The organism is Marinobacter salicampi (genome assembly GCF_011074795.1).
Taxonomy (GTDB): domain Bacteria; phylum Pseudomonadota; class Gammaproteobacteria; order Pseudomonadales; family Oleiphilaceae; genus Marinobacter; species Marinobacter salicampi.
Genome location: NZ_JAAMPF010000022.1, coordinates 115,344 through 164,394, shown reverse-complemented (window position 1 = coordinate 164,394; position 49,051 = coordinate 115,344). Strand labels below are relative to the sequence as shown.

44 protein-coding genes (1 of these 44 running past the window's edge) are annotated in these 49,051 nt (G+C 58.5%); 11 read left to right on the top strand and 33 right to left on the bottom strand.

All coding sequences use genetic code 11. The features are described 5' to 3' along the window. Positions 1–119: 119 nt before the first annotated feature. The 4 genes from pssA to G7W63_RS13730 all read right to left on the bottom strand — a co-directional run bounded on the left by pssA (position 120) and on the right by G7W63_RS13730 (position 4,383). Positions 120–977 carry a CDP-diacylglycerol--serine O-phosphatidyltransferase gene (gene pssA, locus G7W63_RS13745; protein WP_166259142.1) on the bottom strand — a complete coding sequence of 286 codons (858 nt, stop codon included), beginning with the start codon at positions 975–977 and terminating at the stop codon, positions 120–122. A gap of 110 nt (positions 978–1,087) precedes the next feature. Continuing rightward, positions 1,088–2,104, bottom strand: a complete 1,017-nt coding sequence (gene ilvC / locus G7W63_RS13740) for a ketol-acid reductoisomerase (protein WP_166259139.1) — start codon at positions 2,102–2,104, stop codon at positions 1,088–1,090. Positions 2,105–2,167: 63 nt separating this feature from the next. Further along, positions 2,168–2,659, bottom strand: a complete 492-nt coding sequence (ilvN, locus tag G7W63_RS13735; RefSeq protein WP_166259136.1) for an acetolactate synthase small subunit — start codon at positions 2,657–2,659, stop codon at positions 2,168–2,170. 5 nt (positions 2,660–2,664) lie between these two features. Continuing rightward, a complete protein-coding gene (locus tag G7W63_RS13730) occupies positions 2,665–4,383 on the bottom strand; it encodes an acetolactate synthase 3 large subunit (protein WP_166259133.1) in 1,719 nt (572 codons plus the stop codon). 519 nt (positions 4,384–4,902) lie between these two features. Between G7W63_RS13730 and G7W63_RS13725 the strand changes: the two genes are divergently transcribed. Further along, positions 4,903–5,346 carry a DUF4124 domain-containing protein gene (locus tag G7W63_RS13725; RefSeq protein ID WP_166259130.1) on the top strand — a complete coding sequence of 148 codons (444 nt, stop codon included), beginning with the start codon at positions 4,903–4,905 and terminating at the stop codon, positions 5,344–5,346. A gap of 48 nt (positions 5,347–5,394) precedes the next feature. Here G7W63_RS13725 and clpB read toward each other — a convergent pair whose 3' ends face one another. From clpB to rluD, 3 genes are all read right to left on the bottom strand, one after another. Then, positions 5,395–7,971, bottom strand: coding sequence for an ATP-dependent chaperone ClpB (gene clpB / locus G7W63_RS13720; RefSeq protein WP_166259127.1), 2,577 nt, complete (start codon positions 7,969–7,971; stop codon positions 5,395–5,397). Positions 7,972–8,160: 189 nt separating this feature from the next. Beyond that, complete coding sequence (gene pgeF, locus G7W63_RS13715) at positions 8,161–8,913, bottom strand: peptidoglycan editing factor PgeF (protein WP_166259124.1); 753 nt, start codon at positions 8,911–8,913, stop codon at positions 8,161–8,163. Continuing rightward, positions 8,903–9,880, bottom strand: a complete 978-nt coding sequence (gene rluD, locus G7W63_RS13710) for a 23S rRNA pseudouridine(1911/1915/1917) synthase RluD (protein WP_166259121.1) — start codon at positions 9,878–9,880, stop codon at positions 8,903–8,905. Before rluD ends, pgeF begins: the two co-directional genes overlap by 11 nt. A 170-nt stretch (positions 9,881–10,050) precedes the next feature. On the opposite strand from rluD, the gene G7W63_RS13705 reads away from it, so the two are divergent. Then, positions 10,051–10,881, top strand: coding sequence for an outer membrane protein assembly factor BamD (locus G7W63_RS13705; RefSeq protein ID WP_166259118.1), 831 nt, complete (start codon positions 10,051–10,053; stop codon positions 10,879–10,881). Between the two features lie 81 nt (positions 10,882–10,962). On the opposite strand, the gene G7W63_RS13700 is transcribed toward G7W63_RS13705, so the two are convergent. Next, complete coding sequence (locus tag G7W63_RS13700) at positions 10,963–12,627, bottom strand: NAD+ synthase (protein WP_166259115.1); 1,665 nt, start codon at positions 12,625–12,627, stop codon at positions 10,963–10,965. Positions 12,628–12,732: 105 nt separating this feature from the next. Here G7W63_RS13700 and G7W63_RS13695 point away from each other — a divergent pair, with 105 nt between their 5' ends. The 3 genes from G7W63_RS13695 (at position 12,733) to G7W63_RS13685 (ending at position 16,536) form a co-directional block, all read left to right on the top strand. Further along, complete coding sequence (locus tag G7W63_RS13695) at positions 12,733–14,373, top strand: sensor histidine kinase (protein ID WP_166259112.1); 1,641 nt, start codon at positions 12,733–12,735, stop codon at positions 14,371–14,373. 78 nt (positions 14,374–14,451) lie between these two features. Continuing rightward, a complete protein-coding gene (locus G7W63_RS13690; RefSeq protein ID WP_166259109.1) occupies positions 14,452–15,825 on the top strand; it encodes a sigma-54-dependent transcriptional regulator in 1,374 nt (457 codons plus the stop codon). Positions 15,826–15,969: 144 nt separating this feature from the next. Continuing rightward, positions 15,970–16,536, top strand: coding sequence for a GspH/FimT family pseudopilin (locus G7W63_RS13685; RefSeq protein WP_166259106.1), 567 nt, complete (start codon positions 15,970–15,972; stop codon positions 16,534–16,536). A gap of 12 nt (positions 16,537–16,548) precedes the next feature. Here G7W63_RS13685 and G7W63_RS13680 read toward each other — a convergent pair whose 3' ends face one another. The 12 genes from G7W63_RS13680 to murJ all read right to left on the bottom strand — a co-directional run bounded on the left by G7W63_RS13680 (position 16,549) and on the right by murJ (position 31,651). Beyond that, positions 16,549–17,022: a type IV pilin protein gene (locus tag G7W63_RS13680; protein WP_166259103.1), complete on the bottom strand. Its 474-nt coding sequence runs from the start codon at positions 17,020–17,022 to the stop codon at positions 16,549–16,551. Between the two features lie 84 nt (positions 17,023–17,106). After that, a complete protein-coding gene (locus G7W63_RS13675; RefSeq protein ID WP_166259100.1) occupies positions 17,107–21,402 on the bottom strand; it encodes a pilus assembly protein in 4,296 nt (1,431 codons plus the stop codon). A gap of 25 nt (positions 21,403–21,427) precedes the next feature. After that, complete coding sequence (locus G7W63_RS13670; RefSeq protein WP_166259097.1) at positions 21,428–21,973, bottom strand: pilus assembly PilX family protein; 546 nt, start codon at positions 21,971–21,973, stop codon at positions 21,428–21,430. A gap of 6 nt (positions 21,974–21,979) precedes the next feature. Next, the gene (locus G7W63_RS13665) at positions 21,980–23,023 is read right to left on the bottom strand and encodes a PilW family protein (protein WP_166259178.1); all 1,044 of its coding nucleotides are present in this window, start codon (positions 23,021–23,023) and stop codon (positions 21,980–21,982) included. Beyond that, positions 23,020–23,472, bottom strand: a complete 453-nt coding sequence (gene pilV / locus G7W63_RS13660) for a type IV pilus modification protein PilV (protein WP_166259094.1) — start codon at positions 23,470–23,472, stop codon at positions 23,020–23,022. The genes G7W63_RS13665 and pilV overlap by 4 nt, the downstream gene beginning before the upstream one ends. Before the next feature lie 13 nt (positions 23,473–23,485). After that, a complete protein-coding gene (locus G7W63_RS13655; protein WP_166259175.1) occupies positions 23,486–23,992 on the bottom strand; it encodes a GspH/FimT family pseudopilin in 507 nt (168 codons plus the stop codon). 204 nt (positions 23,993–24,196) lie between these two features. Next, positions 24,197–25,150 (bottom strand): 4-hydroxy-3-methylbut-2-enyl diphosphate reductase, encoded by a 954-nt coding sequence (ispH, locus tag G7W63_RS13650; protein ID WP_166259091.1) that lies wholly within the window; start codon positions 25,148–25,150, stop codon positions 24,197–24,199. A gap of 15 nt (positions 25,151–25,165) precedes the next feature. Continuing rightward, positions 25,166–25,618: an FKBP-type peptidyl-prolyl cis-trans isomerase gene (gene fkpB, locus G7W63_RS13645; RefSeq protein ID WP_166259088.1), complete on the bottom strand. Its 453-nt coding sequence runs from the start codon at positions 25,616–25,618 to the stop codon at positions 25,166–25,168. Further along, a complete protein-coding gene (lspA, locus tag G7W63_RS13640; RefSeq protein ID WP_242634425.1) occupies positions 25,615–26,151 on the bottom strand; it encodes a signal peptidase II in 537 nt (178 codons plus the stop codon). Before lspA ends, fkpB begins: the two co-directional genes overlap by 4 nt. Further along, on the bottom strand, positions 26,151–28,973 hold the full coding sequence (gene ileS, locus G7W63_RS13635) for an isoleucine--tRNA ligase (protein WP_166259085.1): 2,823 nt from the start codon (positions 28,971–28,973) through the stop codon (positions 26,151–26,153). The genes lspA and ileS overlap by 1 nt, the downstream gene beginning before the upstream one ends. A 54-nt stretch (positions 28,974–29,027) precedes the next feature. Next, positions 29,028–29,981 (bottom strand): bifunctional riboflavin kinase/FAD synthetase, encoded by a 954-nt coding sequence (gene ribF, locus G7W63_RS13630; protein ID WP_166259082.1) that lies wholly within the window; start codon positions 29,979–29,981, stop codon positions 29,028–29,030. Positions 29,982–30,073: 92 nt separating this feature from the next. Continuing rightward, the gene (murJ, locus tag G7W63_RS13625; RefSeq protein ID WP_166259079.1) at positions 30,074–31,651 is read right to left on the bottom strand and encodes a murein biosynthesis integral membrane protein MurJ; all 1,578 of its coding nucleotides are present in this window, start codon (positions 31,649–31,651) and stop codon (positions 30,074–30,076) included. A 246-nt stretch (positions 31,652–31,897) separates the two neighbouring features. On the opposite strand from murJ, the gene rpsT reads away from it, so the two are divergent. After that, positions 31,898–32,167 (top strand): 30S ribosomal protein S20, encoded by a 270-nt coding sequence (rpsT, locus tag G7W63_RS13620; RefSeq protein ID WP_166259077.1) that lies wholly within the window; start codon positions 31,898–31,900, stop codon positions 32,165–32,167. 79 nt (positions 32,168–32,246) lie between these two features. Here the strand turns inward: rpsT and proB are convergent, their stop codons facing one another. The 4 genes from proB to rplU form a co-directional block, all read right to left on the bottom strand. Further along, positions 32,247–33,371: a glutamate 5-kinase gene (gene proB, locus G7W63_RS13615; protein WP_166259074.1), complete on the bottom strand. Its 1,125-nt coding sequence runs from the start codon at positions 33,369–33,371 to the stop codon at positions 32,247–32,249. A gap of 11 nt (positions 33,372–33,382) precedes the next feature. After that, positions 33,383–34,576 (bottom strand): Obg family GTPase CgtA, encoded by a 1,194-nt coding sequence (cgtA, locus tag G7W63_RS13610; protein ID WP_166259071.1) that lies wholly within the window; start codon positions 34,574–34,576, stop codon positions 33,383–33,385. Positions 34,577–34,720: 144 nt separating this feature from the next. Then, the gene (gene rpmA, locus G7W63_RS13605; RefSeq protein WP_166259068.1) at positions 34,721–34,981 is read right to left on the bottom strand and encodes a 50S ribosomal protein L27; all 261 of its coding nucleotides are present in this window, start codon (positions 34,979–34,981) and stop codon (positions 34,721–34,723) included. Positions 34,982–35,016: 35 nt separating this feature from the next. Continuing rightward, the gene (gene rplU / locus G7W63_RS13600; RefSeq protein ID WP_166259065.1) at positions 35,017–35,328 is read right to left on the bottom strand and encodes a 50S ribosomal protein L21; all 312 of its coding nucleotides are present in this window, start codon (positions 35,326–35,328) and stop codon (positions 35,017–35,019) included. A gap of 218 nt (positions 35,329–35,546) precedes the next feature. Here rplU and G7W63_RS13595 point away from each other — a divergent pair, with 218 nt between their 5' ends. Further along, positions 35,547–36,515, top strand: a complete 969-nt coding sequence (locus G7W63_RS13595; protein ID WP_166259062.1) for a polyprenyl synthetase family protein — start codon at positions 35,547–35,549, stop codon at positions 36,513–36,515. 19 nt (positions 36,516–36,534) lie between these two features. On the opposite strand, the gene G7W63_RS13590 is transcribed toward G7W63_RS13595, so the two are convergent. Continuing rightward, the gene (locus tag G7W63_RS13590) at positions 36,535–37,530 is read right to left on the bottom strand and encodes a glutathione S-transferase family protein (protein WP_166259059.1); all 996 of its coding nucleotides are present in this window, start codon (positions 37,528–37,530) and stop codon (positions 36,535–36,537) included. 163 nt (positions 37,531–37,693) lie between these two features. On the opposite strand from G7W63_RS13590, the gene G7W63_RS13585 reads away from it, so the two are divergent. Further along, on the top strand, positions 37,694–38,656 hold the full coding sequence (locus G7W63_RS13585; RefSeq protein WP_166259056.1) for a LysR family transcriptional regulator: 963 nt from the start codon (positions 37,694–37,696) through the stop codon (positions 38,654–38,656). 81 nt (positions 38,657–38,737) lie between these two features. Next, the gene (locus G7W63_RS13580) at positions 38,738–40,267 is read left to right on the top strand and encodes a WS/DGAT/MGAT family O-acyltransferase (protein ID WP_166259053.1); all 1,530 of its coding nucleotides are present in this window, start codon (positions 38,738–38,740) and stop codon (positions 40,265–40,267) included. A 57-nt stretch (positions 40,268–40,324) separates the two neighbouring features. On the opposite strand, the gene G7W63_RS13575 is transcribed toward G7W63_RS13580, so the two are convergent. Then, positions 40,325–40,945 carry a DUF2057 family protein gene (locus tag G7W63_RS13575; RefSeq protein WP_166259050.1) on the bottom strand — a complete coding sequence of 207 codons (621 nt, stop codon included), beginning with the start codon at positions 40,943–40,945 and terminating at the stop codon, positions 40,325–40,327. 402 nt (positions 40,946–41,347) lie between these two features. Between G7W63_RS13575 and G7W63_RS13570 the strand changes: the two genes are divergently transcribed. Beyond that, positions 41,348–41,551 carry a DUF6316 family protein gene (locus tag G7W63_RS13570; RefSeq protein WP_166259047.1) on the top strand — a complete coding sequence of 68 codons (204 nt, stop codon included), beginning with the start codon at positions 41,348–41,350 and terminating at the stop codon, positions 41,549–41,551. A 38-nt stretch (positions 41,552–41,589) separates the two neighbouring features. Here G7W63_RS13570 and thiL read toward each other — a convergent pair whose 3' ends face one another. From thiL to glyA, 7 genes are all read right to left on the bottom strand, one after another. Further along, complete coding sequence (gene thiL / locus G7W63_RS13565; protein WP_166259045.1) at positions 41,590–42,546, bottom strand: thiamine-phosphate kinase; 957 nt, start codon at positions 42,544–42,546, stop codon at positions 41,590–41,592. A 3-nt stretch (positions 42,547–42,549) separates the two neighbouring features. Next, entirely contained in the window at positions 42,550–43,047 is a 498-nt protein-coding gene (nusB, locus tag G7W63_RS13560) for a transcription antitermination factor NusB (protein ID WP_166259169.1), read from the bottom strand. Then, on the bottom strand, positions 43,047–43,523 hold the full coding sequence (gene ribH, locus G7W63_RS13555; protein ID WP_166259042.1) for a 6,7-dimethyl-8-ribityllumazine synthase: 477 nt from the start codon (positions 43,521–43,523) through the stop codon (positions 43,047–43,049). The genes nusB and ribH overlap by 1 nt, the downstream gene beginning before the upstream one ends. 42 nt (positions 43,524–43,565) lie before the next feature. After that, positions 43,566–44,681 (bottom strand): bifunctional 3,4-dihydroxy-2-butanone-4-phosphate synthase/GTP cyclohydrolase II, encoded by a 1,116-nt coding sequence (ribBA, locus tag G7W63_RS13550; protein ID WP_166259039.1) that lies wholly within the window; start codon positions 44,679–44,681, stop codon positions 43,566–43,568. Positions 44,682–44,811: 130 nt separating this feature from the next. Next, positions 44,812–45,942 carry a bifunctional diaminohydroxyphosphoribosylaminopyrimidine deaminase/5-amino-6-(5-phosphoribosylamino)uracil reductase RibD gene (gene ribD / locus G7W63_RS13545; protein WP_166259036.1) on the bottom strand — a complete coding sequence of 377 codons (1,131 nt, stop codon included), beginning with the start codon at positions 45,940–45,942 and terminating at the stop codon, positions 44,812–44,814. Continuing rightward, positions 45,939–46,463, bottom strand: coding sequence for a transcriptional regulator NrdR (nrdR, locus tag G7W63_RS13540; RefSeq protein WP_166259033.1), 525 nt, complete (start codon positions 46,461–46,463; stop codon positions 45,939–45,941). Before nrdR ends, ribD begins: the two co-directional genes overlap by 4 nt. A 49-nt stretch (positions 46,464–46,512) precedes the next feature. After that, positions 46,513–47,769, bottom strand: coding sequence for a serine hydroxymethyltransferase (glyA, locus tag G7W63_RS13535; RefSeq protein ID WP_166259030.1), 1,257 nt, complete (start codon positions 47,767–47,769; stop codon positions 46,513–46,515). Between the two features lie 227 nt (positions 47,770–47,996). Here glyA and ettA point away from each other — a divergent pair, with 227 nt between their 5' ends. Next, positions 47,997–49,051, top strand: partial view of an energy-dependent translational throttle protein EttA gene (ettA, locus tag G7W63_RS13530; RefSeq protein WP_166259027.1) — the 5' portion only. 607 nt of this gene lie beyond the right edge of the window; 1,055 of the gene's 1,662 nt are visible here — the first part of the coding sequence; the start codon lies at positions 47,997–47,999; its stop codon lies beyond the right edge, outside the window.

Here is a 49,051-nt window from a genome sequence, read left to right as displayed (position 1 = left end):
CGAAGGAGATGCGCATTCTACAGACACCCACTCAGGTGTCAACGGGGATTTTGGAAAAAAACCGCTAAATTCTGGCTTGCCCCCGCATTCGGTCAGGCACTGCTCAATATGGTGAATTTTTAACCAGACTTATCCGCATCTTTCGGCTCGGGGCTATTCTTGGGCATGGCTGAAACCGCGCTCTTACGCGACTTTCTCATCAAAGCGGTAAACGGCCCGGATAGGGCGTAGGCCAGGAACGTTACGAACAGCACCGTGCCCGGATCCAGCGCAACCACCACAAAGATCAGCACCACCAGCAGAATAGCTGCGAAAGGCACCCTTCCCCGAAGATCCAGATCCTTGAAGCTGCGGTAAAGGATATTACTCACCATCAACACGCCCGTGCCACCAACGACAATAATGGTGAGCAAAGTGAGCCAATTATTGGGTTCGAACTCGTGGAAGAACCAAACCAGCCCTGCCACCGCCGCGGCGGCCGAGGGGCTTGGCAAGCCAACGAAAAACTTCTTGTCGATTGAGCCAATCTGGGTGTTGAATCGGGCCAGCCTGAGCGCCGCTCCGGCCACATAGATAAAAGTAACGGCCCAGCCGACCTGGTCCAGGTTATTGAGGGACCAGAAGAAAGCGACCAACCCCGGTGCGACGCCAAAGGCAACCATATCGGCAAGGCTGTCGTACTCCTCACCGAACTTGCTCTGAGTGTTGGTCATTCTTGCTACCCGACCATCGAGCCCATCCAGAACCAGGGAAATAAATATGGCGATGGCTGCATTGTCAAAAACCCCGTTTGCTGCCGAAACAATGGCATAAAACCCTGAAAACAGGGAGGCAGTTGTTAATGCGTTAGGCAGAAGGTAAACACCTTTTCGCCGGACCGGCGCTCCTTCCACGAACTCCTCTTCGACCACCTCTCCCGAAGCCAGGTCCTGGTCTGCCAGCGACTCGTTGTCTGAGTTGTCTTTATTTACAGTCATTCCGTTCATCCAGCGAATATTTGAGTGAAGTATAACGTATCAGGCCCAGCCGTTGTTCGACCATAAAAAAACGCGGCCCTGAGGCCGCGTTTTCATTACGCTTTCCTAACTTAGTTCTTTTCTTTATCCACAATTTTATTGGCGGAAATCCAGGGCATCATTGAACGGAGTTGCTCACCGACTATCTCGATGGGATGCTCAGCATTCTGACGACGGCGAGCAGTCATGGAAGGATAGTTGGTGTTGCCCTCCTGAATGAACATCTTGGCATACTCACCGCTCTGGATACGCTTGAGCGCATTACGCATGGCTTCGCGGGACTGCTCATTAATAACTTCAGGCCCCGTCACGTACTCACCGTACTCCGCATTGTTGGAAATGGAGTAGTTCATGTTCGCGATGCCGCCCTCGTACATCAGGTCAACAATGAGCTTGAGCTCATGCAGGCACTCGAAGTAAGCCATTTCAGGCTCGTAGCCGGCATCAGTCAGGGTCTCGAACGCGGCCTTGACCAGCTCGACGGTACCGCCACACAGGACTGCCTGCTCCCCGAACAGATCGGTCTCGGTCTCGTCCTTGAACGTGGTTTCGATGATTCCGGTCCGTCCGCCGCCAATGGCGCTGGCATAGGACAACGAAATGTTCTTGGCGTTGCCGGATGCATCCTGGTGGATAGCGATCAGGTCGGGAATACCGCCGCCGCGGGTAAACTCGGTGCGCACAGTGTGACCAGGCGCCTTGGGTGCGATCATGATGACATCCAGATCCTTGCGGGCAACAATCTGGTTGTAGTGCACGTTGAAGCCATGGGCAAAGGCAAGCACACCGCCCTGCTTCAGGTTCGGCTCGATGTGGGTCTCATAAATCGCTTTCTGGTTCTCGTCCGGCGCAAGCAGCATGACGATGTCAGCCTCTTTGGCCGCTTCAGCCACGCCCTTAACGGTAAGACCAGCAGCCTTCGCCTTGGCCGCTGAAGACGAGCCCTCGCGCAGCGCGACCACAACATCAACACCTGACTCTTTAAGGTTGTTGGCGTGAGCGTGGCCCTGGGAACCGTAACCGACAATGGCCACTTTCTTGCCCTGGACAATGGAAAGATCACAATCTTTATCGTAGTAAACCTGCATGACAAACCCCTGTTTGCGTTATCTGGCCTCAAAGGCCATTAGTAATCGTAATTTTTTGAGCACTTAAAGACTCAGAACTTTTTCACCGCGGGCGATACCCGACACACCCGAGCGCACCACTTCCAGCACACCAGCAGGCCCCACAGCCTGTATAAAGGCATCGAGCTTGTCGCTGTTGCCGGCCAGCTGCACCGTATAGATAGTGCTGGTAACGTCCACAATCTGGCCGCGAAAGATGTCCACGGTGCGCTTGATTTCCGCACGCTGTGAACCGGTGGCTTTCAGCTTGACCAGCATCAGTTCACGTTCGATGTGGGAGCCTTCGGTCAGATCCACCAGCTTCACCACTTCAATCAGTTTATTGAGCTGCTTGGTGATCTGTTCGATAACCTTGTCTGACCCGGATGTGGTAACCGTGAGGCGCGACAGGGTCTCGTCTTCAGTGGGCGCGACGGTCAGGGTTTCAATGTTGTAATTGCGCTGGGAGAAAAGACCAACCACCCGCGACAGCGCACCCGGCTCGTTTTCCAGCAATACAGATATGATGCGACGCATGGTTATCAGACCCTCTCCGTTTTGCTGAGCCACATATCCTTCATGGAACCGCGCGCTACCTGCATGGGGTAAACGTGCTCAAACGGATCCACATAGATATCGAGGAACACCAGCTTGTCTTTCATGGCGAAGGCTTCGCGCAGTTTGGGCTCAAGCTCTTCCTTCCTGTCGATCCGGATGCCAACGTGGCCATAGGCTTCGGCCAGCTTGACGAAATCCGGCAGGGATCCCATGTAAGACTGGGAGTGACGGGACTCGTAGTTCATATCCTGCCACTGCTTAACCATGCCCAGGGCCTGGTTGTTAAGATTGACGATTTTAACCGGCAGGTTGTACTGGCTACAGGTGGACAGCTCCTGGATGTTCATCTGGATACTGCCTTCCCCGGTGACACAGACAACTTCACTGTCGGGGTAGCTGAGCTTGACGCCCATGGCTGCAGGTAAACCAAACCCCATGGTCCCCAGGCCGCCGGAATTGATCCAGCGATTGGGCTTGTCGAACTTGTAGTACTGGGCTGCGAACATCTGGTGCTGGCCCACGTCCGAGGTCACATAGGCGTCGCCGTTGGTGATCCGCCAGATAGCCTCGATCACTTCCTGAGGCTTGATATGGGTGTCACTGGTTTCGTAGCGCATGCCATGGAAGGCACGCCACTCATCGATCTGCTTCCACCAGGACTTCAACGCTTCGGCGTCGGGCCTTTCCTTGCTTTCCGCCACCAGGCCAAGCATTTCCTTTAGCACCGCATCAACGGGTCCGACGATTGGCACGTCCGCATCAATGGTTTTGGAAATGGAGGCCGGATCAATATCAATATGAACGATCCGCGCACCAGGACAGAACTTTTCCGTAGCATTGGTGACCCGGTCGTCAAAGCGGGCGCCGACGGCCAGGATCAGGTCCGAATGGTGCATCGCCATATTGGACTCGTAAGTCCCGTGCATACCAAGCCAGCCCAGGGACTGCTTGTCCGTCGCCGGGAAGCCGCCGATACCCATGAGGGTATTGGTGACCGGAAAGCCAAGTTTATGCGCCAGCTCGGTCAGTTCCTTCGAGGCCTTACCCAGCACCACACCGCCACCGGCGTAAATGATGGGCCGCTTGGCCGCCATCAGCATGTCGACGGCTTTTTTGATCTGGCCGGCATGACCTCGGATGGCCGGGTTGTAGGAGCGCAGTTTCACCTTCTTGGGGAAGACGTACTCGTAGCGCTCATTGGGCGTTGTCATATCCTTGGGGATATCCACCACAACCGGTCCGGGACGGCCGGTGGAGGCGATGTAATAAGCCCTGCGAATCACCTCTGGAATCTCTTCCGGGTGGCGGACGCTGATGTTGTGCTTAACCACAGGCCGGGAGACACCGATCATATCGGTTTCCTGGAAGGCGTCTTCCCCTATCAGGGTTGACGCGACCTGGCCACACAGAACCACCATAGGAATGGAATCCATGAAAGCGGTAGCGATGCCGGTGATGGTGTTGGTAGCGCCTGGACCTGAAGTCACCAGAACGGTACCGGGCTTGCCGCTGGCACGGGCATAACCGTCAGCCATATGGACGGCGGCCTGCTCGTGGCGAACAAGTATGTGTTTGACTTTATCCTGTCGGAACAGCGCATCATATATATGTAATGCTGCACCGCCCGGATAGCCGTATATGTATTCGATACCCTCATCCTGAAGGGACCGGATCAGCATGTCGGCGCCAGACAATAGCTCCACGTTTTCTACCCTCTATACGAGTGAATGTGCCGGGATGGCCCCGGTTGCCTGGATCTCCGGCCCTGCGCCTCTTTTGGAAGGCAAGCCGGATATTCCGCCACACTATCAGACGAGAGGTTGTCTCCTGGCCAACCGCGCTCCTGAGGGTGCCGGAGGACGGTTAAACACCGGGTTGCTGAAAGCAACGACCATTCCGCGACAGTTGCGCGGAGCGTTCAGTGTGGTAATCACGGGGAATACTGCTCGGGATTGCCTGCCGCATTGACCCCTATTTTCAGGCAGTCGGTAATTTTGACAGCCGGAAACTCTCTGTCAATAGCGCAGAGACGATTAGCTGACAAGTTGGTACGGAAACAGAACATACTTAGCGCACAGATTTGAACTAAGCTTGGGCAAACGCAGATTATCCGTGGCACCATGGGTCTACCTGCACACAGGAGGCAGCTGAGTGCTTCTTTTTTCAGCGTTCCCTGTTTTTCAGCAATTCCGACTTTCGGAAAACGTAGTGTGAGCGTACCCATGAGCATAAAAATTCTTGTTATGGCCACTGTGGTTATTTTAGCCCCTGCCCTGGCTTCCAGCGCTTCGGTTTATAAATGGACCGACGATGAGGGCGTAACCCACTTTGGCGACCGCCAGCCGACCGGACGTGAAACTGAATCCGTCAAGTTGCGCTCGGGCACGTCCAGCAAGCTGAAGCAGCCCCCTAGTGCCCAGGAACAGCTGGAAAGCCTGACTGCAAGCCAGCAGGAGGGCCAGCAACGAGAGGCAGAAACCGCCCAGGAAGAAGCCCGGCGCAAGCAACGTACCGCCAACTGCGAAACAGCCCGCAGTAACCTCAACGTCCTCGATTCAAACGCCCGCATCAAGGTGGAAGAAAATGGCGAACAGCGCTACCTGGGGCCTGAGGAAATCGCAGAGCAAAGCGTTCGGTTTCAGGAAATAGCGGACGCTAACTGCTAGTCAACGCAAGAAGCCGGGCGGCAACACAGGTCCGCCCGGTCACCTTGGTCAGCCTTTGGTGAAGGTCAGCTTGCCGTCTTCCACCGTTCCCCGGATGGCATCGCCGGGCACGAACTCACCTTTCAGCAAGCGCTGGGCAAGCGGGTTCTCGATCATCCGTTGGATGGCCCGCTTGAGCGGCCTTGCGCCATACACCGGGTCGTACCCCACTTTCGCAAGCAGGTTCATTGCCGGCTCGTCCAGCTCCAGGGTCATGTCCTGATCCTTCAGGCGCTTGTTCAGCAACTCGATCTGGACCTTTGCAATGCCCTGGATCTGGCTTTCTGCAAGAGGATGGAAAACCACCACCTCATCCACGCGGTTGATAAACTCGGGGCGGAAGTGGGTCCCGACCACTTCCATGACCGCCTGCTTCATGTCCTCGTAATTATCTTCCCCGGCTTTCTGCTGAATGATGTCTGAACCCAGGTTGGAGGTCATGACGATGACGGTATTGCGGAAATCCACCGTACGTCCCTGGCCATCGGTAAGCCGGCCATCCTCAAGCACCTGAAGCAGGATATTGAATACATCAGGATGAGCTTTTTCGACCTCATCCAGCAGCAAAACCGAGTAGGGCCTGCGACGCACCGCTTCAGTCAGGTACCCGCCTTCTTCATAGCCCACATAACCGGGAGGCGCACCAATCAGCCTGGCTACCGAGTGTTTCTCCATGAATTCGGACATGTCGATACGCACCATGGCCTCTTCCGTGTCAAACAGGAACGACGCCAGGGCCTTGCAGAGCTCTGTCTTACCTACACCAGTGGGGCCGAGGAACAGGAACGAGCCATTAGGCCTGTGAGGGTCTGACAGCCCGGCGCGGGAACGGCGCACCGCATTGGCAACCGCTTCCACAGCCTCATCCTGGCCGATAACACGGTTATGAAGCTCGGCCTCCATCCGCATGAGCTTGTCCCGCTCCCCCTCCAGCATCTTCGACACAGGAATACCGGTCCACTTGGAAACCACCTCGGCGATTTCTTCGTCGGTGACGCGATTCCGGAGAAGGGTCATTTCCATCATTTCCGCCTGACTGGCCATATCCAGCTGACGCTCCAGCTCTGGAATGCGACCATACTGCAGCTCAGACATTTTGCCCAGGTCGCCGGAGCGACGCGCGGTTTCCAGATCAATACGGGCCTGCTCGAGCTGACTCTTAATTTTCTGGGAGCCATGCAATGCAGCTTTTTCGGTGTTCCAGACCTCCTCCAGATCAGCGAATTCACGCTCGACACCTGCGATGACGTCATTAAGTTCGTTCAGGCGCTTGATGGAGTTGGGGTCGGTTTCCTTCTTCAACGCCTCCCGCTCAATCTTGAGCTGGATGAGACGGCGTTCGAGCCGGTCCAGGGGCTCAGGTTTGGAATCCATCTCCATACGGATCTGGCTCGCGGCCTCATCCACAAGATCAATCGCTTTGTCCGGTAACTGCCGGTCGGCAATGTAGCGATGAGATAACCGGGCCGCCGCGATAATGGCCCCGTCGGTCACTTCCACCCCGTGATGGACCTCGTAACGCTCTTTCAGCCCCCGGAGAATGGCAATGGTGTCTTCTTCATTGGGTTCGGAGACGAGGACTTTCTGGAATCGCCGCTCCAGGGCCGCGTCTTTTTCGATGTTCTCGCGATATTCGTCCAGGGTGGTCGCGCCCACACAATGAAGTTCGCCGCGGGCCAGGGCTGGCTTGAGCATATTGCCCGCGTCCATGGAGCCTTCGGCCTTGCCGGCACCCACCATGGTGTGAATCTCGTCGATAAACAGGATGATACGACCTTCCTGCTTGGACAACTCGTTCAGCAATGCTTTGAGCCGCTCCTCGAAATCGCCACGGAACTTGGCACCTGCCAGCAGCGAGCCCATATCCAGCGACAGCACTTTCTTGTCCTTAAGACCTTCCGGAACTTCGCCGTTGACGATTCGCTGGGCCAGACCCTCAACGATGGCCGTTTTACCCACGCCAGGCTCCCCGATCAGCACCGGGTTGTTCTTGCGACGACGCTGGAGCACCTGAATCGTGCGCCGGATTTCGTCGTCACGACCAATCACCGGGTCCAGCTTGCCGTCCCGCGCACGCTCCGTCAGGTCGATAGTGTACTTGGCAAGGGCCTGGCGGTTTTCCTCCGCTCCGGGGTCATCCACCCCTTCGCCACCACGGACCTCGTCGATGGCGGCCTCGAGCGCCCTTTTGTCCAGATTGTTTTCACGCAGAACTCGCCCCAGGGTACCGCGGTCTTCCAGCGCAGCTAGCAGCATGAGCTCACTGGAAATGAACTGGTCGCCGCGTTTCTGGGCGGTCCGGTCGGCAATGTTGAACAAGCGCCCCATATCGTTGGACATGGCGACGTCACCCGCTGAGTTAGGCACCTCGGGCAGGTTGTCTATTTCACGGGCCACCGCTTGCCTGATACGGCCCGGGTCTGCCCCAACCTGCTTCAGCAGGGGCTTGATGGAGCCGTCCCGCTGATCCAGAAGCGCCTGCATCAGATGCAGGGGCTCAATAAAGTTATGGTCCTTGCCAACCGCAATGGACTGGGCATCAGCAAGTGCTGACTGCAGACGGCTGGTGAGTTTATCGATTCGCATAATAAGGTATCCCTGATTCAGTGGTGCGGGCGCTTCCTATGGCCCTGCCCCGCTCCAACCTGAAGGGAGCGGTAACAGAGTGTGCTTGAACAGGCACAGCCGGAAACGCCGGGTCATGCCCTTAATGTAGGGACGGGAATGGGGACTTCAAGCAGTAGGAGAGAAATAACGTCAGAAAATTGACGCCAGTCAAGTTAACCAGATCAACGTGGCCATGCGGCCGGTTTTTCCATCGCGGCGATAGGAAAAGAAGCGGGCCGGATCAGAGACTGTGCAGATGCCCCCGCCGTATATCTGCGTAACGCCCGCGCGCCTGAGGCGCTGTCTGGCCAGCTCCCAAAGATCAGCCAGGTAATGCCCGGGCCGATCACCACTTACGGTAAAGGCCTGACCGGCATCCGGATAAGATGCGACAAAGGTTTCACGGACTTCAGGACCAACTTCGAAGTGCCGGGGACCAATGGCCGGGCCAAGCCAGGCCATCAGCTCGTGGGCCGGCGACAGGCAGGCCACCAGTGCCTCCAGGACGCCTCCGCTGAGCCCACGCCATCCGGCATGAGCGGCACCTACCCGGGTGCCGCTGACATCACACAGCAGCACCGGCAGGCAGTCTGCGGTCAGAATGGCACAGGCCTGATTGGGCGTAACCGTCATGCAGGCATCGGCGCAGGGTGTTTCGATACGGCTTGCGCCATCGGCCCTGTGGACGTGATTGCCATGCACCTGCTCCAACCAGTGGATTTGAGCGGGCTCAAGGCCTGCATGGCTGGCCAGTAAACGTCTGTTGGCCATGACATGGAGCTCATCATCAGCCACATGACTGCCCAGATTCAGTGAATCCCAGGGTGCGTCGCTCACGCCCCCCAACCGGGTGGTGCTTAGTGCCCGGACCGACGCCGGGGCAGGCCAGTCCGGCTTCAGCACCGGGAGATCAGTAGGCATCGGCAGCGATTTCCCTCACATGTGCACGCAGGGCCTCTATCAGAACGTCCATATCTGACGGCCGGGCTACTTCCCAACTGAGTGTTTCACGGTTGACCGGGTGCTCCAGTGTCAGCCGACGGGCGTGCAGTGCCTGGCGATGAAAACCGGCCAGCACGTCACGGAGTGCATCGGTGCTGCCTTTTGGCAGGCGCAAACGACCGCCATACATCTGGTCGCCAACCAGAGGGTGCCGCACATGGGCTAGGTGAACGCGAATCTGGTGGGTGCGACCGCTTTCCAGCTTGCAGTGGATATGCGTATGGGCGGCAAACCGCTCCTGCACCCGATAGTGAGTCACCGCCGGTTTGCCGGAAGGGACCACCGCCATTTTCTTGCGCTCACGCGGATGCCGGCCAATGGGAGCATCAACCGTGGCACCCCCGGTCATGGTACCGACCACCACGGCTTCGTATTCCCGCCCCATAGTCCGGGTCTGCAGCTGGTCAACCAGCGAGGTATGCGCAACCAGACTGCGAGCCACCACCATGATGCCGGAAGTGTCCTTATCGAGGCGGTGCACAATTCCCGCCCTAGGCAGATTCTCCACCTCGGGGGCGTAATGTAGGAGAGCGTTGACCAGGGTGCCGTCGGCATGACCTGCGGCAGGGTGAACCACCAGGCCAGCTGGCTTGTTGATCACCAGCAGGTGCTCGTCTTCGTAGACAATATCCAGGGAGATGGACTCAGCCTGCCAGGTGACCTGGGCCTCAGGCTCGGCATCCAGGTGAATGTGATCGTCCAGCATGACCTTGTCCCGAGGCTTATACTGCTTGCCGTTCACCGTAAGGGCACCGGCTTTGATCCAGCCCTGGAGCCTGGAGCGCGAGTGCTCCGGCAAAAGTTCGGCGACGGCCTGGTCGAGGCGGCGATCGCTAAGCTCAGGGGGAACCTGAAAATCGGCAGTAATTCGGTTATCGGAGGTCATTCACGCCCCAGGCGGTTGAAGATAGTAAGAAGAACCGGGTCTTCTTGTTAAAGACCCTGGCACGGATGGCAGAAAAAGCCACGTAAAGGTGAACGGACCCTGCACACGGAGCTTTAACCCCGCTACAATGTCGAGCGCTCAACACGTTTTTCATTATACGGGATTCCGGCATGAGATCAGGTTTTCGATTACTCCTATTGTTCGTTTTTGTACTGATCAGTGCCTGTTCGTCCAATCAGAAAGAAGAAGTTCTGCCGGAAGAAACCTATTACGAGAACGCCCGTTCAGCCATGAAGTCCGGCAACTTCAATGAAGCCGAGAGCAACCTCGACTCACTGGAAACCTACTATCCGTTTGGGCGCTATGCCGAGCAGGCGCAGCTAGACCTCATTTATGCCCGCTATCAGAACCTCGACCTGGAAGGCTCCCGGGCAGCGGCTGACCGCTTCTTGCGCCTGAACCCCCAGAGTGAGAATGCTGACTACGCCCTCTATATGCGGGGCCTGGCTTCCTACAACCTTGATATCAGCCTAGCGGCCCGGTATTTCCCCATTGATGTGTCAGAGCGTGACCCGGGCGAGCAGCTCAGGGCCTTCCGTGATTTCTCGGAACTGCTGAACCGCTATCCGAACAGTGATTACGTGGCCGATGCCCGCCAGCGCATGATTGCGGTCCGTAACCGGATGGCTGAACAGGAATTGCACGCAGCGCGCTATTACATCAAGCGTGAAGCCTACGTGGCCGCCAACAACCGGGCCCGCTATGTGGTGGAGAATTTCCCGTCTACGCCGGCCACGGAAGAAGCCCTGATCATTCTGGCAGAAACCTTTCAGTTCATGGATCTGAAAAAGGGCGCGGAAGACGCCATCCGACTCCTGGCACTGAACTATCCTGACAGCGACGCTTTTAATGAAGACATGGAGTTCCAGCCTTCTATTCTCAAGCGGGAAGACCGCTCCCTTGGCAGTGTCGTGACCTTTGGTCTGATGGGCGACGAGTAAACTCCGAGCCGGGGCTGGGCAGCCTCCAGCCATCTGCCCCGGGGCCTCTCATCGAACTACTGCTTACTACTGCCCTACTCGCTACTTGCCGATTTTCCAGCCATTGGTGATCGGATAGCGACGGTCTTTACCGAAGCCCCGCTCGGTAATCCTGATACCCAAGGGCGCCTGACGCCGCTTGTATTCATTAACGTCTACAAGGCGTGTTACACGCTCGACATCGGCGCGCTCATAGCCTTCGGCAATAATCGCCTCCGCACTGTAATCCCGCTCCACATAGAGATTCAGGATCTGGTCCAGAACGGCGTAGTCCGGAAGGCTGTCCTTGTCCTCCTGCCCCGGCGCCAGTTCCGCTGACGGCGGCCGTGAAATGACCCGGTCGGGAATCACCGGGGAAATCTCGTTGCGGTAGCGGGCAAGCTCGAACACCAGGGTTTTCGGTACATCTTTCAGGGCATCGAAACCGCCGGCCATATCGCCGTACAGGGTGGAGTACCCCACCGCCATCTCGCTTTTATTACCGGTAGTGAGCACCATGGCGCCAAATTTATTAGAAAGCGCCATCAGGATGACCCCCCGAATCCGTGCCTGGAGGTTTTCCTCGGTGGTGTCGGGCTCGGTGCCGGCAAAAGGCTCAGCCAGCGTTTGCATAAAGGCATCGTACATGGGCTCGATTGAATAAACTTCGTACTGCACCCCCATGGTTTTGGCCTGGGTGCTGGCGTCCTCACGGCTCATGTCTGCGGTGTAACGGAAAGGCATCATGACCGCCCGAACCCGATCAGCGCCCAGGGCATCCACTGCGATAGCCAGGGTCAATGCTGAGTCAATGCCTCCCGACAGGCCGAGCACCACAGATTTGAAGCCATTTTTATTCACATAGTCCCGAACCCCCAGTACCAACGCACTGTAGATGTTGTGGGGCAGCGATGGCTCCTCTGGAAGCGGCTGGGATACGGGCTGGCAGTGGCGCTCGTGGGTGAAATCCACGGCATAGAGCCCCTCGCTGAACTGGGGAGCTTCCATCGCCACCTGGCCGTACTGATCCACCACCAAGGAGCCACCGTCGAAAATCAGCTCATCCTGGCCACCCACCAGATTGGCGTAGACAATACTGATGCCATTTGCCTGGGCCTTACGCTCAAGCAGGGCCTTGCGCCGGGCCTGTTTGCCGATGTCATAGGGAGAGGCATTGAGGTTCAATATCAGTTTGGCACCGGCAGCCACCGCTGACTCGATCGGGCCATCGCTCCATATGTCCTCGCATACGGTCAGGCCGACAGGAACACCGCGTATGTCCACCACACAGGGCTCGGTACCTTCGGCAAAATACCGTTTCTCATCGAAAACCTGGTAGTTGGGAGGGAACTGCTTGAAGTAGCGGGCGGTGATCCTGCCTTTGTCGATAACCGCGGCGCCGTTATACAGCAGGCCCTTTTCCCTCAGAGGCAGCCCGATCACTATGGCCGCATCGAGCTCCGCTGCCATAAGCTGATCCAGGGCCTCCTGGATACGCAGGTCGAGGCTGGGGCGAAGCAGCAGGTCCTCGGGTGGATAGCCGGTCAGGCAGAGCTCCGGGAAGACCACCACATCCGCTCCGTGCACCCGCTCTGCACTGCGGGCAGCCTCGAGGATATCCCGAGCGTTACCGGGAATGTCGCCCACCAGAAAGTCCAGTTGGGCAATAACCACCGTGAGACGATTGCCCGGTTTTGCGTCTGACCCGGCTTCCGACCGTTGCGACATAGTTAAGCTCCTGTAACTCGTTGCGGGTAAAAGGCTATTATAGACCTGTCGCGGGCCCGGTTTCTCTCCCGGGCCCGGCCCAACCACTGAAAAAGATCCACTAGCATGCCAGAAACCCGCCTTATTGGCAGTGCAGCAGAGCCTGACCCGACCACCCCTGACCAGCGGGTGAGACTGTTCCGTATCTATAACCAGTACCGGCTGGTGATCAGTTTTACTCTGGTCGCGGTGATCTTTGTGAACCTGGATGCCTTCGATACCCGGTACCGGCTGGTGGACTACTATCAGGGCAGTGTCATCAGTTATTTTGCCCTGAATATTTTTATCGGGCTGTTACTGATGGCGGGGTTTCGGCCCCTGCAGCGCCACATCACGCTTTCCGTGTTTCTCGACATTATCATCATGCATGCCCTGTTGCTGTTCAGCAGCGGCATAACCAGCGGACTGGCCAACCTGGTCATTGTTGCGGTCGCGGCGGGCAACATACTGACACCCAGCCGGATGGGCATTTTTTACGCCGCCCTGGCCGCCATCTGTTCCCTGGGGGTTGCCTCCTGGTCCGTGCTGGCCCTGGGCAGCAGTGCCGATGACATTGTGCGGGCGGGGTCTCTGGGCATTCTGTATTTTGCCGCGGCTTTCCTGCTGCAAAACATAACCCGGCGCATGATACGCAGTGAAGCCCTGGCGAACTCCCGTGCCCAGAGCATCATGGAGCTGGAGCAGATCAACCAGCAGATCATCCAGCGCATGCGGACGGGCATCCTGGTGACAGACCGGTTCGGACGTATCCGCCTGGCCAACGCAGCCGCAGCGGAGCTACTGTTTGGCCAGACCACGGACACAGCGGCCCGCCACCTGTCCCTGCCTGCACCCCTGCGGGCCGGCCTCGACCAGTGGCTGAAAAACCCCGCCACCCGCCTGGAGCCGTTTCAGGCAAGCCAGCTCACCCCCCTGGTACAGGCCAACTTCACCCGGCTGCACCAGGAAAAGGGCGACCAGATCCTGGTCTTTATTGAGGACATGAGCAAGGTGACCCAGCAGGCACAGCAGATGAAACTGGCCTCTCTGGGGCGACTGACTGCCGGTATTGCCCATGAAATCAGGAATCCCCTGGGCGCCATCAGCCACGCCGCCCAGCTCATGAATGAGTCACACCACCTGGATATGGCCGACCAGAAAATGCTCGACATCATTCAGCGCCATTCCCGGCGGGTGAATGGCATTATTGAAAACGTTCTTGACCTGTCCCGACGCCAGCCTGCGGACAGCGAACGGGTCGATATCGCGAACTGGTTGCAGGAGTTTGTCGCGGATTACAGCCAGACCGTCAGCCTTAACTATGACCGGCCGGTGTCTATCGAACTGGATCTGCCCGATGACCTGCCCCCTGCCCCCATGGACGCGAGCCAGATGGAACAGGTACTGGTCAATCTGTGCGATAACGGGCTGCGCCACAGCATGGCCGAATTCGGTGAGCCGAAATTGCGGATTTCAGCGGGGGCAACTGCGGATGGCGAACGGGCCTTTATCGATATCCGGGATTTCGGCGCTGGTATCAGTTCTGAGAACCGTAGCTCAGTCTTTGAACCTTTCTTTACCACCGACAAGAGTGGCACCGGCCTCGGCCTTTATCTGGCCCGGGAACTGTGCGAGGCTAATCAGGCGCATTTGTCCCTCCTGCAAGACGACAACCAGCCTGGCTGCTGCTTCCGGATTACTTTTGCCCATCAGGGACGGCTCGTTTAGAGCACCAGTGAAGTGCCGTTCAGAATCCCGGGAAACCGAAGAACCACCATGTCCTGCCATGAATGAGACCAGAGCCAGATGACAACCCATACCGCGCTTATCGTTGACGACGAACCGGACATCCGGGAACTGCTTGAAATCACCCTCACCCGCATGGGAATCGCGACCAGGACGGCGCCCGATGTCACCACCGCCAAAGCGCTGCTCACCGAGGCGGCACCGCAACTGTGCCTGACCGACATGAACCTGCCCGATGGCAACGGCATCGAGCTGGTCACCTGGATGCAGCAGTACTGCCCGAACACGCCGGTAGCGGTGGTCACAGCCTATGGCAATATGGATACGGCCATCGAAGCGCTCAAGGCCGGTGCCTTCGACTTCGTCTCCAAACCGGTGGAACTGCCGCGCCTGCGGGAGCTGGTCAATAGCGCGCTGAAGCTATCGGAGCCTCGACCGCCAGAGGCGCCGGAAAAAGACGAGCCCGGACTGTTGCTGGGACAGTCCCCGGAAATAAAGCGCTTGCGAACCCAGGTCCGCAAGTTGGCCCGCAGCCAGGCACCGGTGTTTATCAGTGGCGAATCCGGCAGTGGCAAGGAACTGGTGGCCCGCATGATTCACCTGCAGGGACCGAGGAACGACGCGCCCTTTGTGGCGGTAAACTGTGGCGCCATCCCGTCAGAGCTGATGGAGAGCGAGTTTTTTGGCCACAAGAAAGGCAGCTTTACGGGCGCCACGGACAACAAGGATGGCCTGTTCCGCTCTGCCAATGGCGGCACCCTGTTCCTGGACGAAGTCGCGGACCTGCCCCTGGCCATGCAGGTGAAACTGCTACGTGCCATCCAGGAAAAAGCGGTACGCCCGGTGGGAGAATCGAAGGAGTTTCCGGTCGATATCCGGGTTCTAAGTGCAACCCACAAGAATCTGCCCGACCTGGTGCAGGAAGGCCTGTTCCGGCAGGACCTGTTTTACCGTATCAATGTGATCGAGCTCAGCGTACCTCCCCTTCGGGCACGGCCGGGCGACATTCCGCTGCTGGCCAGGCACATACTCGGGCGCATAGCCCGGGAGTATGAATGTGAACCTGCCGAGCTTACGCCCGGCGCCATTGAGCGCCTGAAACACTATGACTTTCCCGGCAACGTCCGTGAGCTGGAAAACATACTCGAACGTGCGTTTACCCTCTGTGATGCTGACAGAATTGATGCCGACGACCTGCACCTTGGGGCTGCCGCGGCGCTCAGCAGCGCGCCCCAGCTGTCCGGCCCGGACATGCCGGCCATTGAGCTGCCAGAAGGCGGCATGGACCTGGAAAACTACCTCGAGACCATCGAGCGCCAGGCCATCGAGAAAGCCCTGGAAGCCACCCGCTGGAACAAGACTGCAGCCGCCAAAAGGCTGGGGATCAGTTTCCGGGCGTTGCGGTATAAGCTTAAGAAGCTGGGAATGGAGTAGACACTTCCGAAACCCTGCCATGACCATGAATTCGAACAAATCACTTAAATAATCAGGATCAATCGCCGATTTTGAGCGAAATCGTTGATAATATCGGTTCTCAGACAGGACGTCTGAACTTGCATCCCCATGGAAGGAAAAACAGTGAACGGTCTCAGAAAGCATGAGGGCCTGACCCTCATAGAGCTTGTGGTAGTTATTGCTCTGATAAGTGTGGTGGTTGGTTTCGCTGTTCCCGGCTTTGCCGGCCTGGTTGAGAGGTCCCACCGCCAGACCACCATCAGCAGTATGGTGAACCTTTTCAATGTTTCCCGAACAGCGGCGGTCCAGCAGCAGGTGCCTGTGACCATCTGCCCGCTGGACCCCGCCGATGCAAAGTGCACTCGGGACTGGAGTCTGCCCGTAACTGCCTTCACTGACCCGCTCCGGCAACGGCAGCTCACCTCTTCAACAGAAGTAGTTCTGGTCAAGACTGCCCCTTCCCGTGGCCGCCTGATCGGCGGCACAGGCATAAGGCGCTATTTCGGGTTCAATGCAGACGGCATGGCGGCCGGGGCTATCGGTAACGTGACCTGGTGCCCGGACGACCGCGATGCCAGTAAAGCGGTTCAGCTGAGGATCAACTGGGGCGGACGCGTGGTGCGAGCCCGAGATACCGATGGCGACGGTATCGCAGAGGACTCGCGGGGAGCACCTCTGGTGTGTAGCTGAGGCGCAGGAGAATTAACGCTGCCAGGTGTCCTCGCCGGTACCGAGCCCTCCGGAATTATCGGCATCCCATCCACGCTGACCGGTTGACCGCAACTGGATGAAACCGTGATTGGCCTGGGCCGTGCCGGCGATGGGCACGGCCCTCAGCTCATAGCTGTTCGCCGTCAAGTTGAAGATTCTCAGGTTATAGAATTTCGTCGAGCCATCCAGTGGGGCCTGGGTCGGAAAGATGGTCGGCGCCGTCAGGGTATCGGAGATAGCGGCGGTTCCGCCATCGGCACCCAGATAGGAGCCGTTCTGGGTGTGGTAACGCTCCATGGCGCTGCCAAAGGAGGTTAGTGCGCCCTGGGCGTCGGTGGCCCGGGCATTCTCTACGTAACCGGTATAGCTGGGTATGGCGATTGCCGCGAGAATCCCGATGATAGCCACGGCTATCATCAGCTCCATCAGGGTAAAGCCCGCCTGCCTGCTCTTCTGTCTGTACATCGTTTTCACCGTCGGTACTCCAGCTTGATAATCTGATTCCGGGGCTCCACCGCGCCCCACAGGTCGCGGTGGACGCTGCCAGGGCTAGGGTTCAAGAAGCTCCTGCCAGCCAAGTCGACCCGTGCGCTGGCCGGAACTGCCGGTATCGGTGTCGCGCTTGGCCACCTTGTCTTCATTGGCCACGTTGATGTATTGGCCGTCCCCCAGGAAGGCTGTGCTGCCGGTACCCTGATCGTCACTCTTGGCACCAATGTAATTGCCATCCGTGCTGTCTATGACGCCATCGTTGTTGGTATCGAAGACCGGGCTGTCCGGATTGGAGCCGTCCAGGTCAACGGACATCAGCCAGGAAGTACCGCCTCCATCACAGGGGGACTGCGAGGGGGTGAAAGTCTCGAAGAAGACGATCTCGCCCCGTATCTGGGCTGAGTTTATGACTCGTTCGCCAGTCTCCGGCAGGTCCATGTACCAGCCGTACTCGCGACCATTGCCAGCCGTATTACCCCAGTCTATGGTGGCGCTGCCACTCTCCCTCAGCAGCCCGTTGGTCGAGGTAGTAATGGTCTGTGCTACCAGGTTGTTTCGCGTCAGGTCGGCATCGCCCCGGTCCCAGACACCATAAAACGTCTGTTCATCGGTGTTACTGGCATCGCCGTTGGTGAAGTAACCGCCGGTTCCGAACAGCACCAGGAAGTCCTCGCCGTTGGTCCCTTCCGTTCCCACAGGTGACTCGACATTCCGGACCACCAGGGGCCTGGAAGAAATGGGCTGGGGAGCACCGGGGCCGGCTGTGCCGTCGGTGGCCTTGAATAAGGGCTTTGGCGGGGAGTTATTGTTTCCTTCAAGATAAGCCGCGCGCCAGTTGCCCGAATTAGTTGCACTGACATCTGCGACCCACATGTTACCTTCCCGATCACCGCCGTAAATCCGATCTACAACAGAGTCGCCATTGGTATCCAGAGGTTGCACGGCCGACATACCGCCGGTGTCGCCCATCTCAATAAACTCGTAGTCAGTACCCTCGACCCAGGTTCCGTCAAGTCCACCGTCCATGTACACGATGAAGATACCGGTCTTTTCATCCAGGGCATCGGTACCGTTGGCCCAGCCATTACCCAGAATCATCGCCCATTTGCCATTCGGCATAAGCCCGACGACCGGTTCGCTGGTCACATAATTGAGCCTGCGGTCGTGGCTTTCGTTGAACTCCCAGAGCACCAGGTCAGCCGCGCTGGCCTCGGAGAAATTGGCCGGGTTGGTGACGTCCAGGGCGAAGAAACCAACGCCGCCGTTGCGAAGGCCACCCACAAGCACCGTCCGCCACGCTTCCGTGCCATTCGGGCTGGCCTTGGTGTAGACATCAACGGCCTGCGGCGAAAGATCAACGTAGTAGCGGTGGCCGTAGTCAGGGTGAGTCAGGTAGTTCAGGCCTTCGTTAGCGTTGGACGAATAGACCGAGCGTGGCACATAGGCCAGCACTTCCTGACCGCCGCCCTCAGCAGTGGCTTCCTTGGCATTGAACCCGTGCAGCATGCCATCGTTGGCTCCCACATAGACCACCGGCGTGCGACCGGCTGCAGTAATGTTCCTGAAGTTTGAGTAACGGTCGGCCGCGACCCCAAATGGGCCCGTGTCGGGCCAGTTAAGTTTGGGGCTGCCCACGTATAGCGGTGTCGAGTGGACGATGTCGCCCAGCACGCTGGACCGGTTCCGGAACTGCTGGCCCTCTCCGTTACGGGCGCCTCGCAGATAGTTGAGCCTTTGCTCACCCTGGGCATCGGCGGTTCCGGCAGATGACGTGTTGAGATCCGCCTGCTGACCGGTGTCCAGTAACGCGGTATCCCAGCGGAAGGGGACGCCATCACCGGTGTTGTTGGAATAGGTAAGAATGACCCTGTCAGCGGGCGTTTGGGCATCAAGGCGAGCGGAGGCGTTCCATGCCGGGGTATCGGCCACATCTCCCGTGTTCGGATCCAGTTCACGGGCAGCAAGGTTACCGCTCCACGCTGTGGAGTTGAAGGACGCGCTGAACACCAGGCTCTCTGAGTTAAGCGTACCGGTGTTAAAGGTCACGCTCGACGAGTTGCCAATGGAAGCGATGATGTCCCGAAGAGCCGAAGACAGCTCGGTACGCAGTTCAACCGGCGTCAGGGCGTTGAACATCTCGCCACGGCCGTTCACCGCCGCATGATACAGATCATCAATCATGCGCTTGTCCCGCAAACCCGTGTCGGGCCAAGTTGGGTTATCTGTATAGGCATCGGCCACTTTGTTGTGGGTAACGCCAAACAGGGTGCCCTGGGCCCCGAGGCCCGCAGTAAAGGTATTCATGTGAAGATTGGTATTGCAGTCGAGGCTCGTGTCAGGGGTTGCAGCATTACACCCCGCCGGCACTTTCACATTGCCCGTCGGGGTAAGGTCAGTCCTCAGGTTCTCTTCATAATACTTGTAGGCAATGTCCGCCAGGGAGTCGCTGTAGCTGTCCTGGTAGGGTGCTCCGGCTGAACCGTCCTCATTGCCAATGCCGCTGATGTCACTGTCGTTGGAGAAGCCATCGGTAAACAGCAGCGTGAAGTTCTTCTGACATTCCTGGGTAATGGGGGCATTGGCGTCCGTACGCTTGAATTGCTGCGCGGCATGGTAAAGCGCTTCCCGGTTAGGGGTTCCACCACTGCTGACATAGTCATACTGCTCGGTCAGGAAGGCGGTGACGTCTGTTGAATCATCCATGTCGTACATGGTCACGTCGCGACGGTTATTGATCCAGAAAAGACCGGTCTGGATGCCGCCGAGGCCCTGGAAGGCGCTGGCCAGGCCACCACGAACCGCCTGGTGGCGACGACGGTAATAGGTAAACCAGTTGGCGAAGTTGGTGATTTCCTGGTCGTAAGTCCGGGTCTGGGTAGCACCGTCCTTATCGACGTAGCTGTATGTCTGATTTGGTTTGATGTCCACCCGGGCAAGGCATTCGCCGCCGGGGCCGATGGCATCAATGTCGCTGGAGAACTGACCGGTGTCCGCCATAAACGCTGCATAATGGGAAGGGTCGGGGTCGGTGGCGCAGTCCCGCACGACGGAGCTCGAAGGAGTCAGGCTTGTGGTGACTACGCCTGAGGGGATGGCTGCTTCGGGTGTAATCAACACCTGATCAATGTAAACGTTCGGTTCCCGGTGACGGATACGAAGCGACTGGGTACCTGTCTGGGTAAAGTTGACCGCGCCCCAGGCCTCCCAAAGCCAGGTGTCGCTGTGGTCGTGGCCATCAAACCATTTGTTCCAGTCCTCCCCTGAAACCTCAACCCATGTGGGGTTATTGGGCACAGTGATAGCCGTCTGGTCGACGCCGAACAGATTGATCCAGAGGGAGTCGTCACTACCACTGGCCATCTTCCGGCGCAACCAGATAACATGGTCACCGGTCTGTTTCGGGGAAAAGCTGAAATCCAGCTGCCCGGTGCTCGAGTTGGGTGGAGAGTCGTACGAATTACCAATAGCTGAATCCACACCCACGTAGTCATTGCCGGAAGCGGCAGCTATCAGGCTGCCAGATGAGATACTGCTCGACGCGGAAGACGCCAGCTGAAACTGGCCTGTTCTGACAGCATCCTCTCCCTCAAGCAGAACCGATTTGCCAGAGTCGAATTCCGTTACACCAATCTTGGCGGTAAAGGTGTAGCTTCCGGTGCCCTTGACCACGTAATAATGGGCCGGAAAGTAAGTGTAATGCTTGGTGCCGGTTGAGCCACAGGCGCCACCGTCATCGGTGCAGGGCATGTCTGTGTCGTTTACTTCAAAGCCCCACTCAGTCTTGCCAGTGGTATTGATATCTGCCGTTAAATCGATATTGCTCTGCGACGACCGCCTGGGGTCGAATGGAGCCGAAGTCTCATCGATATCACTGAACGAAAGGCCACCATAGGAAGGCCAGGGATCGTACTGTGCAGAGGGATCATAATAGGACTTGTTAAACGCTGCGCTGCGAGCAAAGGCAAAGGGCTTGATCGGCGGAATGGAGTGATGCCCCGAGCTTATTTTCCGACCGTCGTAAGTGCCATTGCGGCCATTGGGCAGCAGGTACACATATTTGCCGCCGTTACCCTGGGATAAAACGCCGCTCTCGCCCGCATCGTTGAGTTTGCCATCTGCTTTTACGAACGAGCCATTGGTGCCGAGCCACAGGGCACCGTCGTTCACACTGAACAGCGTCTCAAAATCCATACTGCCGGAGTCATCAATTGCCAGCATGACGTTGTGCTTCACTGTACCCGCCAGGAACAGGGGTTCATTCGCGGGCACGACCGGTGCCGCATAACCGACGGAGGGCAGTGTCAGACCAAGACCAACGAGAATATGAAAACTGTGTCGAGTGAATCTGTTCATGGGAACAACTCCATTGGGCTAAGGCCTAGCTGCCTTTACCGTAGTAAACTTCAATGATGCGTCTTGTCTGTCCTGACCGGCCGGAGCTCCAGGCGACGATCCGGAAGCCCTCCGGCGGCGCTGCCGAGCCGCCGGTGTAGTTGGAGATCGCCATGTTATTGATCAGCTCTTCATTGGTGACCTGGCCGACATGTTGGATCAGGTATCTCGGGGCCACGGCAAGTTCCGCTGTCGGAAATCCTGCAGCCGCGATTGAACCGGTCGTGCCAGCCGTACTCCAGGTAGCGCCTCCGTATAGGTCTGGCGTAGCAGCTTTCAGGTAAAGTCCGGTTGTAACGCCAAAGTCACCGAGGGTCACGGTCTGGTTCTCAAGCCGGAGCTCAGCCTCACGAGCAGCATACTCCGCCGCTTCCCGGGCGATCTGACCGTCCCGGACTGAGGACACCATACGCTCCTGAAGGGAAGCGCTCTGCATGGATGCCACCGCCAGCAGTGACAGGATCAGGAGAATGAGCAGACTGGTAAGCAATGCGGCGCCGCTCTGGCGCTTTAAGACGAGTACAGAGTTCATAACAGCCTACATCCTGTTTCTGATGGTTGACGTCATGGTATAGACGCGGCGCAACCGAAGATCGCTGCCGTCAACAGCTGCACCATTGAAAGTCAGAGTCTGAGCGTTATCGAGAACATTCGCCTGGCGCGAACGGACCAGAAGGGAGGCTCGAACTGACAGGACGTCGTTCAGATCACTCACGGTAGCTGCCGTACGATATGCATTTACGGTGCCGTCGCCGTTGGTGTCCTCGCCGTAGAGAATCTGTATATCCTCCACGCCGTCTATCAGCTCAATGCTCTGCGTTGAACCAATGTTGGTACCTGACAGTACGCCACGGCGCAGGAACAATGCTGGCTCGCCGCTCACGCCGGTTCCGACAAAATAACGCTCACTGTAGGGCACGAGTACCGAAGCGCCAGTATCGTAAAGCTGGGAAAGACAATTGGCCGAGTTACTACCGCCTGCACATGGGCCGGAGTTCTTGCCGTTACCCGGCACCACCGACCCACCAGTGTTGTGCTGGATCTTATTGCCACTCGGAAGAGCCGTTACCTGGAAGATATCGCCACCCCGGCAATCTGTGACGGCGACTATGTCATCTTCGTTTAAACCGGAGACACTCGTAACATCCATCACGGCGGATGAATTGTTCATTGGCCCGGAGAGCTGGATTGCCGAGGACCCCCGGGTTCCCCGAATAACAATCACATCCGTACCATCAGCAACCGTGTCCGCAGCGTCCGCATTGTTATCAAAGCCGTCTAGTCCTGAACCAAAACCGAGGACGTCAGGGTCTATACCGTTGCCATCATTGAGATTATTAAAGATCCGGCTTTGATCCGCACAACCCCAGTAATCCGCATTACGAATAGCTTTGGCCAGAATCTCCGTCGCCATGCGGCCGGTTTCTTGCACATCCGCGCTGGCGGCGGTGGTATCGAAGGCCTGCCGATTGCTCACAAAAATCTGGGTCAGCCCCAGTATCAGGATCAGCCCGATCAATCCGGCGATCATGAACTCGATCAATGACAGGCCCTGCTGTTTTTTCATCTGCAACGTCATCATTGATCAATCCTCGCCTGGAGGGAGTAGGTCTGCGCCTCTGCATCATTACCAAGACCGCGCTCAGTCCAGTTGATGGTGACCACAGCTCTGCCATTGGCATAGGCCACGGCGCCGGTCGCGGTGGGGATATCAGCTTGGAGGTTGGCGTGCCATTCTGCGGCATCCCAGGCCGCCAGCTCTGCCGGTGTGCAGGTGGGCAGGCAGCCTGTGGCGGTGCTCGCGCCGGAAATCGTGTTGTATTGACCACTCTGTACCGCAGGCATGTTGGCCCTCATGCGCTCGACGATTTCGTAGGCATGGATGTTCACCAGGGAACGGATATTCGAATTGTCGCTGGATTTGAGCGCCAGGCTTTGCATGCCAGCGACGCCCAGCAAACCGACAGCGAAAATTAGCATCGCCACCAGTACCTCAATCATGGAAAGCCCTTGCTGGCCTGATCTGTTCATATCCCCTCCCCTGTTAACAGGCAGCGCTGGCTGTCCGGATGCGACCCGAGAATCCGGTGCAGATAAAGCTGGTGGCCGTGTTGGCACTGGCGACGCTGAGCTGGAATTCGGCTGCTGTTTCCGGAGTGATGAAGCCGTTACCCCTGAAGCCGATGGTGGTGGCGCTGCCGGTTATGGTCAGGCCAGTACTGATATCGGCAAAACGCCGCAGCTCTTCGTTTGCGTCGAACGTGTTGTCGCCATCGGCGTCGAGCCATACCAGCAGGCCGCTGCCCCAGGCAGTGCCGTCTACCGGCCTTATATTGACCGTCCGGCCTGCCTTTACCGCCTCGCTGCGGGCATAGTTAAGCGTGCCCAGCAGGCCATTGGCGGTTGAGGAAACCCGATTGCTCTCAATGAGACGGCCGAAGGACGGCACGGCGTAAGCTGCAACGATGGCGATAAGCGCAACCACGATAACCAGTTCGATGAGGGTAAAACCCTTGTGGGAATTTCTTTTTGAAGCAGTTTCAGAAGACATAGCTCACTTCCATTCTGACGTAATGGAAGATTAAACAACGTCCCTCTAGCCCGCTACGGGAACGCGACGAACGGTTTGTTGGGGAGGATAACCGGTAGGAAAAGAGCTTGGGAGTGTGAACCGGGTCCCAGTGCAAGACCCGATCGCTACCTGCACCTCATTGAATGAAGAGGTGCAGGACGCAATGGCTCGGTTTGAAAACTGTTACGAAACCTCGACCGCATCAATGCGAAGTTCGCGGGGCATGGAAAACACGATATTTTCCTCCCGGCCCGAGATTTCCTGGGGCGCTTCGCCCCCCAGATCCCTTAGCCGCGAAATCACGTCGTTCACCAGAACTTCCGGAGCGGAAGCGCCGGCGGTGACGCCGACGACCTGGCAGCCATCCAGCCAGGCCGGGTCAATCTGGCCGGCTTCGTCGATCAGATAGGCCGGCGTGCCCATGCGCTCGGCCAGCTCCCGCAGCCGGTTGGAGTTGGAGCTGTTGGGGGAACCCACCACCAGCATCAGGTCGCAGTCGGCCGCCAGCTGCTTGACCGCGTCCTGCCGGTTCTGGGTGGCGTAGCAGATGTCGTCTTTGCGGGGGCCCTGGATTTTGGGGAATTTAACGCGCAGGGCATCGATGACCTTGGCGGTATCGTCCATGGACAGAGTGGTCTGGGTCACATAGGCGAGACGGGTCGGGTCTTTCACGGTAAGCCGGGAGACATCGTCCTCGTTCTCAACAAGGTAGATTTCACCACCATTGTTGTGATCGTACTGACCCATGGTGCCCTCGACTTCCGGGTGACCCTGGTGGCCGATCAATATGCATTCATCGCCACTGCGACTGTAGCGCATGACTTCCAGATGCACCTTGGTGACCAGGGGACAGGTAGCGTCAAACACTTTCAGACCGCGCCGGGTGGCCTCGGTCTTGACCGCCTGGGAAACCCCGTGGGCACTGAAAATCACCAGATGGTCGTCGGGCACTTCATCCAGCTCATCCACGAAAATGGCGCCGCGATCCCGGAGATTGCTGACCACGAACTTGTTGTGAACCACCTCGTGACGGACATAGATCGGTGCTCCGAACACATCCAGTGCCCGGTTGACGATCTCGATGGCGCGGTCAACACCGGCGCAGAAGCCCCGGGGGTTGGCAAGACGGATCTGCATAAAAGGCCTGATTCCTCAGTGCGCCGGCCCGGCCGGCTCCACATCAATGATTTCCACTTCGAACAACAGTGTACGCCCTGCCAGGGGATGATTGAAATCCACCGTCACCTGGTCGCCTTCCACATGGTCCACCACGCCGGGTAGCTCGCTCTGGCGGGCATCCGCAAACGAAATCATGACCCCGGGCTCAAGCACCATGTCGGCGCTGAAGTCCGAGCGCTTGAACATCTGGACGTTGCTGGGATTCTTCTGGCCAAAGGCTTTCTCGGGGGGCACTTCGTAGATTTCCCTGTCGCCGGCTTTCATGCCCATCAGATAGGCCTCGAAATTCTCGGGCAGGTTGTCGTCACCCATTTCCAAGGTGGCCGGGCCTTTTTCAAAGGTCGAATCGATCACCTGACCGTCCTGAAACTTGAGGGCGAAGTGCAGGGTGATGCGGGTGCCCTTGTCAATCGGCAACTGGTTCATCTTGCTGTATCTCCCTTGTCAGAATTGCCGGAGGTGCCGGATGGGTTGCGGAACATGTCCAGTATCATCATGGCTGCCCCTATGGTGATAGCGGTATCGGCAATATTAAAGGCCGGGAAGTGATAGTTCCCCCAGTAAAAATGCAGGAAGTCGACCACATAACCATGGACAATCCGGTCGTAGACATTGCCAAGCGCCCCACCCAGTATCAATGCGATGCCGATGGCCAACCAGGTTTCCTTGCGGCTCAGGGTGCTGAGCCAGCGCACCAGCACCACGCTGATACCCAGCGCAAGGATAATGAACAGCCAGCGCTGCCAGCCGGACTCACTGGCCAGAAAGCTGAAGGCTGCCCCGGTATTGTGCAACAGGGTCAGGTTGAACATGGGCATCACCGGTACCGGCTGGGCATAGCTAAGCCAGGCCGTCGCCATCGCCTTGGTGGCAAGGTCCAGCAGCACAACCAGCGCCGCCAGCCAGAGCCACCGCAGCATCTGTGAACGCTTACCGCCCTGCTCCATGACCTGCTCCATCATGCGAACGCCCGGGATTCACCCTGGCCATCCACATTATCGACACAGCGACCGCACAGATCCTCATGCCCAGGATGCTGGCCGACGTCGGCACGATGGTGCCAGCAACGCTCACATTTGGGATGCTGCGCGGGCCGGACCTTCACCCACAGGCCCTCATGACTGGTGGCCTCGGCATCGCCAACCTCCGGCGTGGGGCTGACAGTAGCTTCGGAGGTAATGAGTACGAACCGCAGCTCATGACCCAGCAACTCAAGGTTCCTGGCCAGCTCAGGCTCGCAGAACAGCTCCACCTCGGCACTGAGCGAACCCTTGATCTCGCCCCGGGCCCGGGCATCTTCCAGGCGCTTGTTGACCGCTTCTTTCACGCTGTAGAGCTCACGCCAGTAGTCACGACCCAGCCTGGCGTCTTCCGGCAGCGCGGTCAGCCGCTCATACCAGGTTTCAAAGAAGACGCTGTCGCCGCGCTTGCCCGGCAGGTGCTGCCAGATCTCGTCAGCGGTAAAGCTCAGGATGGGTGCAATCCACCGGACCAGGGCCTCGGCGACGTGGAAAAGCGCGGTTTGGCAGGAACGGCGCGCCAGGCTGTCCGGCTTGGTGGTGTACTGGCGGTCCTTGATGATGTCCAGATAGAAGCCGCCCAGGGTCGCTTCGCAGAAGTTGTAGATCTTCTGATAGACCTTGAGGAAGGCGTAATTCTGGTAATCCTCATTGAGTTCCTGCTGCAGCACCCGCGTCCGGTCGACCATCCAGCGGTCCAGAGCCAGCATATCGTCCGGCGCAACGGTATGATGCTCGGGTTCAAAACCGGTGAGGTTGCTCAGCAGGAAGCGGGCGGTATTGCGGATACGGCGGTAGCCGTCGGCGGTCTGGCGCAGGATGTCCTTGGAGACGGTCATCTCACCGCTGTAGTCGGTAGCCGATACCCACAGCCTGAGTATGTCTGCACCCAGCTCGTTCATGACCTCTTGGGGTGCGATGACATTGCCCAGGGACTTTGACATCTTGAGCCCTTTGCCGTCGACCGTGAAACCGTGGGTGAGCACCTGGCGATAGGGCGCTACGCCATTGATGGCAATGGAGGTTTTCAGTGACGACTGGAACCAGCCCCGGTGCTGGTCCGAGCCTTCCAGATACAGGTCGGCAGGAAACTGGCCCAGTTCCGGGCGCTTGCGCAGCACGGAGGCATGGGTGACACCGGAATCAAACCAGACGTCCAGGGTATCGGTGACTTTCTCGTACTGATCCGCATCAGCGCCCAGGGCCCCGGAAAAGTCGTAATCGTACCAGGCATCGATGCCGGCCTTCTCCACCTGCTCGGCCACCGCCTCAATCAGACGCGGTGTTTCCGGGTGCAGCTCCTGGGTCTGCTTGTGGATGAAGAGCGCTATGGGTACGCCCCAGGTCCGCTGGCGGGAGATGCACCAGTCCGGCGACTGCTGGAACATGGCTTCAATCCGGTTCTGCCCCCAGGCCGGAACCCAGCGGACACCCTTGATCGCCTCGAGCGCATCATTGCGGAGGTTTTTCTGGTCCATGCTGATAAACCATTGGGGCGTGGCGCGATAGATCAACGGCGTCTTGGTCCGCCAGCAGTGGGGGAAACTGTGGCGGAACGTTTCCCGTCTGACCAGCTTGCCAGCACGCTCCAGGGCACTGCACACCGGCTCATCCGCCTTATAGACATGCACGCCTGCCAGCTCGTCGCCGGCGGCCGGGGTATAGGTGCCATCAGCCTGAACCAGGTTGATGGTGCCTATGCCGTAGGCCTTGCCCACCACAAAATCTTCCATACCGTGGTCAGGGGCGGTGTGCACCGCACCGGTACCGGCATCGGTCGACACGTGCTCTCCCAGAATGACCGGGGCCTGACGATCATAGAACGGATGCTGAAGCGCAAGATGTTCCAGGTCGATACCCTTGCAGGTTGCCAGCACCTGATAATCTTCGACACCCCAGCGGGCCATGATGCCTTCGACCATGTCCGCAGCCAGGATCATACGCTCCGGCCCCTGCCCTGCATCGGTCTGAACCAGCGCATAGTCCAGACCGGCATTCAGGGCCACCGCCTGGTTTGCCGGAATGGTCCAGGGCGTGGTGGTCCAGATCACTACGGAGACCTCGCCTTGCCCGTCCGGACTACCAAACGCCGCCAGGGCGTGACTCTGGTCCACCGCGGTAAACCGGACGTCGATCTGGGTGGAGGCTTTATCCTGGTATTCCACTTCGGCCTCAGCCAGAGCGGACTGACCGACCACACTCCAGTACACAGGCTTGTAGCCCCGCTGAAGATGGCCGTTGGCTACAATCTGACCCAGGGCACGGATAATATCGGCTTCCACTTGCGGGTCCATGGTCAGGTAGGGCCTGTCCCAATCTCCCATGACCCCAAGGCGGATAAAGTCGGTTTTCTGGCCGGCAATCTGCTTGGCGGCATAATCGCGGCAGGCCTGGCGGAAGGTTTTATGGTCAACCTTGTCCCCGGCCTTGCCAATGTCCTGCTCGACCTTGTGCTCGATAGGCAGGCCATGACAGTCCCAGCCTGGCACGTAGGGCGCATCGTAGCCCATGAAGCTCCGGGATTTGACAATCATGTCCTTGAGAATCTTGTTGACCGCATGCCCGATATGAATACTCCCATTGGCGTAGGGAGGGCCATCATGAAGGATAAACTTCTCGCGGCCTGCGCGAGCTTCGCGGAGCTTGCCGTAGACATCCAGCTCCTGCCAGCGTTTGAGCATGTCCGGCTCACGCTTGGCGAGGTTGCCACGCATGGGAAAAGCCGTTTCGGGCAGATTGAGGGTGTGCTTGTAGTCGCTCATGGGTCTCTAAGAGTGCTCTGTCTGTCAGTCGTGGAAAGTCGAAATCGGTATGGTTCAGTGCCGGGCAGAGAGAAAGGCCCGCGCATCGAGCATGTCCTGCTGAATCTGGGTCTTAAGCGCATCTATTGAATCGAAGCGCACTTCATCCCGCAGGGGCTGCCTGAAAACAACCCGTAAACGCTGGCCGTACAGTGTGCCAGCAAAGTCAAAAAGGTGCACTTCCAGCGCCGGCTGCTTGCCGTCGACCGTAGGCCGCAAGCCGATATTGGCAACCCCGTCCCTGACGGCGCCGTCAGCCAACCGGGCACTGACCACATAAACCCCCTGGAGCGGCGGCATGTGGTCCAGCAGGATATTGGCAGTGGGCGCATCTATCTCCCGTCCGAGCTGTCGGCCGTAGACCACACGCCCTTCAATGGCATAAGGCTCACCCAGCATCTGGGCCGCCAGGTTAAGCTCGTTATTCTGCAGGGCGTCACGGATCCGGGTGCTGCTCACCCGCTCGCCTGCCACCGTAACCGTCACCGTGTTCTCGACCCCGAAGCCGGCCACTGCGCCGACTTTCTCGAGCAGGGCAAAGTCACCGGCACGATCGCAGCCGAAGCGGAAATCATCCCCCACCACGAGATGTTTCACTGCCATGCCGTCAATAAGCACGTCGTCGATAAAACCCATGCCGGAATATTGGCGAAAACGCTCGTCGAACCGGATGCAGAGCACCAGATCGATGCCCCGTTGGGTCAGCGCCAGGAATTTCTGACGGAACCCGGCCAGGCGTGGGGGCGCCTCACGCCCCTGGAAAAACTCCCGGGGCTGGGGTTCGAAGATGATCGCAACACTGGGCAACTGTCGTTCACTGGCCCGGGCCAGCACCTGCTCGATGATGGTCTGATGACCGATATGGACGCCATCAAAATTGCCGATTGTCGCCACACACCCGTGGCGCAATGGAGAGTCGGGCTGTCTCGCAAGCTGCTGCAAGTTGGTCAGGCCACGGATCAGCCTCATGTAAAACGCACCCTTCTCTGGTTGTGCCGTCTGTGATTGTGCCGGTAAAACACGCAATCATACCTCATCCTGTCGCCGCGGATAAGAGCGGACTAGTGCCCCCGGAAATGCTTCAGCCGGACCCCGGACAGAACCAGTGTGACGAAATAGACCGCGCCTCCTGCAACCACAAGTACCGCCATATCGGTAGCCCGCTTGATGCCATCGGCCGCCAGCCACTCCGACAATGGTGGCGCCAGGTAAACCACCGTTGCGATCAGGGCAATATTGGCCAACCCCAGTTGAACGAAAAACTTCAGCCAGCCTGGCTGGGCTTTCCAGGCGCCTTGCTTGTGCAAGCCCCGCCACAACAGGGTGGCATTGAGCCAGGCTGAAATCGACGTGGCCAGCGCAAGCCCTGCATGGGCCAGGGGAAACACCAGTATCAGGTTGAAGATCATATTCGCAACCATGGCGATAATGCCGATCTTCACCGGGGTTTTGGTGTCCTGGCGGGCGAAGAATCCCGGCGCCAGCACCTTGATGAGCATGAAAGCCAGCAATCCGGCCGAGTAAGCCCTCAGGCTCTGGGCCGACATAGCCACATCACGGGCGGTCACTTCCCCATAGTAGAACAGCGTGGCGATCAGCGGCTCCGCCAGAAGCATCAGGGCCACTGCCGCCGGCAACCCAATCAGGAGGACCGCCCGGATGGCCCAGTCCAGGGTGGCAGCAAACTGGTCCTTCGACTCGGCCGCATGCTTGCGAGACAGGTTCGGCAGGATGACAGTGGCAATGGCAATGCCGAACACGCCCAGTGGCAGCTCCGCCAACCGATCGGAATAATAAAGCCAGGACACACTTCCGGTCTGCAGGAAGGAGGCCAGCACCGTATCAAGCAGCAGGTTGATCTGGGATACCGACACCCCGAAAATGGCCGGGCCCATAAGGGTCAGCACCCGGCGCACGCCCTCGTGCCTGTAGTCGACTTTCGGGCGGGGCATCAGTCCCAGGCGCATAAGGAAAGGCAACTGGAAGAAAAGCTGCAGGGCACCGGCAATAAATACACCCCATGCCAGCGCAACAATTGGCGTTTCCATCAGCGGTGACAGAAAAACCGCTGCACTGATCATCGACAGGTTGAGCAGCACCGGGGTAAACGCGGGCACGGCAAAACGGTCGTAGCTGTTAAGGATGGCACCGGCAAAGGCCGTCAGGGAGATCAGCAGCAGGTACGGGAAGGTAATGCGCAGCATAGAGCTGGCCAATGCGAACTTCTCAGTGTCGTCCACGAAGCCCGGCGCAAAAACCGCTGTCAGGACCGGCGCTCCGACCATCGCAACCAGAGTGACCCCTAGCAGGACCAGGCCCAGCGTGCCGGCGACCGCGTTCACCAGCCGACGTACCTCGGTCAGCGTTTCCTGCTCACGATAGGAGGAAAGCACCGGTACGAAGGCCTGAGAAAAAGCACCTTCGGCGAAAAGGCGGCGCAGGAAGTTGGGAATCTTGAACGCGACGAAGAAAGCGTCAGCTCCGGCACCGGCGCCAAAATAGCGTGCGATAACCATGTCCCGGGCCAGACCAAGCACCCGTGAGAGCATTGTCATGATTCCCACCACGCCGGAAGAGCGCAGCAGGCCCGGCGGTTTTGGCGGTTTTTCCGGAGCAGGCGTGGTAACGGTCTGGGACATTAAAGGCCTGACATCGAGTGGTCATTGTTGCGGTTGGGACGAACAGGGGTGACAAGCGGCAGACGCCCAACCATACTGGTGGGCGAGTGTAACACAGGCCCCTTAAAAACAGGGATGCCGCCTTCATCAGCCTTGACATCAGGACAGTGAAGCGGCATCATCTCGCGTCATTTAATTCGAGGCGCTGGATGACCGCGCGCCCGCGATTTATCCAGAAACGCATTCAGTTATATCAGGAGTTACACGGTGGCCAATTCCCCGCAAGCGAAGAAGCGCGCACGTCAGAACGAGAAGAACCGCAAGCACAATGCCAGCCTGCGTTCCATGGCGCGTACGTACATGAAAAAAGTCCAGTTCAAGATCGACGCCGGCAATTACGACGAGGCACAGGAAGCGTTCAAGACCTGTCAGCCGATTATGGACAGCATGGTAAACAAGGGCATTTTTACCAAGAACAAGGTTGCCCGCCAGAAGAGCCGCATGAGCACCAAGATCAAGAGCCTGAAGACCGCCTGATATTGGGTGGCTCAGTATAAAAAACCGGCCTCGAGCCGGTTTTTTTAGGTCTGTCTATAACAGGTCGGGCACCATCAGTTCAGACAATGACCAGGTTATCCCGGTGGATCATCTCGTCATCGGAAATATACCCCAACAGCTCGACAATACGGTCGCTAGACCGACCGGCAATTGTTCGCGCCTCATCGGCATCATAGTTGATGAGACCGCGGGCGACTTCCCGGCCAGCCTCATCAGTGCAGGACACCATCTCACCCCGGCGGAAATTGCCTTGCACGGTTCTTACCCCCACCGGCAACAGGCTGCGACCACCCTGGCACAGCACACGGACCGCACCCTCATCCAGAACCAGCTGGCCACGGGTCTGCAGATGACTGGCCAGCCACTGCTTGCGGGCAGCAATGCGGCCCTGATCGGGAAGCAGCAGCGTGCCCAGCACATCACCCAGGCGCAGGCGCGACAGGACAGACGGCAGTCGACCGCCGGCAATTATGGTGAACGCTCCTGAGCGGGCGGCCAGGCGTGCCGCCCTGAGTTTTGTCTGCATGCCGCCACGCCCGAGCGCACCGGCACTGCCGGCTGCCATGGCATCAAGGCCCCGGTCGCTGGCCTGGCGCTGATCAATAAGCCTGGCTTCAGGATTGTGGCGGGGATCAGCATCAAACAGGCCCTGCTGGTCGGTCAGGATGATCAGGCCGTCTGCCTCGATCAGGTTGGCCACAAGCGCCCCCAGGGTGTCGTTGTCACCGAAGCGGATTTCATCGGTGACCACGGTATCGTTCTCATTCACAATGGGAACCACCCGAAAATCCAGCAGGGCGCGGAGTGTGCTTCGGGCATTCAGGTAGCGCTTGCGATCAGAAAGATCATCGTGGGTGAGCAGAACCTGCGCCGAATGCAGGTCGTGGCGCTTGAGCTGCGCCTCCCAGGTCTGCACTAGCCCCATCTGACCTACGGCGGCGGCTGCCTGCAACTCGTGCAACTGCTGGGGCCGAACGGTCCAGCCAAGACGGCTCATGCCCTCGGCAACGGAGCCGGAGGACACCACCACCACCTCGACACCTGAACGGATCAACTCGGCGATCTGATCCACCCAGCCGCCCAGAGCAGCGACATCCAGCCCCTTGCCGTCGTTCGTCAGAAGAGCACTGCCGATCTTGACTACCAGGCGACGGGCCCGGACAACCTGTTGACGCTCACTCATAGCTGAACTGCTTACTCCGGCGCATACACCACTTCAACGTCGTAATCATCGTCGTCGAAATCGTCATCATCGTCCTTTTCCCGAGCCGCCCGCCGGGCCTGCTTTTCCGCCTCTATCCGGACACGAGCCTCTTCGTCCATACGGCGGCGACGGGCCGCTTCACGCTCGGCCACCTCGGGGTTCTCGGCCTCTTCCTCTGCCTTGAGCTCAATCCATCGCATGACAGCCTGGGTAAGCGGGCGCGTGCCTTCCCCGGTCAACGCCGACACCTGGAACACTGGTCCTTCCCATGCCAACTCGTCGATAATGGCCCGGCAGTGGGCCTCGCGCTCGTCTTCGGCAATCATGTCGAGCTTATTGAGCACCAGCCAGCGGTCGCGTGCGGCCAGGGTCTCACTGAACTTTTCCAGCTCATGCTCGATGGCGCGGACATTCTGAGCAGGGGACGACCCGTCGTAGGGCGCAACATCGACCAGATGCAACAGCAGGCGGGTACGCACGAGATGCTTGAGGAACCGCACGCCCAGGCCAGCGCCCTCAGCGGCACCTTCAATCAAACCGGGAATGTCGGCGACCACAAAACTCTGGTGCGCCTGCACCCTGACCACACCCAGATTGGGTACCAGCGTGGTGAACGGGTAATCCGCCACCTTGGGGGTCGCTGCCGATACCGAACGGATAAAGGTGGACTTGCCCGCATTGGGCATACCCAGCAGCCCCACATCCGCCAGCACCTTCAGTTCCAGCCGCAGGTTGCGAAGCTCGCCCTCGGAGCCCTTACTGGTCTGGCGCGGCGCCTGGTTAACCGACGACTTGTAGCGAGTGTTGCCCAGCCCGTGAAAGCCACCCTGGGCCACTTTCAGCTGGTCTCCGGGGTTGGTCAGGTCGCCCAGGACTTCGTGGCTATCCATATCGACCACGGTGGTGCCCACCGGAACCGGCAGAATGAGATCCTCACCCTTGCTACCGGAACAGTTACGGCCACTGCCCTGCTCTCCGGACGGGGCCCGGAAGCTGCGCTTGAAGCGATAGTCCACCAGGGTATTGAGCGCTTCAGCCGCTTCCAGAACCACTGAGCCGCCATCACCACCGTCGCCCCCATCAGGGCCGCCACGGGGCACATATTTTTCCCGGCGGAAGCTCAGGCAGCCATTGCCGCCTTTACCCGCTTCCACCCGAATGGTGGCTTCATCAACAAATTTCATCAGCTATGTGTCCAGCAACAAAAACAGAAATACGACTTTCAACAACCAAAAAAGCCCCGCAAGCCTCAGAGAAGCACTGCGGGGCTTCGATGGTACTGACAGGTCAGCACCACCTCAGTTCATCAGAACCGGAGAATTGTCAGCTCAAGCGGCTGGAACAATACTCACATACTTACGGTTCTGGGGGCCTTTGACCTCGAACTTCACCTGACCATCTGCCTTGGCAAACAGAGTGTGGTCGCGGCCCAAGCCAACGTTGGTGCCGGCGTGGAAACGGGTGCCACGCTGACGGACAATAATGCTGCCTGCGCCGACGTTTTCGCCACCATAGCGCTTGACACCAAGGCGTTTCGACTCGGAATCGCGACCGTTACGGGTACTACCTGCTGCCTTCTTGTGAGCCATTGCTAGCTTCCTCTATTCGGGGGTTACCAGGAGCCTCAGCCCTTGATACCAGTGATCTTGACTTCAGTAAACCACTGACGGTGGCCCTGACGCTTCATGGAATGCTTCCGGCGACGGAACTTGATAATCTGGATCTTGTCCGCGCGGCCATGGCTAACCACTTCCGCAGTCACCTTGGCGCCTTCTACAATCGGAGCACCGACCTGAACATTGTCGCCGTCTGCAATCAGCAGAACGCGATCGAACTCAACGGTAGCGCCGGTTTCAGTTTCAATTTTTTCGAGCTTCAGGGTTTCGCCTTCCACTACCCGGTGCTGTTTGCCACCGCTTACGATTACTGCGTACATGGAGTTTCTCCGCTATTGACCCACCCCTGCTCTTATCCACCTGGTTCTAAGGGAAGCGCTTCGGCAACCCTATAGCAGGGAGCGCAGGTTGGGATGAGTTTGGGCGCGTGATTGTACGAAATGCGTTCCTTTAATACAAGCCAAGTTGACACCACTGGTCCCAATACCTAGCATTGCCGCTTCCTGCCTTCTTCTCACATATGGACCGGATCAGCCGCATGACAGCGCAGCGTATCTACGACCCCGTCGCCGACGACTTCAAACACGTCAACGAACTGATCACCTACCGGCTTGCCTCGGACGTTCCGATGGTTGAGAAAATTGCCCAGTATATTGTAGACAGCGGCGGCAAGCGCCTGCGGCCGCTTCTGGTTCTGCTGACCGCCCGGTCGCTTGACTATAAAGGCAGTGACCACATCAAGCTGGCGGCGGTCATCGAGTTCCTTCACACCGCAACCCTCCTTCATGACGATGTAGTCGACACCTCAGATATGCGGCGTGGCAAAACCACGGCCAACGCTCGCTGGGGCAACGCGCCCAGTGTCCTGGTTGGCGACTTTCTATACTCCAGGGCCTTCCAGATGATGGTGGAGCTCAACAGCATTCCGGTTATGGCCGTTCTGTCCAACGCAACGGCGGTCATTGCGGAGGGCGAGGTCATGCAGTTGATGAACGTGAAGAACCCGGACCTGACCGAAACCCAGTACATGGAGGTCATTAACAACAAGACCGCCATGCTATTCGAAGCGGCTGCCCACTCGGGTGCCCTGCTGGCGTCAGCTGGCCAGGAACAGGCCGACGCCATGGGACGCTACGGCAAGCACCTGGGTCTGGCTTTTCAGCTGGTGGATGACGTACTGGACTACCGGGGAGATGCCGACGCCATGGGCAAAAACGTTGGCGACGACCTGGCCGAGGGCAAGGCTACCCTGCCGCTGATTTACGCCATGGCCAAGGGCAGCGATAGCACCCGCACACTCATCCGCCAGGCTATTCGCAAGGGCGGCCTGGACGATCTGTCCGAGATCGTATCGGCGGTGGAAGACTCAGGCGCCCTCGACTACACCATGCAGCGGGCCCGGACCGAGGCCGAGCTGGCCCTGGCCTGCACCGCCTCCCTCGAGGAATCTGAATTCAAGACTGCCCTGAATCTGCTGACAGAAGCGGCCGTCGCCCGGGTTTCCTGACCCCTACCGCCTCTCGATATTACTCCGGCTCGGGCCCCAGATGATCGCGGCCATGGGGCGCATCGAAATTCAGACTGGGCCCTTTAGGTACAATCTGGGTCGGATTCACGGTGCGCTGACTGACATAGTAGTGTCTCTTGATCTGCCCTATATCCACAGTCTCCGCCACTCCGGGCACTTGGTATAGATCCCGCAGATAACCCGAAAGATGGGGGAAATCCGCCAGACGTTCCCTGTTGCACTTGAAGTGGCTGTAATAGACTGCATCAAAGCGGACCAGCGTAGTGAACAGCCTCCAGTCGGCTTCCGTTACACGGTAGCCGAGCAGGTATCGGTTGCCGGACAACCGCTGCTCAAGCCAGTCCAGTGACTCAAAGAGTTCATCAAAGGCACGCTCGTAAACATCCTGGGCGGTAGCAAAACCGGCCTTATAGACCCCGTTATTGACGGTATCGTAAACGCGGGCGTTGATTTCGTCGATTTTCTCCCGGAGCTCCGGCGGGCAGTAATCCTTCTGACTGACTCCTTCCAGGCCGTCGAAAGCGCCGTTCAGCATGCGGATAATGTCGGCGGACTCATTGCTGACAATGACCGAGGTCTGGCGATCCCAGAGAACTGGCACAGTGACCCGGCCGGTATAGTCCGGCGCCACCTTGGTGTAGACCTCATGCAGGTAGCGGGCGCCATTGATCTCGTCCCGGTGGGCCGGGTCTTCCGGCCGGAATTCCCAGCCATTCTCAAGCATATCCGGATGAACCACGGAGACCGAGATATGCTCCTCAAGCTGTTTCAGCTTCCGGAAGACCAGGGTCCGGTGGGCCCAGGGGCAGGCCATGGAGACATATAGATGGTAGCGCCCGGATTCGGCCTTGAAGCCTTTCTCTCCGGTCGGGCCCGCGGAACCGTCTCGGGTAACCCAATGTCGGAAACGGGCCTTTTCCCGCTCGAACTTGCCGCCTGTTTTGTCGGTGTCGTACCACTTGTCCTGCCACTTACCTTCTACGAGTAACCCCATGACGCCCCCTTTGGCTATGCCATCTCATGCCTTGCCTGCGCATTGCTGAAAGAAGGTCTTTCGGAAGCAATACAGTTGTACTGAAGAACAGGGAAAGGGTACCGTCAGGACTAACCAGCCTTCAAACGCTGTTTTCTGGTCAACACTTTCAGATTATTCGAACATGCATACAGCCATCACTATTGACGCCCTCAAGGTTCTGGACGCCATCGACCGCAAGGGCAGCTTTGCCGGCGCTGCGAGTGAGCTTTTCCGTGTTCCATCGGCGATCAGTTATACAGTGCAGAAGCTCGAGGATGATCTGGATGTTGCGATTTTCGACCGCAGCGGTCATCGCGCAACGCTTACGCCGGCCGGCCGCTATCTGCTCAATGAAGGCCGCGCCCTGCTGGAGGCCACCCACGCCCTGGCCCACACAACCCGCCAGGTGGCCCAGGGGTGGGAAACTCGTCTAAAAATTGCGTTTAATACGTTGTTGCCGGCAGAAGCCCTCTTTCCGGCCATACGGGAATTCCATGCTCTGGGTGTGCCGGTGGAAATCCAGTTGATTGAAGAGGTATTTGCCGGCGCCTGGGATGCCCTGCAGAGTCGCCGGGCCGACCTGGTTTTCGGGGCCGATCACCTCAGTAAACCGGCGGGGCCCTTTGAAACCCGGGTGCTGGGTGAAGTGCCCTTCGTATACGTCGTAGCGCCCGGACATCCTCTTGCACAAGTTACCCGGCCGCTTAGCGAAGAGGACATTGCTCAATTTCCGGCAGCAGTGGCCGCCGATAGCTCCCGGGGCCTCCCCGCCGGTTCGGCCGGTATTTTCCGTCGTCAGCCGACACTGACCGTATCCAACATCGACCAGAAGATTGCCATTCAGCGCGCCGGGCTCGCAGTGGGCTGGCTGCCGGAGCCCCGGATACGACACCACATCGACGAGGGTAGCCTGGTCAGCCTGCCGGTGGTGGAGATCCGCCAGCCGGTCGTGCTCCACCTGGCGAAGCATGCCGACGATGTGGGCAAGGCCCTGATGTGGTTCTGGCAACGCCTGGCACAGCCCGGGCAGTTTGACTTATGGCTGGAACCCCTTGCCAAACCGGGCCGCCACCTTGTCAATGGGCCAGACAAGGGCTCGCAATGAGACGCTGAAGCCAAGCCTAATCGAGGGCTGCTGCAGTATACTCTCGCCAACCAACCGCAACTCAGGGTCAGGGAGACCTTTATGCGACAGTTATCCGAGCTGGATGCCTCGTTTCTTTACCTTGAATCCGATACCGCTCCGATGCACATCGGTGGCATCTACCTGTTCGAGGGACAGGACAGCGAGCAGCCGCTGGCCTTCAGCACGTTTGTCGCCTATCTGCGCAGCCGTCTTCACGTGGTACCGTTTTTCCGCCAGAGATTGCGGGAGATCCCGCTACGCCTAGGGCGCCCCTATTGGGTGGACGATACCGAATTCAGTATCGAACGCCATCTTGCTTACGTGAACCTGGGCGAAAACGGGCTGCAACATAACCTGATGGCGCTGGCTGCAAAAATTCTGGAAGAACCGCTGAAGCGGGATCGCCCCCTGTGGCACATCACCTTCGTTGATGGTTTCCGCACCGGCTCAGGAGCTGAAGAAAAACAGGGCTTTGCGCTCATCGTGCGACTCCACCATGCTGCGATTGATGCGTTCAGCGGCGAGGAGATCATGGGTAAATTACTGGAGTACACGCCTCAGGCTCGACGCATCTCTGCGCCCCAGCCCTGGCAGGCACAAGCGGCGCCTTCCGACGAACGGGTCGCCCTGCAGGCTGGCGCCAATCTGATCCGCAAGCCGTTTCGGGTTGCGTCCCTGGCCGCGGGCGCCATGGAAGCAACCACCCGGGGCCTTATTCATCGCCAGCTGAAACGTCTGCCCCTGCCCTTTCCACTATTTTCAGCCCCTCACAGTCCCTTCAACCGGCAAATCACCGCCAACCGTCGGGTGGTGGCAGCCAACATTTCCTTGGCACGGCTGAAGGCCATCAAGGGTTCGCTTGGGGACGTAACGCTCAACGACGTGGTGCTGGGGGTCTGTGCCGAGACCCTGCGCCGCTATATGGTCTCCCAGTCGGCGGATACTGAGCGCTCACTGGTCGCCATGACTCCGGTCTCGGTGCGATCGAAAAGCCTGCGGCGGGCCACCGGTAACCAGATGTCCGCGATGCTGCTGGACCTGGCCACCGATGAGCCCAACCCGGCCCGGCGGATTCGCCGGATCCACTGCAACGCGGTGGCCTCTGAACCGTACCAGGAAGCCATATCAGCGGATCGGCTGACCGAACTAGTCCCATCGACCATGCTTGCACTGTCTGCGCGACTCTACACCGAGCTGCAGATGGCGCAGCGCTACCAACCGGTATTCAACGTACCCATTACCAACGTGCCGGGCCCTCAGGTGCCCCTGTATCTCCAGGGCGCCCGACTGGTGCAGCAGTACAATACCGCTCCCCTTTTCGACAGCATGGGGCTGGTGATCGTTGCCGTCAGCTACCAGGGCCAGTTGACCATCAACTTTACCCTGTGTCCGGATGTCGTTGCCCAGGGCCACATGCTGAGCGAACTGGTGTCTGAGAGCCTTGCATGTATCGAGGAGGCCGCACAGGAGTTGCCGGCCGAGTCGGAAGAAAACCTCCAGCCGGACCACCAACGCAACACCCTGGCGGACGATGCACTGACTTATATGGAAGGGATTATCCGTAAAACCGTCACCCGGTTACGCAATTGATGGTTCGGACATCCGTCCGACCATTTGCGCCCGGGTGAGGGATTGCTGAAACCGGAACTATTCAAACGCCCAACGCAGGAACTCGCGCTTTTCGTCAGCACTGGCACGCTCCCACATGACTTTCAGCGCCTCAACGGTTCCCAGCTTTTCACCGGCCATCGCCCGCGCGCCGGTGTTCACCACCTGAGACTCATCTTTTTCCGCGTCGGCTTCAGAGGCTTCGGAATCATCAGCACCTGCCAGGGTTGGCAGGCTGGGCGTGGGGGCAGTTCGCTCGGAGGCGGTGGCCACAACCTTACCCGCTTCGTTAGTGACGGCGAGAGTAGGACTGTCTGCGAAGGCTTCCGCTTCCTTGCGCGCACTCAAGTCCGGCAACTCGAATATGTAGGTTTCCCCTGCCTGGGCATCGATCACCAGCTTCTGAGGCTCGGTGCTAACGGTATGGACTTTTGACTCACCGTTCCGGACGACCGTTTTCTTGGCCCAGATAGTTTCATAGGTAAACACGACTTCGTTCCGACCGGGTAGCAGCTCATAGTCAAGTTCCAGGTCGTCCAGCAAAAAGCTGCCTGTGCGGCGGCCGTTAACCGACTGCACCTTGATCTCGCCAGGGGTCTTGAGCACGGCAACCTGCCCGGGCTCAGCCTTGGCGCCATCCCAAGTCTGGACCCGAGACATGGAGCTGCTGCAGCCAGCGAGTGCAAGTGCCCCGGAAATCAACATTAATAATAGGGTAACGCGGCCAGTCTGCCGCAGCCATTGGAATGTCATAGAAGCCTCACTGAGAAGATGAACTGCGGTCACTTGACGGTCACGCCGGAAGGGGCACGAAGATGCCTTGCCGTGGACCCGGGACGGTAAAACGCATTCTGCCCACGGATTCTTACAATCGCAAGACAATCCAGCCAGCAACCTGGACACAACATAACGATCAACATCAAGCACTTAAAATTGAATGGTTTTTATTTGTACAGAAAGCGTAAAAATTTGTTGAATTTGACGGCTATTGATTTAATTTGTAACAAGATCTGTAGACAATAACGTCCCATATTGCATTTCAGTCTAGGCAGAGGAGGCCACATGAATATCCAGACTCGTAGCGGTGAAGCCGGTCCCGTTCCATTCCGTTGCAGTCGTTTCTTCTGTGTTGGGGGCAAATGGTATTTCACCACCCGGGAAGGTTTTGACAGCGGTCCTTTTGCCACCAAGGACCGTGCCGAAATCGGCCTGAAACGGTTTCTGCACGTGGTACGTCTTTTACCGGAAGAAGAGCGGGTGCACTAGACCGCCTGTGACCGGGGCTCTGCCTGTCGGCGAAAAGCCTAGGGTCTGTAACCCCGGAAATGGTCGTACCCCACTGGGTCCATCTTTCTCTCTCCATCCTGACTGCTCAGCCACAGGCCCCGCCTGTCTGTGATGCGCCCAATCACAGTCAGGCCCAGCCCCTGCTGCGAGACAGACTGCCATTGCGCCTGGGGAAGGGTGAAGCACAACTCGTAGTCATCGCCTCCTTCAAGGGCCAGGGTACGGGCCTCGTCAGGATGAAGCTCAAGAAGACTTGCGGACAACGGGAGCTTATCGGCATCGACCTGGGCACCAACATTTGATGCTTCCAGAATGTGAGACAGGTCCGCCAACAGGCCATCCGATATATCAATGGCTGCCGATGCCCTGCCCCGCAGGCTCACACCGAGCGCGAGCCGGGGCAGCGGATGATGGTATTTCTCCAGCAGCTTGCGCGCCTGCTCGCCGGGATCTGGCACCTTCAGCCAATGCAGTGCAGCCGCTCCATCACCCAGACAGCCGGAAACACAGACAAGATCCCCAGGACGCGCTCCCGAACGCAGTAGCGCAGTTCCTGCGGGAAGTTTGCCATGTACCTGAATAGTGATTGTGAGCGGGCCACAGGTGACATCCCCCCCTGCCAGGGCTATCTGAAAATTCGCGGCTGCCGAGCCCAGACCCTGGCCAAATGCAGTTAGCCAGGTTTCATCCGATTCCGGCAGGGTCATCGCCAGGGTAAAACAGACCGGGTCAGCTCCCATTGCAGCGAGATCACTGGCAGCCGCAGCCAGACTGCGCCAGGCGAGAAATTCCGGTGGATAGTCCGGCGGAAAATGGACACCTTCCACCAGGGTATCGATCGAAAAGACAAGCTCACTCCCCGGTGGAATCGCCTGAACGGCGCAATCGTCTCCAGGGCCGACCACGATATCAGGAGAGGCCGTGGCGCGGGCCACTGGCATGAACACCTGGCGAATCAGTTCAAATTCGCCCATGGTTCAGCGGGGACGGGTTTCCGCCAGTCTCAGACGGCGGCTAAGCTTGTCAAGAATGCTGTTAACGAAGCGATGCCCCTCAGTTCCACCGAAACGCTTGGCCATCTCAATACCTTCGTTAATCACCACCTTATAGGGCACATCAATACGATGGCGCAACTCATAGGCGCCAAGCCGCACGATAGCCAGTTCAACCGCATCCACTTCGCCAATAGGACGGTCGAGAAAAGGCTCTAGGACCTTATCCAGCTCCGCCTGCTCTCGATGCACGCCGCGCAGCAGATCGCGGAAATAGGCTGAATCCACATTGCTCATATCATTGTCGACGATGAATTCCGCCTCGATATCCGAGATGGGACTTTTGCTGAAATGGCGCTGGTACAGGCCCTGCATCGCCAGAATACGGGCGCGCCGGCGCTCGCCGGCCTTGGGCTGACCGGTTTTGGGCGCCGCCGGTTGCGGTTCGCCAGAATTGGGCGCGGTCTCGTCAGGTCCTGTCATCATTCACCCAGCTTCTTGAACAGACTGACCATTTCCAGGGCGGTAATGGCCGCATCAACGCCCTTGTTGCCGGCTTTGGTGCCGGCACGCTCAATGGCCTGCTCAATGGAGTCCACGGTCAGCACACCAAAGCTGACCGGAATGTCGGAATCCAGACTCACCGCGCCCAGGCCACTTGCGGCTTCGCCTGCGACATAGTCAAAATGCGGTGTGCCGCCACGGATCACGGCACCCAGGGCAATAATGGCGTTGTACTGGCCGGTCTCTGCCACCCGTTTGACAGCGAGGGGCATCTCATAGGCCCCTGGAACCCGCACAATGGTGATGTCCCCATCGGCAATACCATGCCGTCGAAGGGCATCGAGAGCACCCTCAACCAGGCTTTCCACAACAAATCCGTTGAAGCGACCCACCACCAGCGCATAGCGACCGGAACACTGGGTAAAATCGCCTTCGATTACTTTGATATCTGCCATTCTTGGCTCCTGTCATGGCCTGCCGAAGCAAGCCTTAAGCATTCAATTGGGCTCGTAAGGGACGTACTCAACCACTTCCAGATCAAATCCGGAGATGGCTGAAAACTTGATCGGGGCACTTAGCAGGCGCATCTTGCGAACACCGATATCCCTCAGGATCTGCGAGCCCGTTCCCACGGTAAAATAAACGCCTGAACTCCCCTTCCCGGCAGAGGCCCGGCCTTGGTCAAAAAATTCGTGAATTCTGTCCTCGAGGTTGTAGCTATCCTCACCACTGTTCAGCAGTACAACCACGCCCTGTCCGGATTCAGCAACAGCCTGCAATGCATGATGCAGAGGCCAGCTGTGGGAACCCTGACGACGGGCACCCAGGAGATCCCTGAGGGTATCGGTTATATGAACCCGCACCAGCGCCGGTTGATCGGGCTTAAGCTCACCCATCACCATCGCCAGGTGGGTTGCCCCCTGGATGGTGTCCCTGTAAGTACGCAGATTGAACACTCCGTATTCGGTTTCCAGATCATAGCGCTCGACGCACTCGATGGTACGCTCATGCATGGTGCGGTAGTGGATCAGGTCAGCGATGGTGCCGATCTTGAGATCATGGGTTTCAGCGAACAGCTCAAGATCTTCCCTTCTCGCCATTGAGCCGTCGTCGTTCATGATCTCGCAGATCACACCGGCCGGCTCACAGCCAGCAAGGGAGGCAAGATCACAGCTGGCTTCAGTATGTCCAGCACGGCTCAGCACGCCGCCGGCGTTGGCCATCAACGGAAAAATATGACCAGGCTGGACAAGGTCCTTGGCTTTAGCATTGCGGGCCACAGCTGCCTGGACGGTACGGGCCCGGTCAGCGGCCGAGATTCCGGTGGTGACCCCTTCCGCGGCCTCAATGGACAGCGTGAACTTGGTGCCGAACCCGGAAGCATTCCGGTCCACCATAAGTGGTAATTCGAGCATTTCACAACGCTCACGGGTCATCGGCATGCAGATCAGGCCACGACCAAACCGCGCCATGAAGTTGATGGCAGCAGGCGTGCAGAACTCGGCGGCCATGACCAGGTCGCCTTCGTTTTCACGATCCTCATCGTCCATCAGGATAACCATCTTGCCCTGACGAATGTCTTCAATAATGTCTTCAATTTTGTTCAGAGCCATATGGCGTAACACCCTTGGGCCGGCCTTTGTCGGGAGGCAGGCAGTCCATTGATTCCGTTGATTACTGTGTTCTGACCGTTTCAGACCAGTGCCACAGGACAGCTATTGGCCGTTGAGCCTGGCCGGTTGGTTATCCAGATAACCGGTGGTGGCGCTTGAGTATCCAACGCTGGTCATCGCCGATCTGGCGCCTGTCCACGACCTGCCACTGAATTCTGTCTGCCATCATCTCCAGCGGCACGGTTACCGTTGGTCGTGCCTCGCTGCCAAGGAAAACAGGCGCCTGGTAAAGCCAGAACTCATCCACCAGGCCTTCAGTAACGAAAGCCCCCGCCAGACGGGGGCCGGCCTCAACCAGCAGTTCATTAATTCCTATCTCGCCGAGGGTATCAAGCACCTCATCCAGGTTGACACCGTTGTCCTGCCAGCCAATGCCTGTAATACCGACACCCAGCGCGGCCAGATCCTGGGCAGGGGCCGTGCTGAGCGCCCGGGACGAGCAGAACACCTGCACGTTGCCTCCCTGCAGGATCCTGGCGCCTGGGGGCGTGCGCGCGTCGCGATCGGCAATTACCCTCAGAGGCTGGCGGGACGGTTCGGTGGCATGGCCGATATCGCCCATCTCTAAGCGGCGTACTGTCAGCGAGGGGTCGTCTGCCAGGACCGTACCCACCCCTGTCAGTATGGCGTCGCTCAAGCCGCGCAGGCGCTGGACATCCTGGCGCGCAGCCGCGCCAGTTATCCATTGGCTCTCGCCCGATGCCATGGCAGTTCTGCCGTCGAGGCTGGCCGCTACCTTGACGCGCACATAGGGTCGCCCCTGACGCATCCGCTTCATGAATCCGGGGTTAAGCTTCTCGGCACTGTCGGCCAGAGTCCCTTCCGTCACCCGTATACCTGCCTCCCGTAACTGCTGCAGGCCCCGGCCGGATACGGCGGGATTGGGATCCTTGGTGGCCGCAAACACATGGGCAACGCCGGCATCGATCAGGGCCCGCGAACAGGGCGGGGTACGACCAAAATGACTGCAGGGCTCCAGGGTCACGTACACGGTAGAACCACGGGCTTGCGGGCCAGCCTGACTGAGCGCCCGCACTTCGGCATGGGCTTCCCCTGCACGCTCGTGCCAGCCTTCACCAATCACATGGCCATCCTTTACAACAACGCATCCGACGCGAGGATTGGGGTGCGTTGAGTAACGGCCGCGCCAGGCAAGCTGAATGGCACGCGCCATAAACGCGGTGTCACGGGCATCGATCATTTCTGGCCTTTTGACTCACCGTTATCTGCCAGTACCTTGGCAACATCGACGGCGTCGGCGCCCTCACCCATCTGGGCTGAGAGGCGTTCGATCTCTTCCTTGAACTCGTTGATATCCTGAAAGCTGCGATAGACCGAGGCAAATCGCACGTAGGCAACCTTGTCCAACTGACGCAGTTCCGTCATGACTTCCTCGCCCAGGTGCATCGACTTGACCTCTCGCTCGCCGGTCGCCCGCAGCCGGAACCTGATACGGTTCAGGGCAGCCTCGATCTCCTCGATGCTCACCGGCCGCTTTTCCAGCGCCTTCATGATGCCGTCCCGAAGCTTGTCCTCATCAAAAGGCTGCCGGGTACCGTCTTGTTTGACCACCCGGGGCATCACAAGCTCAGCGGACTCGAAGGTGGTAAACCGCTCATGGCAGGACAGGCACTCTCTTCTGCGACGCACCTGGTCGCCCTCGGCAACCAGACGCGAGTCGATGACCTTGGTATCGGCTTCGCCGCAGAACGGACAATGCATACTCAATGCTCCAGGACAGGCCGGCAAAACCGGCACTCACAGTGAACGATCAGGCGCCGTACACCGGGAAGCGGGCGCACAGAGCTTCAACCTTTTCGCGGACCTTGACGTTGATGTCGTCATTCTCGAGGTTATCCAGAATGTCACACATCCAGCCTGCCAGGTCGCGACATTCAGCTTCACCAAAACCACGGGTGGTGACAGCCGGGGTGCCAATGCGCAGACCCGAGGTCACGAACGGCGACCGGGGGTCATTGGGAACCGCATTCTTGTTCACGGTGATGTGCGCGCGGCCAAGGGCGGCATCGGCGTCTTTACCGGTAATGTCCTGCTTGATCAGGCTGACCAGGAACAGATGGTTGGTGGTGCCGCCGGAGATCACGTCGTAGCCGCGGTCGATGAACACGTCTGCCATGGCGCTGGCGTTTTTGATTACCTGCTTCTGGTAGTCCCTGAACTCCTCACTCATGGCTTCTTTGAAGCAGATCGCCTTGGCAGCGATAACGTGCATTAACGGGCCACCCTGGCCACCGGGGAACACAGCCGAGTTCAGTTTTTTGTGCAGTTCGGGATCATCACAGGCCAGAATCAGCCCGCCACGGGGACCGCGCAGGGTCTTGTGGGTCGTGGTCGCAACCACGTGGGCATGGGGTACCGGATCAGGATAGACCTTCGCTGCCACCAGACCGGCGACATGGGCCATGTCCACAAACAGGTAGGCTTCAACCTTGTCAGCGATGGCCCGGAAGCGGGCGAAATCCAGTGCCTGGGAGTAGGCTGAAAAACCGGCGATGATCATCTTGGGCCGGTGTTCAAGGGTAAGCCGCTCGACTTCATCGTAATCAATCAGCCCAGTGTCAGTGTTCAGGCCATACTGGACGGCATTGTAGATTTTGCCGGAAAAGTTCACTGAGGCACCGTGGGTCAGGTGACCGCCGTGGGCCAGGCTCATGCCCAGCACCGTATCACCCGGCTTCAGCAGCGCCATGAAAACAGCCGAGTTGGCCTGGGAGCCGGAATGGGGCTGTACGTTCGCGTAGGCCGCGCCAAACAACTGTTTGGCCCGCTCGATAGCCAGGTTCTCCGCCACATCGACGTGTTCGCAACCGCCATAGTAACGCTTGCCCGGGTAACCTTCCGCATACTTGTTGGTCAGCACGGTACCCTGAGCTTCCATCACCCGAGGGCTGGTGTAGTTCTCCGACGCAATCAGCTCTATGTGAGCTTCCTGCCTTGCTGTCTCGGCCTGGATTGCAGTCCAGATCTCGTCGTCGTATCCAGCAATTTTCATATCACGGTTAAACATGTAGGCGCTGCCCCTGTGTGCTTAGTCTGGTCAACAGACACTGGAAAGATGCGGGTGATGAAAAGGGCCGCTATTCTAGCGTATTCCGGGCCCTGAAATCATCTTTTCAACAGTCCTGGGCCAATGGCTCGCCCCCGGTGGCGCAGATTGCCTTAAGCCGGCAGTTTCGCTACCTTAACAGGCTTGTTCAGAGACACCGGTCATCTACCGAAAGGATCCTGCCAGCTATGGCCCAGTACGTATTTTCCATGAACCGGGTAGGCAAAGTTGTGCCACCCAAGCGCGAAATCCTCAAAGACATCTCGCTGAGTTTCTTTCCGGGCGCCAAAATTGGCGTACTCGGCCTAAACGGTTCCGGTAAATCGACCCTGCTAAGGATTATGGCCGGTGTGGATCAGGATTACATTGGCGAAGCCCGCCCTCAGCCCGGCCTTAACGTTGGCTACCTGCCGCAGGAACCGGAGCTGGACGACAGCAAGAACGTCAAGGAAATCGTTGATGAAGCCGTGGCCAGCGTGCACAAAGCCCTCGCCGACCTTGAACAGGTGTACGCAGACTACGCCGAGCCGGATGCCGATTTTGACGCCCTGGCCAAAAAGCAGGGCGAACTCGAAAGCTTTATCCAGGCAGTGGATGGCCACGACATCGAGCGCAAACTGGACGTTGCCGCCGATGCGCTTCGCCTGCCGCCCTGGGACGCCAGCGTTGCCACCCTCTCCGGTGGTGAACGCCGCCGGGTTGCCCTATGCCGACTTCTGCTGTCGGGGCCGGACATGCTGCTGCTCGACGAGCCCACCAACCATCTGGATGCCGAATCCGTGGCCTGGCTGGAGCGCTTTCTCCACGACTTTTCCGGCACCGTGGTTGCCATTACCCACGACCGTTACTTCCTCGATAACGTGGCCGGCTGGATCCTGGAGCTAGACCGGGGCCAGGGCATTCCCTTCGAAGGCAACTACAGCCAGTGGCTGGAGGCCAAGGAGAAGCGGCTGGAAATAGAATCCAAGCAGGAGGATGCCCGCCAGAAGAGCATCAAGCATGAGCTTGAGTGGGTGCGTTCCAACGCCAAGGGCCGTCAATCGAAAAGCAAGGCCCGGCTGGCCCGCTTTGAGGAGCTCAGCTCACAGGACTTCCAGAAGCGCAACGAAACCAACGAACTGTATATCCCGCCCGGGCCTCGCCTGGGCGGCAAGGTGATTGAGGTGGAGGACGTCAGCAAATCCTTCGATGGCAAACTGCTGTACGAGAACCTCACCTTCCAGGTACCGCCGGGCGCCATCGT

Coding starts and splice junctions, on each gene's coding strand:
- G7W63_RS13570 (WP_166259047.1), top strand. CDS start 41,348: ATGAATATCCAGACTCGTAGCGGTGAAGCCGGTCCCGTTCCATTCCGT.
- ilvC (WP_166259139.1), bottom strand. CDS start 2,104: ATGCAGGTTTACTACGATAAAGATTGTGATCTTTCCATTGTCCAGGGC.
- lspA (WP_242634425.1), bottom strand. CDS start 26,151: ATGGAGCAGGTCATGGAGCAGGGCGGTAAGCGTTCACAGATGCTGCGG.
- ileS (WP_166259085.1), bottom strand. CDS start 28,973: ATGAGCGACTACAAGCACACCCTCAATCTGCCCGAAACGGCTTTTCCC.
- thiL (WP_166259045.1), bottom strand. CDS start 42,546: ATGGGCGAATTTGAACTGATTCGCCAGGTGTTCATGCCAGTGGCCCGC.
- pilV (WP_166259094.1), bottom strand. CDS start 23,472: ATGAACAGATCAGGCCAGCAAGGGCTTTCCATGATTGAGGTACTGGTG.
- G7W63_RS13690 (WP_166259109.1), top strand. CDS start 14,452: ATGACAACCCATACCGCGCTTATCGTTGACGACGAACCGGACATCCGG.
- G7W63_RS13700 (WP_166259115.1), bottom strand. CDS start 12,627: ATGTCGCAACGGTCGGAAGCCGGGTCAGACGCAAAACCGGGCAATCGT.
- ribD (WP_166259036.1), bottom strand. CDS start 45,942: ATGATCGATGCCCGTGACACCGCGTTTATGGCGCGTGCCATTCAGCTT.
- ispH (WP_166259091.1), bottom strand. CDS start 25,150: ATGCAGATCCGTCTTGCCAACCCCCGGGGCTTCTGCGCCGGTGTTGAC.
- rplU (WP_166259065.1), bottom strand. CDS start 35,328: ATGTACGCAGTAATCGTAAGCGGTGGCAAACAGCACCGGGTAGTGGAA.
- G7W63_RS13590 (WP_166259059.1), bottom strand. CDS start 37,530: ATGGGGTTACTCGTAGAAGGTAAGTGGCAGGACAAGTGGTACGACACC.
- nusB (WP_166259169.1), bottom strand. CDS start 43,047: ATGACAGGACCTGACGAGACCGCGCCCAATTCTGGCGAACCGCAACCG.
- rluD (WP_166259121.1), bottom strand. CDS start 9,880: ATGACCTCCGATAACCGAATTACTGCCGATTTTCAGGTTCCCCCTGAG.
- ribF (WP_166259082.1), bottom strand. CDS start 29,981: ATGAGGCTGATCCGTGGCCTGACCAACTTGCAGCAGCTTGCGAGACAG.
- G7W63_RS13705 (WP_166259118.1), top strand. CDS start 10,051: ATGAGATCAGGTTTTCGATTACTCCTATTGTTCGTTTTTGTACTGATC.
- G7W63_RS13575 (WP_166259050.1), bottom strand. CDS start 40,945: ATGTCTCGGGTCCAGACTTGGGATGGCGCCAAGGCTGAGCCCGGGCAG.
- rpmA (WP_166259068.1), bottom strand. CDS start 34,981: ATGGCTCACAAGAAGGCAGCAGGTAGTACCCGTAACGGTCGCGATTCC.
- G7W63_RS13655 (WP_166259175.1), bottom strand. CDS start 23,992: ATGTCTTCTGAAACTGCTTCAAAAAGAAATTCCCACAAGGGTTTTACC.
- ribH (WP_166259042.1), bottom strand. CDS start 43,523: ATGGCAGATATCAAAGTAATCGAAGGCGATTTTACCCAGTGTTCCGGT.
- cgtA (WP_166259071.1), bottom strand. CDS start 34,576: ATGAAATTTGTTGATGAAGCCACCATTCGGGTGGAAGCGGGTAAAGGC.
- G7W63_RS13680 (WP_166259103.1), bottom strand. CDS start 17,022: ATGTACAGACAGAAGAGCAGGCAGGCGGGCTTTACCCTGATGGAGCTG.
- G7W63_RS13665 (WP_166259178.1), bottom strand. CDS start 23,023: ATGATGACGTTGCAGATGAAAAAACAGCAGGGCCTGTCATTGATCGAG.
- nrdR (WP_166259033.1), bottom strand. CDS start 46,463: ATGCATTGTCCGTTCTGCGGCGAAGCCGATACCAAGGTCATCGACTCG.
- ribBA (WP_166259039.1), bottom strand. CDS start 44,681: ATGGCTCTGAACAAAATTGAAGACATTATTGAAGACATTCGTCAGGGC.
- glyA (WP_166259030.1), bottom strand. CDS start 47,769: ATGTTTAACCGTGATATGAAAATTGCTGGATACGACGACGAGATCTGG.
- ilvN (WP_166259136.1), bottom strand. CDS start 2,659: ATGCGTCGCATCATATCTGTATTGCTGGAAAACGAGCCGGGTGCGCTG.
- murJ (WP_166259079.1), bottom strand. CDS start 31,651: ATGTCCCAGACCGTTACCACGCCTGCTCCGGAAAAACCGCCAAAACCG.
- G7W63_RS13670 (WP_166259097.1), bottom strand. CDS start 21,973: ATGAACTCTGTACTCGTCTTAAAGCGCCAGAGCGGCGCCGCATTGCTT.
- clpB (WP_166259127.1), bottom strand. CDS start 7,971: ATGCGAATCGATAAACTCACCAGCCGTCTGCAGTCAGCACTTGCTGAT.
- G7W63_RS13675 (WP_166259100.1), bottom strand. CDS start 21,402: ATGAACAGATTCACTCGACACAGTTTTCATATTCTCGTTGGTCTTGGT.
- pgeF (WP_166259124.1), bottom strand. CDS start 8,913: ATGCCTACTGATCTCCCGGTGCTGAAGCCGGACTGGCCTGCCCCGGCG.
- G7W63_RS13595 (WP_166259062.1), top strand. CDS start 35,547: ATGACAGCGCAGCGTATCTACGACCCCGTCGCCGACGACTTCAAACAC.
- G7W63_RS13580 (WP_166259053.1), top strand. CDS start 38,738: ATGCGACAGTTATCCGAGCTGGATGCCTCGTTTCTTTACCTTGAATCC.
- pssA (WP_166259142.1), bottom strand. CDS start 977: ATGACTGTAAATAAAGACAACTCAGACAACGAGTCGCTGGCAGACCAG.
- G7W63_RS13585 (WP_166259056.1), top strand. CDS start 37,694: ATGCATACAGCCATCACTATTGACGCCCTCAAGGTTCTGGACGCCATC.
- G7W63_RS13725 (WP_166259130.1), top strand. CDS start 4,903: ATGAGCATAAAAATTCTTGTTATGGCCACTGTGGTTATTTTAGCCCCT.
- fkpB (WP_166259088.1), bottom strand. CDS start 25,618: ATGAACCAGTTGCCGATTGACAAGGGCACCCGCATCACCCTGCACTTC.
- proB (WP_166259074.1), bottom strand. CDS start 33,371: ATGAGTGAGCGTCAACAGGTTGTCCGGGCCCGTCGCCTGGTAGTCAAG.
- G7W63_RS13695 (WP_166259112.1), top strand. CDS start 12,733: ATGCCAGAAACCCGCCTTATTGGCAGTGCAGCAGAGCCTGACCCGACC.